The sequence below is a fragment of the Pseudomonas sp. Larv2_ips genome, from assembly GCF_963879675.1.
Lineage (GTDB): Bacteria > Pseudomonadota > Gammaproteobacteria > Pseudomonadales > Pseudomonadaceae > Aquipseudomonas.
In genome coordinates, this window is record NZ_CAWOAW010000037.1 from 89,564 (window position 1) to 147,234 (window position 57,671).

Consider the following 57,671-nt stretch of genomic DNA (forward strand, 5'->3'; position numbering starts at 1 on the left):
AAGCCCGCTCGCCACACTCAAATCACGCACTCAAGGGCGGTGTCACACCTGGGATTGTGCGCCTTCGAACCACTTCAGCTTTTCGCGCAATACCACCACTTCACCGACGATGACGAGTGTTGGCGCATGCACTTCATGCTCCGCCACCATGCGCGGCAAATCCGCCAGGGTGCCGGTGAAGACACGCTGGTTGGAGGTGGTGCCCTGCTGGATCAACGCCGCCGGCGTATCCGCCGAGCGACCATGCTTGATCAACTGTTCACAGATAATCGGCAAGCCGATCAAGCCCATGTAAAACACCAAGGTCTGCGACGGGCCAACGAGGTCATGCCAAGGCAGGTCCGAGGTGCCGTTTTTCAAATGCCCGGTGATAAACCGCACCGACTGCGCATAGTCGCGATGGGTCAGCGGAATTCCGGCATACGCCGCGCAACCACTGGCCGCCGTGATACCCGGCACCACCTGAAACGGAATGCCATGGGCCGCCAACTCTTCGATCTCTTCACCACCACGGCCAAAGATGAACGGATCGCCACCCTTGAGGCGCAGTACACGCTTGCCTTGCTTGGCCAGGTCCACCAATTGCTGGTTGATCTGGTCCTGCGGCACAGCATGATCGGCGCGACGTTTGCCCACGTAAACCCGTTCGGCATCGCGACGGCACAGTTCCAGAATGGCCGGCGCCACCAAGCGGTCGTACAGCACCACGTCGGCTTGCTGCATCAGGCGCAAGGCGCGGAAGGTCAGCAGGTCCGGATCACCCGGGCCTGCGCCCACCAAGTAAACTTCGCCCGGCGCATGTGGCGGTTTCCCGTTGACCTTTTCGATCAGCAGGCGCTCGGCTTCATCGCCCTGCCCGGCCAACTGGCGGTCGGCAATCGGGCCCTGGAAAACTTCTTCCCAGAACGCGCGACGCTGCTGCACATCCGGATACAAACCTTTGACCTGAGCACGAAAACGCGCCGCCAACCCGGCCAATTGGCCATAGGTGGACGGAATCCAGGTCTCCAGCTTGGCGCGGATCAAGCGCGCCAGTACCGGCGCATCGCCGCCACTGGACACTGCAATCACCAAGGGCGAACGGTCGACAATCGCCGGGAAGATCACGCTGCACAAGGCTGGCGCGTCCACCACGTTGACCGGCACGCAGCGACGCTTGGCATCACTGGACACTTGCGCGTTCAGTGGTTCGTCATCGGTCGCGGCGATGATCAGGGTGCAACCGTCGAGGTCTGGCTCCTGATAACCGCGCAAAATCAGTTCCCCGCCACTGCCCAGCACCAGTTCACGCAACTGGTCTTCGATCTGGGGAGCAACCACCCGCAGCAACGCACCGGCGTCGGCCAGCAGCCGGGATTTGCGCAAGGCAATCTCCCCACCACCGACGACCAACACACGACTGCCGCGCAGGTTATGAAACAGCGGCAGAAATTCCATTTAGCCGATGACCTCAACGCCGCCCATGTACGGCTTGAGCACTTCCGGCACGCGGATGGAACCGTCGGCCTGCTGGTAGTTTTCCAGCACGGCTACGAGCGTACGGCCTACGGCCAGGCCCGAACCGTTGAGGGTGTGTACCAGCTCCGGCTTGCCGGTTTCCGGGTTGCGGAAACGCGCCTGCATGCGACGGGCCTGGAAATCACCGCAGTTGGAGCACGACGAAATCTCGCGGTATTTGTCCTGGCTCGGTACCCACACTTCGAGGTCGTAGGTTTTCACGGCACTGAAACCCATGTCGCCAGTGCACAGCGCCAAGACGCGGTACGGCAGCTCCAGCAGTTGCAGCACGCGTTCGGCATTGGCGGTCAGGCCTTCCAGGGCTTCCATCGAGGTCGACGGCTCGACCACTTGCACCATCTCGACTTTGTCGAACTGGTGCTGGCGAATCATGCCGCGCGTGTCACGCCCCGAAGCGCCGGCTTCACTGCGAAAGCACGGGCTGTGGGCCACGAACTTGATCGGCAGCTGCTTGGCATCGAGGATTTCGCCCGCGACGATGTTGGTCAGCGACACTTCGGCCGTCGGGATCAGGTACAGGTCGGCTTCGCCGTCGCGGCTGATCTTGAACAGGTCTTCTTCGAATTTCGGCAGCTGGCTGGTGCCCATCAGCGCCGGCGCCTGCACCAGGTACGGGGTGTAGGCTTCTTCGTAGCCGTGCTCGCCGGTGTGCAGGTTGATCATGAATTGCGCCAGGGCACGGTGCATGCGCGCGATAGGACCGCGCAGCAAGGCAAAGCGCGCGCCGGACATTTTGGCGGCGGTTTCAAAATCCAGGCCACCGGTCAGCTCACCGAGCGCAACGTGGTCCTTGATCTCGAAATCAAAGGCCTTAGGCGTGCCCCAGCGGCGCACCTCGACGTTGCCGTCTTCGTCTTCGCCAATCGGCACGGATTCGTGCGGCAGATTGGGGATGCCCAGCAGGATCGAGTCCAGCTCGCTCTGAATGCCTTCCAGCTCGACTTTGCCGTCGGACAGCTCGGTGCCCATACGCTCGACGTCCGCCATCAGCGGCGCGATGTCTTCACCGCGCTGCTTGGCCTGACCGATGGATTTGGAGCGCGCATTGCGTTCAGCCTGCAGTGCTTCGGTGCGGGTCTGGACGGTCTTGCGCTGTTCTTCCAGCGCTTCGATGCGCGCAACATCCAAGGCAAAGCCACGGGATGCCAGGCGGTCCGCTACGTCCTGAAGGTTGCTACGTAACAGTTTGGAATCGAGCATGTCGGTCTCTCGTTATCAAAGTTTGGTCAAGGACAGGCCAGCCCAGGTGGCGAGCAGCCCGCCGAACACGCTGATGCCCAAGTAGCCGAAGGCGACCAGGGCTTGCCCGCTTTCCAGCAGGCGCAGCGTATCCAGTGAAAAGGATGAAAAGGTCGTCAGACCGCCTACAAAGCCGACAATCAAGCCGGCGCGAATCTCAATCGGCACTTCCGGGCGCAACAGGAACCAGCCGTACAACAGCCCGATGATCAAGCAGCCCACCAGGTTGACCGCCAGGGTCGCCGCATAAAAATGCTTGGGCCAGTTGGCGCTCACCCACGTACCGGTGGCGAAACGCAATAATGTACCAGCGATGCCGGCTACGGACACGGCAAGAATGGTCTTGAGCACTACTTTCTCCGCTGTTTGGGGCTGAGGCGATCGAGTTGGGCGAGGTGATTGAGCTTTTCACCAATCTTCAGCTCCAGCCCACGGGGCACCGGCTGGTAGAACGGCTGCGGCTCAAGCTCATCGGGAAAATAGTCTTCACCGGCGGCGTAGGCGTCCGGCTCGTCATGGGCATAGCGGTATTCGTCACCGTAGCCCAGTTGTTTCATCAGCTTGGTCGGGGCGTTGCGCAGGTGCAACGGCACTTCCAGCGAGCCGTGTTCGGCCGCAGCGCGCAGGGCCGACTTGAAGCCCATGTAAACGGCGTTGCTCTTGGGAGCGCAGGCCAAGTAAGTGATGGCCTGCGCCACCGCCAACTCGCCTTCCGGGCTGCCGAGGCGCTCCTGCACTTCCCAGGCGGCGAGGCACAGGCTCAGCGCGCGCGGGTCGGCATTGCCGATGTCTTCGCTGGCCATGCGCACCACACGGCGCGCCAGGTACAGCGGGTCGCAGCCGCCGTCGATCATGCGCGCAAACCAATACAGCGCGCCGTCGGGGTTGGAGCCGCGTACGGATTTGTGCAGCGCCGAGATCTGGTCGTAGAAGGCTTCGCCCCCCTTGTCAAAGCGCCGGCGAGTGTCGCCCAGCAGGCTCTGCAGGAGGTCGACGCCGATCTCGCTGTGGTCTTCGGCCAGATCCGACGCGTTCTCCAGCAGGTTGAGAAAGCGCCGACCGTCGCCATCGGCGGCGCTCATCAAAATCTTGAAGCCTTCGTCGCTGAGGCTGAGCTGGCGTTTGCCCAAGCCCTTGTCTTCGCTCAATGCACGCTGCAACAGCTTGCGCATCGCGGCTTCGTCCAGGCTCTTGAGCACATAGACCCGCGCCCGCGATAGCAGCGCGTTGTTGAGTTCAAACGATGGGTTTTCGGTGGTGGCGCCGATAAAAATCAGCGTGCCGTCTTCGACATACGGCAAAAACGCATCCTGCTGCGACTTGTTGAAGCGGTGCACCTCATCAACGAACAGGATGGTGCGCTTGCCGTATTGCCCGGCCTGCTGCTTGGCCACCTCAACCGCCTGACGGATCTCCTTGACCCCGGCCAACACCGCCGAAACCGTTTCGAAGTGCGCATCCGAGACCTTCGCCAGCAAGCGCGCCAGGGTGGTTTTACCCACGCCTGGCGGTCCCCAGAAAATCATCGAGTGCAGCGCACCCTGCTCCAGGGCTTCGCGCAATGGCTTGCCGCGAGCGAGCAGGTGTTCTTGCCCGACGTACTCGTCCAGGTTGGTCGAACGCAAACGCGCGGCCAAGGGTTGAGCAATCGGGTCACTTCGAAACAAATCCATGGGCAGCGCTTGAAACCTCTAAACAGTTTATTCCTGGATCACGTCGGCACCCTTGGGGATGACGAACTTGAACTTGGAGGCATCCACGACGCCGTTGGCCTTGACCGCGGAGAACAGGATATCGGTGCGCTGACCAACGCTGTCGATCAGGCGCATGTTGTTGATCACGCCATTGCCAAACGACAGTTGCAGGCTGTCAAACAGCGTGTCCTTGGACTTGGGCTTGAGGGTGAACTCAATCACGTTGCTGGTTTGCTTGGAGGTGATATCAAAACTGTCGCTGATTTTCGACACATCGCCCGACAGCAGCAGCGCCGGGGTCTGGTTCAAACGCGGGTCGAGCTTTTTGATGGTCGCCTGCTCCAGGTCCGGGTCCCACAAGGTCACTTTCTGGCCGTCGGAGACGATGGTCTGCTCGTTCGGCGCGTCGGTTTTCCAGTAGAACAGGCCAGGGCGCTGTACGGCCATTTCACCGGCGGTTTCCTGCAGCTGGGTGCCGCCACCATCCAGGGTCAGCTGGGAGAAGCGCGCCGTCAGGGTCTTGGATTTGTCCAACAGGTTGGTCAGGCTGGCCACGGAGGCCGGATCAGCGTGGGCCGAAACAGCAGTCAGGGCCAGGGCCGGCAACAACAGCATGCGGATAAGACGCATGGGAGTCCTCATTGAGTCGTTAAGGCGAGCCGCGTGCTGCCACGCGGCACGAGATCAGTCGCGCATCTGCCCGGGGGCGATGACTTCGCGCGAGCCGTTGGTGTTCATGGCGGTCACGACGCCAGCGTTTTCCATGGCTTCGATCATGCGGGCGGCGCGGTTGTAGCCGATTTTCAGTTTGCGCTGCACCGCAGAGATCGAGGCACGGCGACTTTCAAGCACGAACGCCACGGCTTCGTCGTACAGCGCGTCGGTTTCGGCGTCGTCGTCACCACCGCTGCTGCCACCGTCGAAGCCGCTGCCGGCCTCTTCGACACCGGCGAGGATGTCGTCGTTGTATTCCGGCGCGCCGCGCAGTTTCCAGGCTTCCACCACGCGGTGTACTTCGTCGTCGGAAACGAACGCGCCGTGAACCCGGATCGGCAGGCTGGTGCCGGGCGGCATGTAGAGCATGTCACCGTGACCCAACAGTTGCTCGGCGCCGCCCTGGTCGATGATGGTGCGCGAGTCGATTTTGCTGGAAACCTGGAACGCCATGCGCGTCGGGATGTTGGCCTTGATCAGACCCGTGATCACGTCCACCGATGGCCGCTGGGTCGCGAGGATCAAGTGAATACCGGCCGCCCGGGCTTTCTGAGCGATACGTGCGATCAGCTCTTCAACCTTCTTGCCGACGATCATCATCATGTCGGCAAACTCGTCGACCACGACCACGATGGTCGGCAGCTTGGTCAGCAGCGGCGCTTCGTCGTGGATATTTTCGCGCTTGTACAGTGGGTCGGTCAGCGGCGTGCCGGCGTCCTGGGCTTCCTTGACCTTGGCGTTGAAGCCCGACAGATTTCGTACGCCCATCTTCGCCATCAGTTTGTAGCGGCGCTCCATCTCGGCCACGCTCCAGCGCAAGGCGTTGGCGGCGTCCTTCATGTCGGTGACCACCGGGCAGAGCAGGTGCGGAATGCCTTCGTAGATCGACAATTCCAACATCTTCGGGTCGATCATGATCAGCTTGGCGTCATCCGGGCCAGATTTGAACAGGATCGACAGGATCATCGCGTTCACGCCCACCGACTTACCGGAACCGGTGGTACCGGCCACCAGCAAGTGCGGCATTTTCGCCAGGTCGGTGATCACCGGCTTGCCGCCGATGTCATGGCCCAAGGCCAAGGTGACCGGCGATTTGAAGTTGTCGTATTCCGGCGTCGACAGCACTTCGGAGAAGCGCACGATCTGCCGGTCTTCATTGGGAATCTCGATGCCCACGGTGGTCTTGCCGGGGATCACTTCCACCACACGCACACTGGTCACCGCCAGGGAGCGGGCCAAGTCTTTGGCCAGGTTGGAAATGCGGCTGACCTTGACGCCGGCGGCGGGCTGGATTTCGTAACGGGTAATAACCGGGCCCGGGTGGATCGAGTCGACGGAAACTTCGACGCCGAATTCCTTGAGTTTGATTTCCAGCAGATGGCCGACGGCCGCCAGGGACTCCGGGGAATAATTGAGTTGTTTCTTTTCGGCCGGGTCGAGAATCGAGATCGGCGGCAAGGTGCCTTCCACGGCGCTGTCGATAAACAACGGCGCCTGTTTCTCTTTCTGTACGCGATGGCTCGGCTCGGGAGCCTTGGGCGGCGCTGGGGCGATCACCGGCGGCACCTGCTTCTCGCGGTCCGACATGTGCTTGCTCAGTGCCTGCTCGCGCTCGATCAGGCGCTCCTTGACCTTGGCCTGTTCGCGTCGGTCCGGTGTGCTTGGGGCCACCACTTCGTTGACGCGGGTGTCCACCTCGCGCAGCTGTGCAACCATGCGTTTGCGATCAACGCGCGCCGACCACCAGCGGTTGGCCGCACCCTGGAACAATTCGAGCAGGTCAAGGGTGATCTTGCCGGTGACGTCCATCACCTTGAACCACGACAGGTCGGTGAACACCGTCAGGCCGAACAGGAACAGCGCGATGAACATCAAGGTGCTGCCCTGGATATTCAGGCTCTTGCGCGCCAGGTCGCCAAGGCTCTCGCCCAGCGCACCGCCCGCGCCCGCCGGCAAACCGGTGGGCGCATGAAAGTGGATGTGCGCCAGGGCCGCACCGGACAGCACCAGAAACACCAGGCCGATCAAACGCCAGGAGAACAGCCAGCCGCTCCACTGCCACGGCTCGTGGCGCTGGCGGAAGATCTGCCAGGTCTTGATCGCCAGCAACAACGGGAAGATGTACGCGAAGTAACCCAGCACCATGAACAGAATGTCGGCGCTGTAGGAACCGGCAGGTCCACCGAAGTTCTGCACGTCTTCGATCTTGCTGTTGTGGCTCCAGCCTGGATCGTCCTTGCCATAGGTCAGCAAGGCCATCATCAGGAACAGGCACAGGGCGCCAATGGCGATCAGCGCCCCTTCCTTGAGTCGGTAGTGCAGGTGCTGGCGCCAGGCCGGCACGACTGCTGCTTTAGGTGTTGCGGCGGATTTCTTCAAAACGGGTCTTTTCCTGCGCCTTTAGCGCGTCCATCTGTTGAATGACTGCACACTACCGCTCAATCCGAGCGGCTGAAAAATGAACGAACGTCGCTGAATCTACTTTTAACACTGGGTGATGAAAGGGTGAAATGGCGATAACGCCACAATGGCCGCATTGTACGGGTTTGCGCCCGCGATGCCACGCCCTTGCCCATCACTGAGCAGCATAGACAAATGAAGTGTCACAGCATGTTCAATTTGAGCATGCATTGTCTTTGCTGACAAAGGCTTATGAGCTGTTTTTAGCAATTCAGGCAAGCTTGGCAAATGGCCTGCATTGTCTGGACCCGATTACGACCGCGACTCGAGCACAGAGTTGCAGAAACACGCGCTCACGCTAATCCTCGCCGATACCCGATTCGGGCTGGCCCCACAGCGCTGTGTCGACAATAATCACCGTTGCTGCGGCCGGCAACCCGCCTGCCACTCCCCTCCCCTTCCGTAAGCCTGGATGCCATGCTGACCTGGTTACAACGCGACTCCCTGACTTTTCCGCCGCTGGCCAAGGCCATGCGCGAACCCAATGGCCTGCTTGCCGCCGGTGGCGACCTGTCGGCCGAACGCCTGATCCAGGCTTACCGGCATGGCTGCTTTCCATGGTTCTCGCAAGGGCAACCGATTCTTTGGTGGTCACCCGACCCGCGCACCGTGATATTCCCCGACGAACTGCATGTCTCGCGCAGCCTCGGCAAACTGCTGCGTCAGCAGCGTTACAGCGTGACGTTCGACCAGGACTTCGCTGCCGTCATCCAGGCGTGCGCCGCACCGCGCAGCTACGCCGATGGCACCTGGATCACCGAGGGCATCCAGAACGCCTACCTGGAGCTGCACCAGCGCGGCTACGCACACTCGGTGGAAGTGTGGGATGGTGGCGAACTGGTTGGCGGTCTGTATGGGCTGGCGATGGGCCAACTGTTCTTTGGCGAGTCCATGTTCAGCCGTGCCGACAACGCGTCGAAATTCGGTTTCGCCACCCTGACCCGGCAGTTGCAGGCCTGGGGTTTTGTGCTGATCGACTGCCAGATGCCCAATGACCACTTGCACAGCCTTGGCGCGCGCGCCATACCGCGCAGTGATTTCGCGGCCTTCCTGCGTAACCATTTGGACCAACCCAGCTCTGGACCGTGGGTTTCCTAGGCGACTTCCTCACACGTGGCTTACACTTATTTCAAAGCTTATCCCGAGGGTTGATCATGACCGAGCTGGCGCGCTTGAAGTTTTATGCCACTCAAGCCCACTCTTGCAGCTATCTGCCCGACGAGCAGGCCACCACGCTGTTCCTCGACCCCAGCCAGCCAATGGACGTGCACGTATACGCCGACCTGTCAGAGATGGGTTTTCGGCGCAGCGGCGATCACCTGTACCGCCCCCATTGCCAGAACTGCAATGCTTGCGTACCGGCACGCATCCCGGCTGCGCAGTTTTTGCCGGACCGTAACCAGAAACGCATCCTCAAGCGCAATGCCGACCTGACGGTGACTGCCACCAAGCCGCAGTACAGCGAAGAATATTTCGACCTCTACCAGCGCTACATCGAACAACGCCATGCCGACGGTGACATGTTCCCACCCAGTCGCGATCAGTTTTCGACGTTCCTGGTGCGTGACCTGCCGTTTTCTCGGTTCTATGAGTTTCGCCTGGACGGACGCCTGCTCGCGGTGGCCGTCACCGATCTGCTGCCTAACGGCCTGTCGGCGGTGTATACGTTCTACGAGCCAGGTGAAGAACGTCGCAGCCTGGGACGCTTTGCAATTTTGTGGCAAATCGGCGAAGCCTTGCGTCTGGAACTGGAGGCGGTGTACCTCGGTTACTGGATAAAAAACTGCAAAAAGATGAACTACAAGACCCAATATCGGCCCATTGAGCTACTTATTAATCAAAGATGGGTCACGCTTAACTAGAACCCCTTGGCTTAAACACCCTTTTTCGGGCACAATGCACGCCGCTTTTGCCTGGCGCAGTTGCACCGGGCCATTCACTGGATACCGAGGGCTTTACTGCATGTCGAAAGAAGACAGCTTCGAAATGGAAGGCACTGTCGTCGACACCCTGCCCAACACCATGTTTCGTGTGGAGTTGGAAAATGGGCACGTCGTAACCGCGCATATCTCCGGCAAGATGCGCAAGAACTACATTCGTATTCTTACCGGTGACAAGGTGCGCGTTGAGCTGACGCCCTATGACTTGAGCAAAGGGCGCATCACTTACCGCGCTCGTTAATCAAGTCAATACAAAACGCCCGGTTCTGCCGGGCGTTTTTGTGTGTGCGCTGTCTATCCAGACGCGCGAGATTAATAAGGGAGTTGGCTTACCGCCGATAGCGTAATCACAGTAAGCACGTCGCTGACTGATCTATCCGATCGCAGGCGAGCCAGCTCCCACAATTGATCCTCAGCGTTTGAGACAGACAGCAAAAAGGCGCCCTTAGGCGCCTTTTTGCTTTGTTGCGGTCAGCGATATCAGGCCATTTCGGCCGTGGTTTCGAAATCGAAGGTCAGCTCGCCGTCCTTCAGATCGATATGCACCACGCCACCATGGTCGGAAAGCTCGCCGAACAGGATCTCTTCGGCCAGTGGCCGCTTGATCTTGTCCTGGATCAGACGTGCCATTGGGCGAGCGCCCATTGCCGCATCGTAACCACCCTCCGCCAGCCAATTGCGTGCCGCGTCCGTTACATCCAACTGCACGCGCTTGTCTTCCAACTGCGCTTGAAGCTCGGTAAGGAACTTGTCCACCACGCTTTTGATGACCTCATGGCTGAGGCGACCAAACTGGATAATGGTGTCCAGGCGGTTGCGGAATTCCGGCGTGAAGCTTTTCTTGATCACTTCCATCGCATCAGAGGAGTGATCCTGATGCGTAAAGCCAATCGAAGCCCGCGCGGCGGTTTCAGCACCGGCGTTGGTGGTCATGATCACGATCACGTTGCGGAAGTCTGCTTTGCGCCCGTTGTTATCAGTCAGGGTCCCGTGATCCATGACCTGCAGCAGCAGGTTGAAGACTTCCGGGTGGGCCTTCTCGATTTCATCGAGCAGCAACACACAATGCGGCTGCTTGGTGATCGCCTCGGTCAACAGACCGCCCTGGTCGAAACCGACGTAGCCTGGAGGCGCACCGATCAGGCGCGACACCGTGTGGCGCTCCATGTATTCGGACATGTCAAAGCGCACCAGCTCAATGCCCATGGCCTTGGCCAACTGCCGCGCCGCCTCGGTCTTGCCGACGCCGGTAGGGCCTGCGAACAGGAACGAACCGACCGGCTTGTCCGGCGACTTGAGGCCCGCACGCGACAGCTTGATCGCGGTAGACAGCGAGTCGATGGCCGCGTCCTGGCCGAACACGGTGAGCTTGAGGTCACGTTCCAGGTTACGCAGCAGCTCCTTGTCGGAGCTGGTGACGTGTTTTGGCGGAATCCGCGCGATCTTCGCCACGATGTCCTCAACCTGAGGCACGTCGATGCGCTTCACGCGCTTCTCGACAGGTTGCAGGCGCTGGTAGGCGCCCGCTTCGTCGATCACGTCGATGGCTTTATCCGGCATATGCCGGTCATTGATGTAGCGCGACGCCAGTTCAGCCGCTGCGCGCAGCGCCTCATCGGTGTACTCGATGCCATGGTGCGCTTCGAAACGCCCCTTGAGCCCGCGCAGGATGCCGATAGTGTCTTCAACCGAAGGCTCGGACACGTCGACTTTCTGGAAGCGACGCGCCAAGGCACGGTCTTTCTCGAAGATTCCGCGAAATTCCTGGAACGTGGTCGAACCGATGCAACGGATATCACCCGACGACAGCAACGGTTTGAGCAGGTTGGAGGCGTCCATCACCCCACCGGAAGCCGCACCGGCACCAATGATGGTGTGGATCTCATCGATAAACAGGATGGCTTGCGGGCGCTTTTTCAGCTCACCGAGCAGCGCCTTGAAGCGCTTCTCGAAGTCGCCACGGTACTTGGTCCCGGCGAGCAACGCGCCCAGGTCAAGGGAGTAGACGACACTGTTGGCCAGCAGGTCAGGCACTTGGTTATCGACAATTCGCTTGGCCAGGCCTTCAGCAATCGCGGTTTTACCCACGCCCGCCTCGCCCACCAGCAATGGGTTGTTTTTGCGACGACGCGCGAGGATCTGCGCTACGCGCTCAACTTCAAGCTCGCGGCCCACCAGCGGGTCGATCCGCCCCTGGCGCGCCAACTCGTTGAGGTTGCTGGCATAGGCATCCAGCGGGTTGCTTGAAGAAGAAGACTCACCGCCCTCGTCGTCCTGCATATCCTGCTCACCCTCGGAATGATCGCCGTGCCCTGGCACTTTGGAGATACCGTGGGCGATGTAGTTGACGACATCAATACGCGCAACGCTCTGCTGCTTGAGCAGAAACACTGCCTGGCTTTCCTGTTCGCTGAAGATAGCCACAAGCACATTGGCGCCTGTGACTTCACGCTTGCCGGAGCTCTGGACGTGGAATACCGCACGCTGCAAGACCCGCTGGAAGCCCAGGGTTGGCTGGGTTTCGCGGTCCTCGTCATGCACGGGGATCAGTGGCGTAGTGGAGTCGATAAACTCCTGCAGGTCATGCTTGAGTTTGTCGAGGTTGGCGCCGCACGCACGTAGAACGGTGGCGGCAGCTTCGTTATCCAAAAGTGCCAGCAGCAGGTGCTCGACGGTCATGAATTCATGACGCTTCGAACGGGCCTCCTTGAAGGCAAGATTGAGGGTGACTTCGAGCTCGCGGTTTAACATAGCTTCACCTCATACCCAAGTGGTCGGCGTTAACCGTCCTTCTCGATTTCACAGAGTAGCGGATGCTGGCTTTCCCTGGCGTACTGGTTGACCTGCATGGCCTTTGTCTCGGCGATGTCGCGGGTAAACACTCCACATACTGCCCGTCCTTCTGTGTGAACGGCCAGCATTACCTTGGTCGCCAACTCGCGGTTCAGGTTAAAAAACACCTCGAGTACTTCGACCACGAAATCCATCGGTGTGTAGTCATCATTGAACAAAACCACCTTGTACATCGGCGGCGCCTGTAAGGCAGGCTTCGCTTCCTGAACAGCAATGCCCGCAGAACCGTCGTCGTCATGTTCCTGATCCGGGCGATCCTGATTGAATGTTAGTCGAATCTGGCTGTTTGCATGCATGGAAAGAAAGGTTCGTCAGTGGTTCAAGTACAGTGATGGGGGCGACCTGTCAGAATTTCAACTCTGACCCAATGGTCGCCTTGACTATCGGCGAATCAGTGTTACAACCAATAGAGCCCACAGTGGGTAAAAAAGGTCCGCGCAGTCAACCTTATTTATTCGGGTTAGGACGGATAAACTGGATGATACTCCAGTGATGGAGTCTGGTGCAGAGGGATATGGTATGTCTGGCGTCAAGATCAATGGCAAGGTCAAATGGTTTAACAATGCCAAAGGCTACGGTTTCATAAATGCAGAAGGAAAACCCGAAGAAGATCTCTTTGCGCATTATTCAGCGATTACCATGGACGGGTACAAGACGCTGAAAGCGGGCCAAGCAGTGACATTTGAAACCATTCAGGGGCCCAAGGGACTGCACGCCGTTGCAATCTCGGCGGCTGAGGCGCAAACAGAGGCGCTGCCACCTGAAGAAATGCACGAAAAGAAGCTCAAGACAGATCAGCCCACTCAATCGAAAAAGAAGCAAACGGCCTGATCAGTTTTTTCAGCAAGTGCCTCAAAAAAACCGGCCATTCCGAGACTTCAGAATGGCCGGTTTTTTATGGCGCGTAATTTACATATGCGAAATCAACGCATCACCAAAGCCCGATGACGACACCAGCGTCGCGCCGTCCATCAAGCGCTCGAAGTCATAGGTCACGGTCTTGGCCGAAATCGCACCATTGGTGCCCTTGATGATCAAGTCGGCCGCTTCGGTCCAGCCCATATGGCGCAGCATCATTTCCGCCGACAGAATCAATGAGCCCGGGTTGACCTGGTCCTTGCCCGCATACTTGGGCGCCGTGCCGTGGGTGGCCTCGAACATCGCCACGGTATCGGAGAGGTTGGCCCCCGGCGCAATACCAATCCCCCCTACTTCCGCCGCCAGGGCATCGGAAAGGTAGTCACCGTTCAGGTTGAGGGTCGCGATCACGTCATATTCGGCCGGACGCAGCAAAATTTGCTGAAGCATCGCATCGGCGATGGCGTCCTTGACCACCACGTTCTTGCCGGTTTTCGGGTTTTTGAACTGCATCCACGGCCCGCCGTCGAGCAACGTCGCGCCAAATTCTTCAGCGGCCACTTCGTAGGCCCACTCCTTGAAGGCGCCCTCGGTGAACTTCATGATGTTGCCCTTGTGCACGATGGTCAGCGAATCACGGTCGTTATCCACCACATATTGCAGGGCCTTACGCGCCAGACGTTTAGTGCCCTCTTTGGAGACCGGCTTGACGCCAATCCCGCAATCCTGGTCGAAGCGGATCTTGGTGACGCCCATTTCTTCCTTGAGAAACTTGATCACCTTGATCGCTTCCGGCGAGCCGGCCTTCCACTCGATGCCGGCGTAAATATCTTCGGAGTTCTCACGAAAGATCGTCATATCCACATCGCCAGGCTTCTTGACCGGGCTGGGCACCCCTTCAAACCAGCGCACCGGGCGCAGGCACACATACAGGTCGAGTTGTTGACGCAGGGCCACGTTCAACGAACGAATGCCACCGCCGACCGGCGTGGTCAGGGGCCCTTTGATGGACACCACGTAATCCTTGACCGCATCCAGGGTTTCCTGGGGCAGCCAGGTGTCCTGATCGTAGACTTGAGTGGCTTTCTCGCCGGCGTAAACCTCCATCCAGGAGATTTTGCGCTTGCCGCCGTAAGCCTTTTCAACAGCGGCGTCGACCACCTTGATCATCACTGGGCTGATGTCGACGCCAATACCGTCGCCTTCTATATAAGGGATGATCGGTTGGTCAGGAACATTGAGAGAATGGTCTGCATTGACGGTGATTTTGTCGCCGACTGCCGGAACCTGAATCTTCTTGTATCCCATGCTGAACTCCATCTATGGATTGAACATCTGGCTGCGTTCGAGCCTACTCCAGATATAGGGCGACTGAAACCTCACGCCACGCTCATTTGCATCGAAAACAGCATATTTGGTCGCCTACAAGCCTGAAAGCAAAGGCAAAATCGCCAATCTTGAGCACATCGTACGACGTTAGTAGCACCTGGCAACCTGCGACCTTTAGACCAATGGACGACGCACCTTTTGTATGAAGGCTCGGCGTAAGCATAGCGACCTATGTATAATGCCGCCGCTGACCCAAGAGTCACGACAGCTGACCGCTCTAGACAGTAGCCTTCAGCCAGAAAGCAGGACTATTACAATAGTCCACCCGCTTGACGCTCGACTGATGCAACCCAACATCACCGCGAAGAAACCTCGACATTTCGCTCATGGATGACTTTGAACGAACGCGCTCCACCCGGCGCATCTCGAGTTTCTGCGCACGCTTTCAGCAAAGAAGAGAGTTAATCCGAATATGCCCACCCGCTCGAAGATCATCTACACCTTCACCGACGAAGCCCCAGCCCTCGCCACCTATTCATTGCTGCCTATCGTAGAGGCCTTCACCGCTTCCGCTGATATTGCTGTGGAAACCCGCGACATTTCCCTCGCCGCGCGCATCCTCGCAAGCTTCCCCGAGCAACTGGGCACCAAGGCTATCCCGGACCACCTCGCCGAACTGGGCGACCTGGCCGTCACGCCTGAAGCCAACATCATCAAGCTGCCTAACATCAGCGCCTCGACCCCGCAGCTGCAAGCTGCGATCAAGGAGCTGCAGGCCCAGGGCTACGCCCTGCCGGACTACCCGGAAACCGTAACCACCGACGCGGAAAAAGAAACCCGTGCACGTTACGACAAGGTCAAGGGCAGCGCCGTGAACCCGGTACTGCGCGAAGGCAACTCTGACCGCCGCGCGCCGCTGTCGGTCAAGAACTACGCACGCAAGCACCCGCACAAAATGGGCGCTTGGGCTGCAGACTCCAAGTCGCACGTCGCTCACATGAGCAACGGCGACTTCTACGGCAGCGAAAAAGCCGTACAGATCGAAGCCGCTGACGCGGTGAAGATCGAGCTGGTTGCCAAAGACGGCACCGCCACCGTGCTGAAAGAAAAGACTTCGGTACAAGCCGGCGAAATCATTGATACCGCCGTGCTGAGCAAAAAAGCCCTGCGCGCGTTCATCGCCGCCGAAATCGAAGATGCCAAGAAACAAGGCGTGCTGCTGTCGGTTCACCTCAAAGCCACCATGATGAAGGTCTCCGACCCGATCATGTTCGGCCAGATCGTTGCCGAGTTCTACAAAGACGCCCTGACCAAGCACGCTGCCGTGCTGGAACAGATCGGCTTCAACCTGAACAACGGCATCGGCGACCTGTACGCTCGCATCAAGGCCCTGCCTGCCGAGCAACAGGCGCAGATCGAAGCTGACATTCAGGCGGTCTACGCCGCTCGCCCTTCTTTGGCGATGGTCAACTCCGACAAAGGCATCACCAACCTGCACGTGCCGAGCGACGTCATCGTCGACGCCTCGATGCCGGCCATGATCCGTGACTCCGGCAAGATGTGGGGCACCGACGGCCAGTTGCACGACACCAAGGCGGTGATCCCGGATCGCTGCTACGCCACCATCTACCAAGCCGTCATCGAAGACTGCAAGGCCAATGGCGCTTTCGACCCAACCACCATGGGCAGCGTGCCAAACGTTGGCCTGATGGCGAAAAAAGCCGAAGAGTACGGCTCCCACGACAAGACTTTCCAGATCAAGGCTGACGGCGTTGTCCGCATCGCCGACAGCAAGGGCAACCTGCTGATGGAACAGGCTGTTGAAGCCGGCGACATCTTCCGCATGTGCCAGACCAAAGACGCGCCGATCCAGGACTGGGTCAAACTGGCCGTCAACCGTGCCCGCGCCAGCAACACCCCGGCCATTTTCTGGCTGGACCCTAAGCGTGCTCACGACGGCGTGGTGGTCGAGAAAGTTCAGGCCTACCTGAAAGACCACAACACCGACGGCCTGGACATCCGCATCATGTCGCCTGTCGACGCGATGAAGTTCACCCTGGAGCGCACCCGCAAGGGCCTGGACACCATCTCGGTGACCGGCAACGTACTGCGCGACTACCTGACCGACCTGTTCCCGATCATGGAACTGGGCACCAGCGCCAAGATGCTGTCGATCGTGCCGCTGATGAACGGCGGTGGCCTGTTCGAAACCGGCGCCGGCGGTTCGGCTCCGAAACACGTGCAGCAGCTGGTTGAAGAGAACTTCCTGCGCTGGGATTCCCTGGGCGAGTTCCTGGCCCTGGCAGCGTCGCTTGAGCATTTGGGTGTCACTTACAACAACCCGAAAGCCCTGGTGCTGTCCAAGACCCTGGACCAGGCCACTGGCCAGTTCCTCGACAACAACAAGTCGCCATCGCGCAAAGTCGGCAACATCGACAACCGCGGCAGCCACTTCTACCTGGCGCTGTACTGGGCTCAAGCCCTGGCTGCCCAGACCGAAGACACTGCACTGCAAGCGCAGTTCGGCGAACTGGCCAAAACCCTGAGCGACAACGAGGCGACTATTGTTGCCGAGCTGAACGCCGTACAGGGCAAGCCAGTGGACATCGGCGGCTACTACGCGCCGAACCCAGAACTGACCAGCAAAGCCATGCGCCCAAGCAACACCCTCAACGCGGCAATTGCCAAGTTGAAGTAAGGTTGTAAGGATGCAAAGAAGCCCCGGCCCCGTGCCGGGGTTTCTGTTTCTACCGTTCAACGCAAGAAACCGGATCACATGTGGGAAGGGGCTTGCCCCCGATAGCGATGGATCAGTCGAGCTATTGGTAACCGATATACCGTCATCGGGGGCAAGCCCCCTCCTACACTGACCGCCATCGCGCCCAAACACCGCGTCATATCTTGAATCGAGGCCTCCCATGACCTGGCAACCCCACATCACCGTCGCCACCCTCGTCGAAGACAACGGCCGCTTCCTGATGGTCGAGGAACTCAAAGGCGGCCGCGCCGTGCTCAACCAGCCCGCCGGCCATCTGGAACCGAACGAAACCCTGACTGAAGCCGCCGTTCGCGAAACCCTCGAAGAAACCGGCTGGGACGTCGAGGCCACCGGCATTGTCGGGATCTACCTGTACACCGCGCCCAGCAATGGCGTGACCTACCAGCGCGTCTGCTTCACCGCCAAGGCGCTGAAACATCACCCGGACTATCAACTGGACGACGGCATCGTCCGCGCCCGCTGGCTGACCCGCGACGAGCTGATGGCCCTGCGCGACGACTGGCGCAGCGAGTTGATCATCCGTTGCATCGATGATTATTTGAGCGGCCAGCGCCACAGTCTGGAACTGATCCGCCCTTCTCTTTAGCCTTGCGGACGCGAGCCTGCTAGAATCGCGTCCTTTTTAAAGACACCCGTTGAAATCCTATGCGTGATCCAGCCCCTTCTGACACACAAAAGAAGCGCGTCATCGTCGGTATGTCCGGCGGCGTGGATTCTTCCGTTTCCGCCGTTCTGCTCATGGAGCAGGGTTATGAGGTGGAAGGCCTGTTCATGAAGAACTGGGAAGAAGACGATGGAACGGAATATTGCACCGCCATGGACGACCTCGCGGACGCCCAGGCCGTGTGCGACAAGATCGGCATCAAGTTGCACACCGCCAATTTCGCCGCCGAGTACTGGGACAACGTGTTCGAGCACTTCCTGGCCGAATACAAGGCCGGCCGCACGCCGAACCCGGACATCCTGTGCAACCGCGAAATCAAGTTCAAGGCGTTCCTCGACTACGCCATGATCCTTGGTGCCGACCTGATCGCTACCGGCCACTACGTGCGCCGTCGCGACGTGGATGACCGCACCGAACTGCTCAAAGGCCTGGACCCGAACAAGGACCAGAGTTACTTCCTGCACGCCGTCGGCGGCGAACAGATCGCCAAGACTCTGTTCCCGGTGGGCGAGCTGGAAAAACCCGAAGTGCGCAAGATCGCCGAGAAACACGGCCTGGCTACCGCCAAGAAAAAGGACTCCACCGGCATCTGCTTTATCGGCGAGCGCCGCTTCAGCGACTTCCTCAAGCAGTACCTGCCGGCACAACCGGGCGACATCAAAACCACCGAAGGTGATGTCATCGGCCGCCACCACGGCCTGATGTACCACACCATCGGCCAGCGCCAGGGCCTGGGCATCGGCGGCTTGAAAGACGCAGGTGAAGAACCGTGGTACGTGCTGGTCAAGGACCTGGAAAACAATGTGCTGATCGTTGGCCAGGGCAATGAACACCCGCTGCTGTTCTCGGGTGCGCTGCTGGCCTCGGAAATCTATTGGGTCAACCCGATCGACTTGAGCACGCCGCGCCGCCTGACCGCCAAGGTGCGCTATCGCCAGAGCGACCAGCCTTGCACCCTGGAAAAGACTGCCAGTGGCTATCGCGCCACGTTCGATGACCCGCAACGCGCGGTCACGCCTGGCCAGTCCGTGGTGTTTTATGACGGCGAAATTTGCCTGGGGGGCGGTGTGATTGAAGTTGCCGAACCCTGGAGCAACCCGGCATGAGCCCGACCCAGGAGCAATTGACTGCACTCGGCGGGGTTTTCCTCGCTGCGGTACTGGTCGACAAGATCGCCAAGACCGGCCAGGTCACCGAGGCAGGCCTGACCTGCATGCTTGGCAGCCTGCTGATCCGCGACCCCAAGGACACCCTGGAAGTCTATGGTGGCGACGACCTGGCGCTGCGCGAAGGCTATTGCGCGCTGATCGGCGCGCTGGAGCGCGACCCGAGCACCTTGCAGCGCGAACCCCTGCGCTACGCCCTGTCGATGCTCGGCCTTGAGCGCCAATTGGCCAAGCGTGACGACATGCTCGAGACCATCGGCAAGCGCCTGCCGCAGATCCAATCCCAGGTCGAGCACTTTGGCCCGGCCCACGAAAACGTGATCGCAGCCTGCGGTGCGCTGTACCAGGACACCTTGAGCACCTTGCGCCAACGCATCCAGGTGCACGGCGACATGCGTAACCTGCAGCAACCGAACAACGCCTCGAAAATCCGCGCCCTGCTCCTGGCCGGTATCCGTTCGGCACGGTTGTGGCGCCAGTTGGGTGGTCATCGCTGGCAGCTGGTGATCAGCCGACGCAAATTGCTCAAAGAGCTTTACCCGTTGATGCGCAACGAATAAGTCGCAGCAACCAGGATTTTTATCGCCTCACGCGTAATACGCCGGTCAGTTGGCAACGGACCGGCGGATTTTTTCATGTATGATACGCGCCCCATTTCGTTGCCCGACTGTCCGAGAACACCCCATGCAGCTTTCTTCGCTCACTGCGGTTTCCCCTGTTGACGGCCGCTACGCCGGCAAAACCCAGGCCCTGCGCCCTATTTTCAGCGAATACGGCTTGATCCGTGCTCGTGTTCTGGTTGAAGTGCGCTGGCTCCAGCGCCTGGCCGCTCACCCTGGCATCAGCGAAGTGCCGGCGTTCTCCGCCGAAGCCAACGCGGTGCTGAACGCCCTGGCGGAAAACTTCGCTCTGGAGCACGCCGAGCGTGTGAAAGAGATCGAGCGCACCACCAACCACGACGTTAAAGCCATCGAATACCTGCTCAAAGAGCAAGCGGCCAAGCTGCCGGAACTGGCCAAGGTCAGCGAGTTCATCCACTTTGCCTGCACCAGCGAGGACATCAACAACCTGTCCCACGCCCTGATGCTGCGCGAAGGCCGTGATGACGTGATGCTGCCGCTGATGCGCCAAACCGCCAACGCCATCCGCGAACTGGCGATCCGTTTTGCCGACGTGCCGATGCTGTCGCGCACCCACGGTCAGCCGGCTTCGCCGACCACGCTGGGTAAAGAACTGGCCAACGTGGTGTACCGCCTGGAGCGCCAGATCGCTCAAGTCGCCGCCGTACCGCTGCTGGGCAAAATCAACGGCGCCGTGGGCAACTACAACGCCCACCTCTCTGCCTACCCGGAAATCGACTGGGAAGAAAATGCCCGCGCGTTCATCGAAGACGAGCTGGGCCTGGGCTTCAACCCGTACACCACGCAGATCGAACCGCACGACTATATCGCCGAACTGTTCGACGCGATTGCGCGCTTCAACACCATCCTGATCGACTTCGACCGCGATATCTGGGGCTACATCTCCCTGGGCTACTTCAAGCAGCGCACCATTGCCGGTGAAATCGGTTCCTCGACCATGCCGCACAAGGTCAACCCGATCGACTTCGAAAACTCCGAAGGCAACCTCGGCATCGCCAACGCCCTGTTCCAGCACCTGGCCAGCAAGTTGCCGATCTCCCGCTGGCAGCGCGACCTGACCGACTCCACCGTACTGCGCAACCTCGGCGTGGGCTTCGCCCACAGCGTGATCGCGTACGAAGCCAGCCTCAAGGGCATCAGCAAGCTTGAGCTCAACGAGCAGAAAATCGCCGCTGACCTGGACGCGTGCTGGGAAGTGTTGGCCGAGCCGATCCAGACGGTGATGCGTCGCTACAACATCGAAAACCCTTACGAGAAGCTCAAAGAATTGACGCGCGGCAAGGGCATCAGCCCCGAGGCGCTGCAAACTTTCATCGATGGCCTGGATATGCCAGCCGCCGCCAAGGCCGAGCTGAAACTGCTCACCCCGGCCAACTACATCGGCAACGCGGTGGCCCAAGCCAAGCGCATCTGATTCGCGCAAGGTCTCTTGAGACGCCCGGCCGCGCCGGGCGTTTTTATTCCTGTCTTAAAAGTGCTTTTTTTCAATAGGTTACACATGAATCCTGATATTCCTCTTCAACTTCTGGGCGGCATTACGGCACGCGAATTCCTGCGCGACTACTGGCAGAAAAAACCGTTGCTTATCCGTCAGGCCATCCCTGATTTCGAAAGCCCGATCGACGCCGACGAACTGGCCGGCTTAGCCCTGGAAGAAGAAGTTGAATCGCGCCTGGTGATCGAACACGGCGAGCGTCCGTGGGAACTGCGTCGCGGCCCATTCGCCGAAGACGCCTTCAGCACCCTGCCCGAGCGTGAGTGGACCCTGCTGGTGCAGGCCGTCGATCAGTTCGTGCCGGAAGTCGCCGAGTTGCTGGAGCACTTCCGCTTCCTGCCAAGCTGGCGCATCGACGATGTGATGATCAGCTTTGCCGCACCTGGCGGCAGCGTTGGCCCGCACTTCGATAACTACGACGTGTTCCTGCTGCAAGCCCAAGGCAAGCGCAACTGGAAAATCGGCCAGATGTGCAACTCCGAAAGCCCGCTGCTGCAGCATGCCGACCTGCGCATCCTTGCCGAGTTCGAACAAAGCGAAGAATGGGTGCTGGAATCGGGTGACATGCTCTACCTGCCGCCGCGCCTGGCACACTTCGGTATCGCCGAAGATGACTGCATGACCTATTCGGTTGGCTTTCGCGCGCCAAGTGCCGCTGAAGTGCTGACTCACTTCACCGACTTCCTCAGCCAATACCTGACAGACGAGGAGCGTTACACCGACGCCGACGCTCAGCCGGCAAGCGACCCGCACCAGATCCAGGGTGACGCGCTGGACCGCCTGAAGAGCCTGCTGGCCGAGCACATGAGCGACGAACGCATGCTGCTGACCTGGTTTGGCCAGTTCATGACCGAGCCGCGCTACCCTGAACTGGTGGCGGGCGAAGAATTGGGCGAAGAGGACTTCGTCAACAGCCTGGAAGGCGGCGCGATCCTGGTGCGCAACCCAAGCGCGCGCATGGCGTGGTCGGAAGTCGATGACGATGTACTGCTGTTCGCCAGCGGCCAGAGCCGTTACCTGCCCGGCAAACTGCGCGAGCTGTTGAAGCTGGTGTGCTCGGCCGACGCCCTGCACAGCGAAAACCTCGGGGAGTGGCTCGCGGACGAAGACGGTCGCGACCTGCTGTGCGAATTGGTCAAGCAAGGAAGCCTGGGATTTGCCGATGAATAAGATTCACGTAAGTGTCGCGGACTGGCAAAAGGATATCGCTGAGATACGGCGCATTCGTGAAGCGGTGTTTATCGCTGAACAATCGGTTCCACCGGAACTTGAGTGGGACGCGGACGACGCCGACGCCGTGCATTTTCTGGCGTTCGAAGGCGATTTTCCAATTGGCACTGCGCGCCTGCTGCCCAGCGGCGAGATCGGGCGCGTATCGGTGCTCAAGGACTGGCGCGGCCTGAAGGTTGGCGACAAGCTGATGGAAGCCGTGATTGGCATGGCCGAGAAGCGTGGCCAGACCAAACAGTTCCTCAGCGCGCAGGTGTATGCGGCGCCGTTTTATGAGCGGCTGGGGTTCAAGATTGTCAGCGACGAGTTTCTTGAAGTCGGGATTCCGCACGTGGACATGGTGCGCGGGGGCTGATCCAAAACCCAGTCGCTCCCTTCGCGAGCAAGCCCGCTCCCACACTTGACCAAGTAGATCCTTTGGAATGCGGCCGAATGTGGGAGCGGGCTTGCTCGCGAAGACAATTTCAGCAACACCCAAAAATGCCCTGCCATGCCAGGGCATTTTGCCGTCTACGATTCAACTTGCGACCCGCCAGGCCGACAAACTGGCACTATCACGCTAAATGACTCGCAGAGATAACGGACATGTCCCTACGCACCCTGCTCACCGCCCTCCTCCTGACCGCCAGCGTCTCAGCCGTGGCCGACACCGCAGTCGTCAACCTGAACAATCGCACCAGCGCCGACCTGCTGCCGGTGGCGCAGAACTTCATCGGCAAGGACGGCACCGTCAGCGCCTACGGCAACCAGCTCATCGTTAAAGCCGACCCTGGCAAGATCGAAGACCTGCGCGCGCTGCTCGCGCAGCTGGACACACCCGCCAAGCGCCTGCTGATTACCGTCGACACCAATGAAAACAACCAGCAAAACACCGGTGACAGCCAAACGCGCATCATCAGCTACGGCACTGCCAGCCGCGACGGCGGCATCCAGCAGATTCAGGCCAGTGAGGGCGTGCCCGCTTTGATCCAGGTTGGCCAGAGCGTACCGCTGACCACTACTCAGCCCGACGCCTATGGCCGCCCGCAAAACCAGACCCAGTATCGCAACGTCACCCAAGGCTTTTACGTCACCGCCAGCGTCACCGGCGAGACCGTGCACCTGGCCATCAGTACCAACCGTGACCGCATGAGCCAGGAACGTCCCGATGTAGTGAACGTTCAAAGTACCGACACAACTGTCAGCGGCAGGTTGGGCGAGTGGATCCCCCTGGCCGGCATCAACCGAGAGACCCAGGCCGACAAATCCTCTACAACCCTCAATTACTCTACTCAAGGCCGTGATGACCTGACTTTACGGGTCAAGGTCGACACCTTGAACTAAAGCACCAAAAACTGACTGATAAGTCGCCTTGGACTAAAGATGTAGTGCTTTAAAAAAAGCACTACAAAACATTTGACGATCCAAAAAAGCCTGTGCATGATGGCCTCGCTCCCGCTAATCAGGGGCCCTGGCAAGGGCCTTCGGATCGCCGCTCTAAGCTACCCACCTGAGCCGATTCGTGTCTGTACCGCCCACAAGGTGTGTTTGACGAGGTTGCGACTGGAACGAAGTTGTCCCGAGGGACGGAAGCTAACCAGGTAACCCGGCTACACACTGACGAATCGTACCAAGGCCCACGATGCCCGAAGACCGTTCACAGTTCGCCCTTACCTGCTCAACTCCCCCTTGAGCCACTCGTTCATCCCGTCGCCCTCCCCGCCAAACCCGGCTTGACCGCCAAGCTTCTGGTCAGCGAGCAGCCATCACCACGCACTGAGTACGTGGCTGGCAAATGGAATTTTCCACCTAGACCTATGCGACGAGGTTTTTCCCCATGGCACTGACACGCGAACAGCAAATTGCAGCCCTTGAAAAAGACTGGGCTGAAAACCCACGCTGGAAAGGCGTAACCCGCGCTTATTCCGCTGCTGACGTCGTCCGCCTGCGTGGCTCGGTTCAACCTGAGCACACCTTTGCAAAACTCGGCGCCGAGAAGCTGTGGAAGCTGGTCACCCAGGGTGCCAAGCCGTCCTTCCGTCCCGAAAAAGATTTCGTCAACTGCATGGGCGCCCTCACTGGCGGCCAGGCAGTCCAACAGGTGAAAGCCGGTATCCAGGCGATCTACCTGTCCGGCTGGCAAGTGGCAGCGGACAACAACTCCGCTGAATCCATGTACCCCGACCAATCGCTGTACCCGGTGGACTCGGTACCCACCGTGGTCAAGCGCATCAACAACTCGTTCCGCCGCGCCGACCAGATCCAGTGGAAAGCCGGTAAAGGCCCGGGCGACGAAGGCTACATCGATTACTTCGCCCCGATCGTGGCGGACGCTGAAGCCGGTTTCGGCGGCGTACTCAACGCCTACGAACTGATGAAGAGCATGATCGAGGCTGGCGCTGCCGGCGTGCACTTCGAAGACCAGTTGGCATCTGTGAAGAAATGCGGCCACATGGGCGGCAAGGTATTGGTTCCGACTCAGGAAGCCGTACAAAAGCTGACTGCTGCTCGTTTGGCTGCTGACGTTGCTGGCACCCCGACCATCATCCTGGCCCGTACCGACGCTAACGCCGCCGACCTGCTGACGTCCGATTGCGACCCGTACGACCAGCCATTCGTAACCGGCGAACGGACTCAGGAAGGCTTCTATAAAGTGCGCGCCGGTCTCGACCAGGCGATCGCCCGTGGCCTGGCCTACGCGCCGTACGCCGACCTGATCTGGTGCGAAACCGCAAAGCCGGACCTGGACGAAGCTCGCCGCTTTGCCGAAGCGATCAAGAAGGAATACCCGGACCAACTGCTGTCCTACAACTGCTCGCCTTCTTTCAACTGGAAGAAGAACCTGGACGACGCGACCATCGCCAAGTTCCAGCGCGAGCTGTCCGCCATGGGTTACAAGCACCAGTTCATTACCCTGGCCGGCATTCACAACATGTGGCACAGCATGTTCAACCTGGCGCACGACTACGCCCGCAACGACATGACCGCCTACGTGAAGCTGCAGGAGCAGGAATTCGCTGACGCCGCCAAGGGCTACACCTTTGTGGCGCACCAGCAGGAAGTGGGCACCGGCTACTTCGACGACATGACCACCGTGATCCAGGGTGGCACCTCGTCCGTGACCGCGTTGACCGGTTCGACCGAAGAAGAGCAGTTCCACTAAGTAGCGAGTACACGGCCAGTGCGGCCTCATGGAAGACCTAACCGCATTGCCGCACGATCTGACGCCCCGACTGGTTCGGGGCGTTTTTTTTGCGTCTCTGAAATGGGTGTATATCCGTTATTTGGGTGATGACCTCTATTGGTTCCGCTCTTACAGCGGCTCACTTTTGAACAGCGCAAAAGTAAGCAAAACGCCCTTGCCCCACCACTCGGCACCTCGCCTAGGCTCGGTGTGCCCTCACTCCGGCCAGCGTGGTTTAACGGGGCGCCTAAGATCAAGATCAAGATCAACAGCAAGAGCACAGCGGCCTCCCGGCCGGCTTGAGTGTTGAAGAGCAAAATCAAATCTAAAGCGGGCACGGTCCAAATGTGGGAGCTGGCTTGCCTGCGATGGCATCAACTGGGTGTACCTGATGTACCGAGTTGTCTGCATCGCAGGCAAGCCAGCTCCCACAGAAAAGCAGCTTTGCTTTCGCTCTGGCTTTTGATCTGGCTTCTAACACTCAAGCCGGCCGGGAGGCCGCTGTGCTCTTGCTTTTGATCTTGATCTGACTGCCCCAATAAGCCCGAGGCCGAACGCAGGTATTGCGGAGCGGGTAAACCGGCAGGACGCCGGTTTAGCCGCGCCGGGCCATGGATGGCCCGTCGCGGCGGCCCGCGGAGCAATGCCGGAGTGAGGGAACGCCGATCCTAAGCGAGGCGCCGACAGGCGGGGCAGAGCCCATTGCTTACTTTGGGGCTTTTCCAAAGTGAGCCGCTGTAAGAGCGGAACCATAAGCCGCCGTTACCGCAGCAACGGATATGTACACAGCCCCCCACAACCAAATTTCGACCAAAACATTGATCCAGAGCGGTATCCGCGTCCGCAAAGTCAGTTAAAAGATCCGCTTTACCAACTAACACCACCCGCACAAGTAACAGCAACTTCCTCCGCTGAACCCCGAACAGCTGTTTAAAACCCCCGCAAACAACATTCATTATCATTTAGAGCATGAAAACTTCTTTACAGCTTAAACAAAACATAATTGGTGAAATGCCCGCTAATGCCCGCCCCACAAGGGCTACAGCCCCAAGAAGGTGCACTATGTGCTTATTCCATCGAATAATTTCGCTATCGGAATTTTACTTGCCCGGTGTTTAGCCATAAAATCACCGCGATTGATTGCAGTGCGACATATCGTCACTGCATCGTTACTTTTTCGAGCTCAGAGACCTTTGCTCTCTGTTAAGGATTTCCAGCATGACCGAAGCGACAGGACTCATGGCCCACAACTGGGGCTTTGCCATTTTCCTCCTCGGTGTTGTCGGCCTTTGCGCCTTCATGCTTGGTGTCTCCAGCCTCCTCGGGTCAAAAGCCTGGGGCCGCAGCAAAAATGAACCGTTCGAGTCCGGCATGCTGCCTACAGGTGGCGCCCGCTTGCGGCTCTCAGCCAAATTCTATCTGGTCGCGATGCTGTTCGTGATCTTCGATATCGAAGCCCTCTTTCTCTTTGCCTGGTCTGTGTCCGTCCGCGAAAGCGGCTGGACCGGATTCGTCGAAGCCCTCGTTTTCATAGCAATTCTGTTGGCAGGCCTTGTCTACCTATTTCGAGTGGGCGCCCTTGACTGGGCTCCGGAAGCTCGTCGCAAGCGGCAAGCGAAGCTGAAACAATGAGGCTTTGGCGATGCAATACAATCTCACCAGGATCGACCCGGATGCTCCTAACGAGCAGTACCCAATCGGCGAACGCGAAACCGTTTCCGACCCGTTAGAAGACCAAGTCCACAAAAACATCTACATGGGCAAGCTCGAAGACGTGCTGAGTGGCGCGGTCAACTGGGGACGTAAGAACTCCCTGTGGCCGTACAACTTCGGCCTTTCGTGCTGCTACGTGGAAATGACCACCGCCTTCACGGCGCCCCACGACATCGCGCGCTTTGGCGCCGAAGTTATCCGGGCATCACCGCGCCAGGCGGATTTCATGGTTATCGCCGGAACCTGCTTTATCAAGATGGCGCCGATCATTCAGCGTCTCTACGAGCAAATGCTCGAGCCAAAGTGGGTTATCTCCATGGGTTCGTGCGCCAACTCCGGTGGCATGTACGACATCTACTCCGTCGTTCAAGGGGTGGACAAGTTCCTGCCCGTGGACGTCTACGTGCCTGGCTGCCCGCCCCGCCCTGAAGCATTTCTGCAAGGCTTGATGCTGTTGCAGGAATCGATTGGCAAGGAGCGTCGCCCACTTTCCTGGGTCGTCGGCGATCAAGGCGTATACCGCGCCGAGATGCCTTCGCAAAAGGAACAGCGCCGCGAACAGCGAATCGCAGTCACCAACCTGCGCAGCCCTGACGAAGTCTGATCCAGCACCGCTTCTTTTATAGAACGAAACCCTGGCTTCATTCTTTACGTTGACCGAAAGCGATAAAAAACCATGACTACAGGCAGTGCTCGACGCATCCCGCCTTATAAGGCAGACGACCAGGATGTGGTCGTCGAACTCAATAACCGTTTTGGCCCTGACGCCTTTACCGCCCAGGCCACACGCACCGGTATGCCGGTGCTGTGGGTGGCGCGCGCCAAGCTCGTCGAAGTCCTGACCTTCCTGCGCAACCTGCCCAAGCCATACGTCATGCTCTATGACTTGCATGGTGTGGACGAGCGTCTGCGCACCAAGCGCCAGGGGCTGCCGAGCGGCGCCGATTTCACCGTGTTCTATCACCTGATGTCGCTGGAGCGTAACAGCGACGTGATGATCAAGGTCGCGCTGTCCGAAAGCGACCTGAGCATTCCGACCATCACCGGCATCTGGCCGAACGCCAGCTGGTATGAGCGCGAAGTCTGGGACATGTTCGGCATCGACTTCCCGGGCCACCCGCACTTGACGCGCATCATGATGCCGCCTACCTGGGAAGGTCACCCGCTGCGCAAGGACTACCCTGCGCGCGCCACCGAATTCGATCCGTTCAGCCTGACGCTCGCCAAGCAACAGCTTGAAGAAGAGGCTGCACGCTTCCGTCCGGAAGACTGGGGCATGAAGCGCTCCGGCACCAACGAGGACTACATGTTCCTCAACCTGGGCCCGAACCACCCTTCGGCGCACGGTGCCTTCCGTATCATCCTGCAACTGGACGGCGAAGAAATCGTCGACTGCGTGCCGGACATCGGCTACCACCACCGTGGTGCCGAGAAGATGGCCGAGCGCCAGTCCTGGCACAGCTTCATTCCGTACACCGACCGTATCGACTACCTCGGCGGCGTGATGAACAACCTGCCGTACGTGCTCTCGGTCGAGAAGCTGGCCGGCATCAAAGTGCCGGACCGCGTCGACACCATCCGCATCATGATGGCCGAGTTCTTCCGGATCACCAGCCACCTGCTGTTCCTGGGTACCTACATCCAGGACGTTGGCGCCATGACCCCGGTGTTCTTCACCTTCACCGACCGTCAGCGCGCCTACAAGGTGATCGAAGCCATCACCGGTTTCCGTCTGCACCCGGCCTGGTACCGCATCGGCGGTGTGGCGCACGACCTGCCAAACGGCTGGGAGCGCCTGGTCAAGGAATTCATCGACTGGATGCCCAAGCGTCTGGACGAGTACCAAAAGGCTGCGCTGGACAACAGCATCCTCAAAGGCCGCACCATCGGCGTGGCGCAATACAACACCAAAGAAGCCCTGGAATGGGGCGTCACCGGTGCTGGCCTGCGCTCGACGGGTTGCGACTTCGACCTGCGTAAAGCACGCCCGTACTCCGGCTACGAGAACTTCGAATTCGAAGTACCGCTGGCCGCGAATGGCGATGCCTACGACCGCTGCATCGTGCGCGTCGAAGAAATGCGCCAGAGCCTGAAGATCATCGAGCAGTGCATGCGCAACATGCCGGCAGGTCCGTACAAGGCGGATCACCCGCTGACCACGCCGCCGCCGAAAGAACGCACGCTGCAGCACATCGAAACCCTGATCACGCACTTCCTGCAAGTTTCGTGGGGCCCGGTCATGCCGGCCAACGAATCCTTCCAGATGATTGAAGCGACCAAGGGTATCAACAGTTATTACCTGACGAGCGATGGCGGCACCATGAGCTACCGCACCCGGATTCGTACCCCAAGCTTTGCGCACTTGCAGCAGATCCCTTCGGTGATCAAAGGCGAGATGGTCGCGGACTTGATTGCGTACCTGGGTAGTATCGATTTCGTTATGGCCGACGTGGACCGCTAAGCATGAACAGCACGCTTATCCAGACAGACCGTTTCACCTTGAGTGAAACCGAGCGCTCGGCCATCGAGCACGAGCTGCATCACTACGAAGACCCGCGCGCGGCGTCGATCGAAGCCTTGAAGATCGTCCAGAAGGAGCGTGGCTGGGTGCCCGACGGCGCCCTCTACGCGATCGGCGAAATCCTCGGCATCCCGGCCAGCGACGTTGAAGGTGTGGCCACGTTCTACAGCCAGATCTTCCGTCAGCCGGTGGGCCGCCACATCATTCGCGTGTGCGACAGCATGGTCTGCTACATCGGTGGCCACGAGTCCGTGGTCAGCGAGATCCAGAACAAGCTGGGCATCGGCCTGGGCCAGACCACTGCGGACGGGCGCTTCACGCTGCTGCCGGTGTGCTGCCTGGGCAACTGCGACAAGGCGCCGGCGTTGATGATCGACGACGACACATTCGGTGACGTGCAGCCTGCTGGCGTGACCCAATTGCTTGAGGGCTACCCATGACCCTTACATCTTTCGGCCCGGCCAACCTGATCAAGCGTTCGGCCGAGACTCACCCGCTGACCTGGCGCCTGCGTGACGACGGCGAGCCGGTATGGCTCGACGAATACCAGGCCAAGAACGGTTACGCGGCTGCGCGCAAAGCCTTCGCCGACATGGCTCAGGACGACATCGTCCAGACCGTGAAAGACGCCGGCCTTAAAGGTCGCGGCGGTGCAGGCTTCCCCACGGGCGTGAAGTGGGGCCTGATGCCCAAAGACGAATCCATCAACATCCGCTACCTGCTGTGCAACGCGGATGAAATGGAGCCCAACACCTGGAAAGACCGCATGCTGATGGAGCAACTGCCCCATCTGCTGATCGAAGGCATGCTGATCAGCGCCCGCGCGCTGAAAACCTACCGTGGCTACATCTTCCTGCGTGGCGAATACACCACCGCCGCCAAGCACCTCACCCGTGCCGTGGAAGAAGCCAAGGCAGCTGGCCTTCTGGGCAAGAACATCTTGGGTTCCGGTTTTGACTTCGAACTGTTCGTGCACACCGGCGCCGGGCGTTACATCTGCGGTGAAGAAACCGCACTGATCAACTCCCTCGAAGGCCGCCGCGCCAACCCGCGCTCCAAGCCGCCCTTCCCTGCCGCCGTAGGCGTGTGGGGCAAGCCGACCTGCGTAAACAACGTCGAGACCCTGTGCAACGTGCCGGCGATCATTGCCGACGGCGTGGACTGGTACAAATCGTTGGCCCGCGAAGGCAGCGAAGACATGGGCACCAAGCTCATGGGCTTCTCCGGCAAGGTCAAGAACCCTGGCCTGTGGGAGCTGCCATTCGGCGTGACCGCACGCGAGCTGTTCGAGGACTACGCCGGCGGCATGCGCGACGGCTACACCTTGAAAGCCTGGCAGCCAGGCGGCGCCGGCACCGGTTTCCTGCTGCCCGAGCACCTGGACGCACAAATGTATGCCGGCGGCATCGGCAAGGTCGGCACCCGTATGGGGACCGGCTTGGCGATGGCGGTGGACAACACCGTGAACATGGTCTCGCTGCTGCGCAACATGGAGCAGTTCTTCTCCCGCGAATCCTGCGGTTTCTGCACCCCGTGCCGTGACGGTTTGCCCTGGAGCGTGAAGCTCTTGATGGCGATCGAGAAAGGCGAAGGCCAGCCAGGCGACATCGAGACCCTGCTGGGTCTGGTCGGTTTCCTCGGCCCAGGCAAGACCTTCTGTGCTCACGCACCGGGCGCCGTGGAACCATTGGGCAGCGCAATCAAATACTTCCGCTCTGAATTCGAGGCTGGCATCGCACCCGCGCGCGCCGGCGATCTGAATCAGGTGGTCACACCGACCATGGTTGGTGCGTAACGCTTAAAAAGGCGAGGGGCCCGTGCGCTTCGCCTTCTCATGTGCTGACGCCTTTAAGGCTGTGTAGATGCACATGAATAACAAGATTCCATTAGCCACGCCCGCTGACAACGGGCCAACGAAGAACTTTGAACCATGGCCACTATCCACGTAGACGGCAAAGCGCTCGAAGTCGATGGGGCAGACAACCTGTTACAGGCATGTCTCTCACTAGGCCTCGACATCCCTTATTTCTGCTGGCACCCAGCCCTTGGTAGCGTTGGTGCCTGTCGCCAGTGCGCGGTCAAGCAGTACACCGACGAGAACGACACCCGTGGTCGTATCGTCATGTCCTGCATGACGCCAGCCACCGACAACACCTGGATCTCCATCGAAGATGAAGAATCCAAGGCGTTCCGCGCCAGCGTTGTCGAATGGCTGATGACCAACCACCCCCACGACTGCCCGGTCTGTGAGGAAGGCGGTCACTGCCACCTGCAAGACATGACGGTGATGACCGGCCACAACGAGCGCCGTTATCGCTTCACCAAGCGTACCCACCAGAACCAGGACCTCGGCCCGTTCATTTCCCACGAAATGAACCGCTGCATCGCCTGCTACCGTTGCGTGCGCTTCTATAAAGACTACGCCGGCGGCACCGACCTGGGCGTATTCGGCGCCCACGACAACGTGTACTTCGGTCGCGTTGAAGACGGCGTGCTCGAAAGCGAGTTCTCCGGCAACCTCACCGAGGTCTGCCCGACCGGTGTGTTCACCGACAAGACTCACTCCGAGCGCTACAACCGCAAGTGGGACATGCAGTTCTCGCCGAGCATCTGCCATGGCTGCTCCAGCGGTTGCAACATTTCCCCGGGCGAGCGTTACGGCGAACTGCGTCGCATCGAAAACCGTTTCAACGGTTCGGTCAACCAGTACTTCCTGTGCGACCGTGGCCGTTTCGGCTATGGCTACGTCAACCGCGAAGACCGCCCACGTCAGCCACTGCTGGCCGGTGGCGCCAAGCTGAGCCTGGACGACGCGCTGGATAAAGCCGCCGAGCTGCTGCGCGGCCGCAACATCGTCGGTATCGGTTCACCCCGCGCCAGCCTCGAAAGCAACTACGCGTTGCGCGAGCTGGTCGGCGCCGAGCACTTCTACTGCGGTATCGAAGCCGCTGAGCTGGAGCGCATTCGTCTGGTCCTGCAAGTGCTGAACGACAGCCCGCTGCCGGTTCCGAACATGCGTGACATCGAAGACCACGACGCGATCTTTGTGCTTGGTGAAGACCTGACCCAGACCGCCGCGCGTATCGCGCTGTCGCTGCGTCAGTCGGTCAAAGGCAAGGCCGAAGACATGGCCGACGCCATGCGCGTTCAGCCCTGGCTCGACGCTGCGGTGAAAAACATCGGTCAGCACGCGCTGAACCCACTGTTTATCGCCAGCCTGGCTGAAACCAAGCTCGACGACATCGCCGAAGAATGCGTCCACGCCGCACCGGACGACCTGGCCCGCATCGGTTTCGCCGTGGCTCACGCCCTCGACGCCAGCGCGCCTGCCGTCGAAGGCCTGGACACTGAAGCCGTCGAACTCGCCCAGCGCATCGCCGACGCCCTGCTGGCCGCCAAGCGCCCATTGATCATTGCCGGCACCTCGCTGGGTTCCAAAGCACTGATCGAAGCGGCTGCCAACATCGCCAAAGCCTTGAAGCTGCGCGACAAAAACGGTTCCATCAGCCTGGTCGTGCCGGAAGCCAACAGCCTCGGCCTGGCCATGCTCGGCGGTGAATCCCTGGACGCCGCGCTGCAAGCCGTGACCGACGGCAAAGCCGACGCCATCGTGGTACTGGAAAACGACCTGTACACCCGCACGGATTCGGCCAAGGTCGACGCCGCGCTGGAAGCGGCCAAAGTGCTGATCGTTGCCGACCACCAGAAGACCGCCACCAGCGAACGTGCCGACCTGGTGCTGCCGGCTGCCACCTTCGCCGAAGGCGACGGTACGCTGGTCAGCCAGGAAGGCCGCGCCCAGCGCTTCTTCCAGGTGTTCGATCCGAAGTACATGGACGCCAGCATCCTGGTTCACGAAGGCTGGCGCTGGCTGCATGCCCTGCGCGCGACCCTGCTGAACCAGCCGATCGACTGGACCCAGCTCGACCACGTCACCGCAGCGGCCGCCGCAAGCGCTCCGCAGCTGGCACGTATCGTTGATGCTGCACCGTCTGCCTCGTTCCGCATCAAGGGCCTGAAACTGGCCCGTGAACCGCTGCGTTACTCCGGCCGTACCGCCATGCGCGCCGACATCAGCGTGCACGAACCGCGTACCCCGCAAGACCCCGACACCGCGTTCGCCTTCTCCATGGAAGGTTACTCGGGTTCGGTCGAGCCACGTCAGCAGGTGCCGTTTGCCTGGTCGCCGGGCTGGAACTCGCCACAGGCCTGGAACAAGTTCCAGGACGAAGTCGGTGGTCACATCCGCGCTGGCGACCCGGGCACACGCCTGATCGAAAGCACCGGCGATTCGCTGAACTGGTTCACTGCCGTACCGCGTCCGTTCAACCCGGCCCAGGGCACCTGGCAGGTTGTACCGTTCTTCCACCTGTTCGGCAGCGAAGAGACCTCTTCCAAAGCCGCGCCGGTTCAAGAGCGCATCCCGGCCGCTTACGTGTCCGTGGCCAAGTCCGAAGCCGACCGCCTGGGCGTCAACGACGGTGCCCTGCTCAGCCTGAACGTCGACGGCAAGACTCTGCGTCTGCCGCTGCGCATCAATGACGAATTGGGCGCGGGTCTGGTTGCACTGCCAAAAGGCCTCGCCGGTATTCCGCCTGCGATCTTTGGCAAAACCGTTGACGGTCTGCAGGAGGCAGCGCAATGACCTGGTTCACCCCTGAAGTGATCGACGTGATCATCTCGGTCGTCAAGGCCATCGTGATCCTGTTGGCCGTGGTCGTTGCGGGCGCCCTGCTCAGCTTCGTCGAACGTCGCCTGCTGGGCTGGTGGCAGGACCGTTACGGTCCTAACCGCGTCGGCCCATTCGGCATGTTCCAGATCGCTGCCGACATGCTCAAAATGTTCTTCAAGGAAGACTGGACCCCGCCGTTTGCCGACAAGGTGATCTTCACCCTGGCACCGGTTGTGGCCATGAGCGCCTTGCTGATCGCCTTCGCCGTTATCCCGATCACCCCGACCTGGGGCGTGGCGGACCTGAACATCGGCTTGCTGTTCTTCTTCGCCATGGCCGGTCTGTCGGTCTACGCGGTGCTGTTCGCCGGTTGGTCGAGCAACAACAAGTTCGCCCTGCTGGGCAGCTTGCGGGCTTCGGCCCAGACCGTGTCCTACGAAGTGTTCATGGGCCTGGCGCTGATGGGCATCGTGGTGCAGGTCGGCTCGTTCAACATGCGCGACATCGTCGAGTACCAGGCGCAGAACCTGTGGTTCATCATTCCGCAGTTCTTTGGCTTCTGTACCTTCTTCATCGCTGGCGTCGCCGTGACTCACCGTCACCCGTTCGACCAGCCGGAAGCGGAACAGGAACTGGCCGACGGTTACCACATTGAATACGCCGGCATGAAGTGGGGCATGTTCTTCGTCGGTGAATACATCGGCATCATCTTGATCTCGGCATTGCTGGTCACGCTGTTCTTCGGCGGCTGGCACGGCCCGTTCAACATCCTGCCGCAACTGGCGTTCTTCTGGTTCTTCTTGAAGACGGCGTTCTTCATCATGCTGTTCATCCTGCTGCGCGCTTCTATTCCGCGCCCACGCTATGACCAGGTGATGGATTTCAGCTGGAGATTCTGCCTGCCGCTGACCCTGATCAATTTGCTGGTGACGGCTGCTGTTGTGTTGTTGAACACGCCAGCCGGCGCGGTTCAGTGAGGATTTGACCCATGTTCAAATATATTGGCGACATCGTTAAGGGTACCGGTACCCAGTTGCGAAGCCTGGTGATGGTTTTCGGTCACGGCTTTCGCAAACGCGACACCCTGCAATACCCGGAAGAAGCGGTGTACCTGCCGCCGCGCTATCGCGGCCGTATCGTGCTGACCCGCGACCCCGATGGCGAAGAACGTTGCGTAGCCTGCAACCTGTGCGCCGTGGCGTGCCCGGTAGGTTGCATCTCCCTGCAGAAAGCTGAAACCGAAGACGGTCGCTGGTACCCGGACTTCTTCCGCATCAACTTCTCGCGCTGCATTTTCTGCGGCCTCTGCGAGGAAGCTTGCCCGACCACCGCGATCCAGCTGACACCGGATTTCGAGATGGCCGAGTTCAAACGTCAGGACCTGGTGTACGAGAAAGAAGATCTGCTGATCTCTGGTCCCGGTAAAAACCCTGATTACAACTTCTATCGTGTTGCAGGTATGGCCGTTGCCGGTAAGCCGAAGGGCGCCGCACAAAACGAAGCCGAGCCGATCAACGTGAAGAGCTTGCTGCCTTAAGGAAGAAAGATGGAATTCGCTTTCTATTTCGCGTCGGGTATTGCAGTGGTGTCCACGCTTCGCGTGATCACCAACACCAACCCCGTGCACGCCCTGCTCTACCTGATCATTTCGCTGATCGCCGTGGCCATGACCTTCTTCAGCCTCGGCGCACCGTTCGCCGGTGTCCTGGAAGTGATCGCCTACGCCGGCGCCATCATGGTGCTGTTCGTGTTTGTGGTGATGATGCTCAACCTGGGGCCGGCTTCGGTCGCCCAGGAACGCGTCTGGCTCAAGCCCGGCATCTGGCTCGGCCCGGTTGTCCTCGCAGCGTTGCTGCTGGGTGAACTGCTGTATGTCTTGTTCGCTCACCAGAGCGGCCAGGCCATCGGCCACACCACCGTAGACGCCAAAGCCGTAGGCGTCAGCCTGTTCGGCCCGTACCTGCTGGTGGTCGAACTGGCTTCGATGCTGCTGCTCGCTGCAGCCATCACCGCCTTCCACTTGGGCCGCAACGAAGCCAAGGAGCAATGACGATGCCTGCTATCCCTTTGGAGCATGGTCTGGCGGTCGCCGGCATCCTGTTCTGCCTTGGCCTGGTCGGCCTGATGGTTCGCCGTAACATTTTGTTCGTGTTGATGAGCCTGGAAATCATGATGAACGCTGCGGCACTGGCCTTCATCGTGGCAGGTAGCCGTTGGGGCCAGCCGGATGGACAAGTGATGTTCATTCTGGTGATCAGCCTGGCAGCCGCCGAGGCCAGTATTGGCCTGGCGATCCTGCTGCAACTGTATCGTCGCTTCCACACGCTTGATATCGACGCTGCCAGTGAGATGCGCGGATGAACATGATCTTTCTGACTTTCGTATTTCCCCTGATCGGTTTCCTGCTGCTGTCGTTCTCCCGTGGACGCTGGTCGGAAAACCTGTCTGCCCTGATCGGTGTGGGTTCCATTGGCCTGTCGGCGATTGTCGCTGCCTACGTCATCTGGCAATTCAACGTCGCACCGCCCGAAGGCGGCCACTACACCCTGGTGCTGTGGCAGTGGATGTCGGTGGACGGCTTCAAGCCCAACTTCGCCCTCTACGTCGACGGCCTGTCGATCACCATGCTCGGCGTGGTGGTCGGTGTGGGCTTCCTCATCCACCTGTTCGCGTCCTGGTACATGCGCGGTGAAGCGGGCTACTCGCGCTTCTTCTCGTACACCAACCTGTTTATCGCCAGCATGCTGTTTCTGGTGCTGGGCGATAACCTGTTGTTCCTGTACTTCGGCTGGGAAGGCGTGGGCCTGTGCTCGTACCTGTTGATCGGTTTCTACTACAGCAACCGCAACAACGGTAACGCGGCACTCAAGGCGTTCATCGTTACCCGCATCGGCGACGTGTTCATGGCCATCGGCCTGTTCATCCTGTTCCAACAAGTGGGCACGTTGAACATCCAGGAACTGCTGGTGCTGGCGCCGCAGAAATTCCAGGTCGGTGACTTCTGGATCACCCTGGCTACCCTGATGCTGCTGGGCGGCGCGGTCGGTAAATCTGCGCAACTGCCACTGCAAACCTGGCTGGCGGATGCGATGGCCGGCCCTACTCCCGTTTCCGCACTGATTCACGCGGCAACCATGGTAACCGCCGGTGTCTACCTGATCGCGCGTACCCATGGCCTGTTCACCCTGGCGCCGGAAATCCTGCACCTGGTGGGCCTGGTCGGCGGCGTGACGCTGGTACTGGCCGGCTTTGCCGCGCTGGTGCAGACCGACATCAAGCGTATCCTCGCCTACTCGACCATGAGCCAGATCGGCTACATGTTCCTGGCCCTGGGCGTCGGCGCCTGGGACGCGGCGATCTTCCACCTGATGACCCACGCCTTCTTCAAGGCGCTGCTGTTCCTTGCCTCCGGTGCGGTGATCGTTGCCTGCCACCACGAGCAGAACATCTTCAAGATGGGTGGCCTGTGGAAGAAACTGCCGTTGGCCTACGCCAGCTTCATCGTCGGCGGTGCCGCTCTGGCGGCCCTGCCGTTGGTGACCGCAGGTTTCTACTCCAAAGACGAAATCCTCTGGGAAGCCTTTGCCAGCGGTAACCAGAACCTGCTGTACGCAGGCCTGGTGGGTGCCTTCATGACCTCGCTGTACACCTTCCGCCTGATCTTCATCACCTTCCACGGTGAAGCCAAGACCGAAGCACACGCAGGCCACGGCATCTCCCACTGGTTGCCACTGTCGGTGCTGATCATCCTGTCGACCTTCATCGGCGCCATGATCACCCCGCCACTGGCCGGCGTACTGCCGGAAAGCGCTGGCCATGCCGGCGGCGCTGCCAAGCACAGCCTGGAAATCGCCTCGGGCGCCATCGCCATCGCCGGTATCCTGCTGGCGGCACTGCTGTTCCTGGGCAAGCGTCGCTTCGTGACGGCGGTTGCCAACAGCGGCATTGGCCGTTTCCTGTCGGCCTGGTGGTTCGCCGCCTGGGGCTTCGATTGGATCTACGACAAGCTGTTCGTCAAGCCATACCTTGCTATCAGCCACATTCTGCGCAAAGACCCGCTCGACCAGACCATCGGTTTGATCCCGCGTGCTGCCAAGGCCGGTCACACCGCCCTGAGCCGCAGCGAGACTGGCCAGCTGCGTTGGTATGCAGCTTCCATGGCCGTCGGTGCCGTGCTGGTGATCGGCGCCATCGTTGTGGTAGCGGTCTGACTATGAACATTGCGTACTTTGCGAACTTGCGAAAGGAAACGAGCCCGTCATGATTCTGCCCTGGCTAATCCTGATCCCCTTTATCGGCGGCCTGCTCTGCTGGATGGGTGAACGCTTCGGCGCCACCCTCCCCCGCTGGATTGCGTTGCTGACCATGTCCCTGGAACTCGCACTCGGCCTTTGGCTGTGGGCGCATGGCGACTATTCATTTGCTCCGGCACCGGGCGTCGATCCCACCTTCGCGCTTGAATTCAAGCACGTGTGGATCCAGCGCTTCGGCATCAACGTGCACCTGGCCCTCGACGGCCTGTCGCTGTTGATGATCCTGCTGACCGGCCTGCTGGGTATCCTCTCGGTACTCTGCTCCTGGAAAGAGATTCAGCGTCACGTGGGCTTCTTCCACCTGAACCTGATGTGGATTCTGGGCGGCGTTGTCGGCGTGTTCCTGGCGCTGGACCTGTTCATGTTCTTCTTCTTCTGGGAAATGATGCTGGTGCCGATGTACTTCCTCATCGCGCTCTGGGGTCACAGTTCTTCGGACGGCAAGAAAACCCGGATCTACGCGGCGACCAAGTTCTTCATCTTCACCCAGGCTTCCGGCCTGATCATGTTGGTGGCGATCCTGGGTCTGGTACTGGTCAACTTCAACAACACCGGCGTGATTACCTTCAACTACGCCGACCTGTTGAAAACCAAGATGTCGCTGACCACCGAGTACATCCTGATGCTGGGCTTCTTCATCGCGTTCGCGGTGAAGCTGCCGGTGGTGCCGTTCCACTCCTGGTTGCCTGACGCTCACGCCCAGGCGCCGACCGCAGGTTCCGTGGACCTGGCCGGTATTCTGCTGAAAACCGCTGCGTACGGCCTGCTGCGTTTCGCCCTGCCGCTGTTCCCGAATGCCTCGGCCGAGTTTGCGCCGATCGCCATGACCCTGGGTCTGATCGGGATCTTCTACGGTGCGTTCCTGGCCTTTGCGCAAACCGACATCAAGCGTCTGATTGCCTTCTCGTCCGTTTCCCACATGGGCTTCGTACTGATCGGCATCTACTCCGGCAGCCAACTGGCGCTGCAAGGCGCTGTGATCCAGATGTTGGCCCACGGTGTTTCGGCCGCAGCCCTCTTTATCCTGAGTGGTCAGCTGTACGAGCGCCTGCACACCCGTGACATGCGTGAAATGGGTGGCGTGTGGTCGCGCATCGCCTACCTGCCGGCGATCAGCCTGTTCTTTGCCGCCGCGTCCCTGGGCTTGCCGGGCACCGGTAACTTCATCGGCGAGTTCCTGATCCTGATGGGTTCGTTCGTGCACACGCCGTGGATCAGCGCCATCGCTACCTCCGGCCTGGTATTCGGTTCGGTCTACTCGCTGATCATGATTCACCGTGCGTACTTCGGTCCGGCCAAGTCCGACACCGTGCTGCACGGGATGGATGCTCGCGAACTGATCATGGTGCTCGGCCTTGCGGTGCTGCTGATCTACATCGGCGTGTACCCGCAACCGTTCCTGGACACTTCTGCCGCGACGATGCATGGCGTGCAGCAGTGGTTCGGCACCGCCTTCACTCAACTCGCTTCGGCACGGTAAGAGCGCTATGGAATTCACGATCCAACACTTTATCGCGCTTGCGCCGCTGCTGATCACCAGCCTCACCATTGTGGTGGTGATGCTGGCGATCGCCTGGCGCCGCAATCATTCGCAAACGTTCCTGCTGTCCTGTGCCGGTTTGAACCTGGCCCTGCTGTCGATTATCCCGGCACTCAAGGTTGCGCCACTGGCGGTCACCCCGCTGATGATGATCGATGACTTCGCGCTGCTGTACATCGCGTTGATCCTGGTCGCCACCCTGGCCTGCGTCACCCTCGCCCACGCCTACCTCGGCGAAGGCGGCACGGGCTACCCGGGCAACAAGGAAGAGCTGTACCTGCTGATCCTGCTGGCTGCGGCCGGTGGCATCGTGCTGGTCAGCGCACAGCACCTGGCTGGCTTGTTCATCGGCCTGGAACTGCTGTCGATCCCGACTTACGGCCTGGTGGCCTACGCCTTCTTCAACAAACGCTCCCTGGAAGCCGGCATCAAGTACATGGTGCTGTCGGCCGCCGGTTCCGCGTTCCTGTTGTTCGGTATGGCCCTGCTTTATGCAGAAGCCGGCAGCCTGAGCTTCACCGGTATCGGTCACGCCCTGGCCACCACCAGCATGCCTGCGCCGATTGCCCAATTGGGCCTGGCGATGATGCTGATCGGCTTGGCGTTCAAGCTGTCCTTGGTGCCTTTCCACCTGTGGACCCCGGACGTGTACGAAGGCGCCCCGGCGCCGGTGGCTGCGTTCCTGGCCACGGCCTCCAAGGTTGCGGTGTTTGCGGTGATGGTGCGTCTGTTCCAGATCTCGCCTGCTGCCAATACCGGCGTGCTGAGCAACGTGCTGACCGTGATCGCCATTGCGTCGATCCTGTTCGGTAACCTGCTGGCATTGACGCAGAACAACCTCAAGCGTCTGCTCGGTTATTCGTCCATCGCCCACTTCGGCTACCTGCTGATCGCCCTGGTGGCGAGCAAAGGCCTGGCCGTGGAAGCCATGGGCGTGTACCTGGTCACCTACGTGATCACCAGCCTCGGCGCGTTCGGCGTGATCACGCTGATGTCCTCGCCGTTCAAAGGCCGTGACGCCGACGCCCTGTACGAATACCGCGGCCTGTTCTGGCGCCGTCCGTACCTGACCGCCGTGCTCACGGTGATGATGCTGTCGCTGGCCGGTATCCCGCTGACCGCAGGCTTTATCGGTAAGTTCTACATCGTTGCTACGGGTGTTGAGGCGCACGAATGGTGGTTGGTTGCGTCCCTGGTACTGGGCAGCGCCATCGGCGTGTTCTACTACCTGCGTGTGATGGTCACCCTGTACTTGATCGAGCCAAACCTGCGCCGTGTGGACGCCGAGCTGCACTGGGAACAGAAAGCCGGTGGCGTGATGCTGCTGGCGATCGCCCTGCTCGCCTTCTTCCTGGGTGTGTACCCACAACCGTTGCTCACCCTGGTGCAGCACGCGGTACTGGGCGTTTGATTGCTTAGGTCTATGCAGTAAACAGAACGGCGCCTTCGGGCGCCGTTTTACGTTTTGGGGGAATGTGTTGGGCGAGGTGTCTGGAGTTTTTGGTACATATCCGTTATTTGGGTTGGGGCTGGTATGGGTTCCGCCCTTACGGCGGGTCACTTTGGAAAAGCCCCAAAGTAACCAAAGGGCTCTTGCCCCACCACTCGGCACCTCGCCTGGGCTCGGTGTGCCCTCACTCCGGCTTGAATCCGTGGGCCGCCGTGACGGGCCATCCATGGCCCAACACGGCTAACCCGGCGTCCTGCCGGGTTACCCACGGATTCAAGCCTGCGTTCGGCCAGCGTGGTTTAACGGGGCGCCTAAGATCAAAGTCAAAAGCAGATCAAGATCAAAAGCAGAGCACGGCGGCCTGGTAGCCGACCTGAGTGGTTGGATCAAAAGCAAAGCCGAGGCGGCCTGACAGCCGACCTGATCTTGGAAGCTGAACTCAATCAAATGTGGGAGCTGGCTTGCCTGCGATGGCAACAACTCGGTGTACCTGATGTACCGAGTGGCCTGCATCGCAGGCAAGCCAGCTCCCACAGAAAAACAGAGCACAGCCGTTTGGCGGCTGTACCCAGTTGGAGTGGTTGGATCAAAAGCACAGCCAAGGCGGCCTGACAGCCGGCCTGATCCCGAGAGCTGAACTCAATCAAAGGTGGGAGCTGGCTTGCCTGCGATGGCATCAACTCGGTGTTCCTGATGGACCGAGTTGTCTGCATCGCAGGCAAGCCAGCTCCCACAGAAAAACAGAACACAGCCGTTTGGCGGCTGTACCCAGTTGGAGTGGTTGGATCAAAAGCACAGCCAAGGCGGCCTGACAGCCGGCCTGATCCCGAGAGCTGAACTCAATCAAAGGTGGGAGCTGGCTTGCCTGCGATGGCATCAACTCGGTGTACCTGATGGACCGAGTTGTCTACATCGCAGGCAAGCCAGCTCCCACAGAAAAACAGAGCACAGCCGTTTGGCGGCTGTACCCAGTTGGAGGGGTTAGATCAAAAGCACAGCCAAGGCGGCCTGGCAGCCGACCTGATTCTGGAGGCTGAACTCAATCAAAAGTGGGAGCTGGCTTGCCTGCGATGGCATCAACTCGGTGTACCTGATGTACCGAGTTGCCTGCACCGCAGGCAAGCCAGCTCCCACAGAAAAACAGTGCACAGCCGTTTGGCGGCTGTACCCAGTTGGTGTGGTTAGATCAAAAGCACAGCCAAGGCGGCCTGGCAGCCGACCTGATCCCGAGAGCTGAACCCAATCAAATGTGGGAGCTGGCTTGCCTGCGATAGCATCAACTCGGTGTACCTGATGTACCGAGTGGCCTGCATCGCAGGCAAGCCAGCTCCCACAGAAAAACAGAGCACAACCGTCTGGCGGCTGTACCCAGTTGGAGTGGTTGGATCAAAAGCAAGGCCAAGGCGGCCTGGCAGCCGAACTGATGCTGGAGGCTGAACTCGGTTGAATTGTGGGAGCGGGCTTGCTCGCGAATGCGTTGGATCAGTGACACATGAGCTGGCAGACACAGCGCCTTCGCGAGCAAGCCCGCTCCCACATTTGGATTTCAGTACATCAGGTAGATGGGCTTTTTCCCTGCTGTTACTTCTATCCCCCCCAAGTCGGCTACTAGGCCGCTGTGCTCTTGCGCCCCCTGGAGCACTGGGAGCAAGGCCCGAGCCAGGCCGAATGCCCAGGCCGCTGCCTTGATTCGCCTGGTGGCACGGTTTCCGGAAACAGTGGCGCAGCTCGCTGCGCTAAGCTGATAAATCAAGCCCCGACAGGTCCGGGGCTATTGGCGGGTGTCTAGCGGCCGCCGAGCATCTCGGCAAAGGTCTCACTGCCCGGCAACCCCTCGCCCACCCACACCGACGGCGCCACGCGCGGTGAGCCCTCGGTCCAGAACAGCGAGTGGCCCGCGAGGGCCAACGGGTCAATCCACGCATTCAGTTGCGGCATGCCATCGCCGATACGCTGCGGGTCGGGCAGGTCCAGCCAGCGTGGAGCAGCAACAACCGTGCTGGCATGACGCGCTGGCGCCCAGCGCCCGGGTGACGGCATCGCCACCATGGCCTCATCGAACACTTCGAGGGAAAACGTCTCGCTCAATGCCGACAACGCCAGCCGCTCCAACCGGCCATACCACAGCGCATCCTGCTCCAGGCGCATCAACAACGGCGCATCGTCCCCGGCGCAGGCGAGGGTCAACGGAAAATAACGCCCCACCCTGTCCACGCTCGGGATCATCACGCCCGCCCAGCCTTGCTCACCGCACACGCCTGCCGCCAGCGCAAAGCGCCAGATCGGGCTGCACAGATAGGCCTCCAGCCACTGTGCCCCCAGGCGCTCCCGACTGCATTGCAAACCGCCCTGCAACCACGCATCCCAACGGTTCAAGAACACGGCAGGCAACCGGCGACTGACAAAATCCCCATGGCTGACGACCTTGCCGAAAAATCCATTCATGGCTGATCCCTAAAAGCTGCCGGGGCAATGGAAAGACTCCAGGCCATCACGGCGGAACGGATTGATCACACTGCTGGCGCGCAACAGGTACACCACCCGATGGCCCTCCACAGTGAACGTCAGTTGCAGCTGCTCGCCCTGGGCGCTGACCACGGCCTTGTCCATCATCCGCAGCCAACCCCAAGGGCCATCGCTGCGCAAGGGGCTGACCAACGCGGGAGTGGCGTCCAGACGCACCAGGCCGCCGGATTTGCCGCTGGGTAACGAGAGGCTGGTGAAGTCGGCCACACTGCCCGCCTCGTACACCACCGGCTGGCCATCGATGTCCAGATTGACCTTGGTCAGCCCAGGGTCGGCACTCAGGGGTTTCAGGTCAAAGCGCATCGATGGCTGACGTGCGCCGGCCACGAAGAACATATCCCGCAGTTTGGCGCCACGCTGGAACTGGTTAAGCACATCCTGGGAAATATTCAGCGGCGTCACACCGCTGGAGCGCCAGCGCCATGGGTTGCCGCTCATGTCGACATAGGCCGCAAGGTTCTTGCTGAAAAAGTCGTCCATCAAGCCGCCCGGACCGAAGAACTTGCCGAAGTCGTCGGCAGTGGCGTCGCGACCAGAACTGCGCACCAGCGGGTAACGTCCGTCAATCGCAGCCCGGCAGAACGGTGCGCCGGAGGCCTCCCACAGCGCATTCAGCCGCGCCTTTTCATTGCCCAGCGTCAACGCCGTACCGCCCGATTCCACATCCCGCAGCAGCGCCGACAGCGGCGCTGGCAAGGTATCGCCGGAGCGCTTCAGGCGCGCCAGCACTTCGTTGGACGGTGCCGGCGCGGCGCTGCGACGGGCCGCGTCAGCACTGTCGAAAAACTGCCCGGCGTCCTTCAAGGAGGCCAGTACCTCATCCAGCGGTTGCGGCCCGGTGCCCGTGCCCACCAGGCGATGCAACGCTGCGAAATGCTGGTCCACCGGGTTGGCCTGGGCATCCACGGGCGCCGCGGGGCTGTCGCCGCCCAAGGCCGATTGCAACCTCTGGGTGGCGGCGGCGATTTTGTCACGCACGCGTTGGTCGGTGTCTTGGCTGGTTGCCGGGGTCAGGGCACCGTCCAGGGTGGTCTCCCTGGACACGGCCTGCAGCAAGGCCCGCAACGGTGAATCACTGGCAGCCAGCACCGTGGTCACCAGCGAGGCCTGGCCCAGGCTGGTCAACGGCGACAGGTGCACATCGGCAAGAAACGTATCCCACTGGCGAATGTAGTCGGCGTAATACAGCTCCAGCACCGCTGCCTGCATCGCCGGGTTGCCACCGGCGATCTGCGCCGACTCCTGGCGGTCCAGCACCCAGCTGTCCTTGGCCATGTCAGTCACGGCCTGTGGCGTTTTGTCGGTCAGCTCACGGTATCCGGCGAGGCGGTACACGCCAATGACCCCACGGGACAGCGGCTCGCCACTGGCACGGGTAAACAGCGACGACACGTCCCGCCCCACCGCACTGTTGACGCTCAACTCCGGCAAATGCTGCTGTTCGACAAGGCGCTTGACCCGGTTATAGATGCGCTGAGACAACGGCATGCTGGCCAGCGCCAGGCGCACTTTGGCGATCAACGCGCTGTCCAGTGGCACCGGCTCGGCCTCATCGTCGGCCTCCAACAACGCCGACACATGCTCCGACAACTGCTGCAGTTGCGCCGGTGTCGCCTGGGGCAGCTCACGGCGCCAATCCACATCGACCCACGCCTGCACCGACGCGGCGTCGAAGTATTGCCGCTCGCCAAGCATCAAGTAGGCGCGCAGGGTTTCGTACAAAAACTCCTGATTGCTCGCGTCGCCACGGCGCAGGGCGTTTTCCATATTGGCGACGATGTGCGGCATAAGCGTGCTGCGAAGCAGGCGGCGATACAGGGTTACCGCACCAGCGCCGAGTTTGTTGCCCTGATACAGGCCCATGCGGCTGAGCAACGGCACGCTGTTATCGCCATCGCTATAGCCGCTGGGCAATGCGCGTGCGGCATTGAGCAAGGGCAACGTCACCAGCACATCGCCTTCAGTGGGCAGCGCCTTGGCCAACTGCGCGACCTGGGCGGCGGCACTCGACGCGTCGGCGATCAGTTGCAGGTTGCGGTTGTAACTGATGGTCATCGCCGCCAGCAGCAGCACGAACACGGCTACTGCGGCTATCCGCCCAGCCCTTGCGAGCAGTTGGCGCCGGCGTTGCTCTTGATGATTGACCCCGGCCAGTCCGGCTTCCTTGAAGATCACCTCGCGCAACAAACGGGTAATGAAGTAACTGCGCCCACTGGCGACATTCGGCGCCAGGACCTTGCGGCCCAGGCCGAACGAGGCAGCCAGCGAGGTCAACACCCGGTCAATCGGGCTGCCTTCCTGGGTGCCGCTGGTGAAATACACGCCGCGCAACAGCGCGGGCTCCTGATAACGGTTGGCTTCAAACACGGTGTTGAGAAAGCGCGTCAGGCCATCGCCAAGGCTGGCGAACTGCTGCGGGAAACTGTAGAGCAAGGCGCGGCGCGACAGGTCGCGCTCTTGCTGCAAGCGTTCCAGCACACGCCGTTGCAACTGGCGCTCCAGCGCATCGAACTCGCTTGGGAAAGACGCCAAGCCGCTGTCCGGCTGCGCCGGTTGTGGCAGCGCGAATGTCACGCCCCACACCTGCGCGCGCTCATCGCGGCCAAAGGTCTCGAAAAACTCCGAAAACCCGGCCAGCAAGTCGCACTTGGTGATGATCACATACACCGGAAACCGCAAGCCCAAACGCTCATACAGCTCGGTGATGCGCGTGCGGATCGCCACGGCCTGGGCCTGGCGCTGGGCGTCGGTCTGTTGCAGCAAATCGCTGACACTCAAGGCCACGATCACACCGTTGACCGGGCGCTGGCGGCGGTATTTTTTCAGCAGGTCAAGAAAGCCGCCCCACGCCGCCTTGTCGACTTCGCTGTAACTGTCCTGAGTGGTGTAGCGCCCGGCGGTATCCAGCAGCACCGCCTCATCGGTGAACCACCAATCGCAATGGCGCGTGCCGCCAACGCCGCCGATGGCGCCGGAGCCCATCGCCTCACGCAGCGGGAACTGCAGGCCGGAATGGGTCAGCGCAGTGGTTTTGCCACTGCCCGGTGCGCCGACGAACATGTACCACGGCAGCTGATACAGGTACTGCCCGCTCATCTTCCAGCCGGGGTTGGCCTTGCGCAGCACCGCCATGGCCGAACGCATGCGCTCGCCCAGTTCGGCCACTTCGGCCTGGGTTTCACGCACACCGGGCGCCACCACCGGCGCCTCGGCCACACCCGCCATCAAGCCACGGTTGGCGCGCCACGCCCGCCACAGGCGCCAGGCAAAATAGCCGGCCCATATCAGCACAAACAGCGCGATCAAGGCCCAACGCCGTGACTCCGGCGCCAGCGGTTCGCTGCCGTTGAACGCCAGCAACGGGCCTTCATACCACACCAGCAACGACAGCAACGCCACGCCGATCAGCGACAGCAACCACGGTTTGAGCAGCCACAGGATGAAGCGCTCCACCGGGGACCATAACAACGAAAAAAGCGTAGAGAAGTTCATGGCTATTGCGCCTGGGAAGGGATCAACACAGTGATATCGACGCGACGGTTACGCGCGCGATTCGCCGCTGAATCGTTGGGGACCAGCGGCTCGGTTTCGCCCCGGCCTTCGCTGCGGTAACGCTCGGCCGGCCCGGCGCGCTGGGCGAGCAAACGGGCCACGGTCTTGGCGCGGGCCTGGGACAAGTCGAAGTTGGAGCCCAGCCGCGACGTCGCCGATGGCCGTACGTTGTCGGTATGCCCGACTACCACCACAGCCCCCGGCACGGTGGCCAGGGCATCGCCGATGCGCGCCAGCAAGCCGTCGAAGTTGCTCGACACCTCGGCGCTGCCCGAAGCAAACACGCCGTCGCCACGCAAGGTGATCACTGAGCGGTCGGCACTGTCCTTGACCGCCACCAGGCCCTGGGCCACTTCGGGTGCGAGAAAACCGGCCAGGCGCACCGGGGCCGGTGTCGCCGGCACCGCCACCTTGAGCGGCGAGGCCACACGAATCGATCCCAGTTGCGCAAACACCGGGTCGGAGGCACGGTTGAGCAACCAGCTATACGTAAGCTGCACACTCAGCAACAGCACCGCCGCCACCGACGCCATGACCCACACCGGCACCCGACGCAGCATCGACGCTTGCGGTGCTTGTGCGCCGCGCCAGCGTGGCGACAGTTCCTGCTCCTGATTGCCGCGCTGCTGGTTGATCAACTGCAGCAGGCGCTCGCGCAGCAGACCCAATTGATCCAGGCCTCGATCCAGCACCCGATAACGCCCTTCCAGGCCCAACGCCAGGCACAGATACATCAACTCCAGCACGTCGATGTGGGTGCGCAGGTCCTGGCTCAGGCGCTGCAGGATCATGAAGAACTTCTCGCCGCCCCACGCCTCGTTATGAAAAGTCACCAGCAGGCTGCGGCTGCCCCACACACCCGCGCCCCAGGGGGTGCTGGCGATGGTTTCGTCCACCAGCGTGCACAGCGCGTAGCGCGCGGCGGCCACGGTTTCCACATCGACCTGGCTGGCGCGCGCCTGGGCTTCAAAGGCCTGCACCGCCTGGATCAAGCGCTGGCGCAAGCTCTCCATGTCCGGCATTGCCGTCATCGTGCGCAGCGGCACCACCAGGTCGAGCAACGGGTTGGCTGCGCGCACCAGCGGGTTGAGCCCCTGGCCATGAACCACCAGCGCGGCACGCGGCACATCGGCCGTCGGCAGCACCGGCGGCGTGGCCCGACGCCCGCCTGGCGTGGGAATCAGCAAGGTGCGGTCCGGGTCTTGGCCGCCTTCAAAAGTGTCGTTCACGTCAGTCACCTTGCCTTAGTTGCGGATGGCCCAGAACTGCAGGTCCAGCCCCGGAAAAACCCCGGCGATGTGCATGGCAAAGCCGGCCGACTGGCTCAGCAATTGCCAATATTCACTGCTGCGATCAAGTTCGAAATAGGTAAAGCCGGCATGAAACGGCAACTGCCGTGGCGCCACCGGCAAGGGGCGCAAACCAATACCGGGCAATTGCAGGTTGACCAGGTCGCGGATCTTCTCTACCGAGCCGATCTTGACCTGCGGCGGAAAGCCGTTGCGCACGCTTTCGGCGGACATCTGCGCCTGCACCGCCAGAATAAACGTGGCCGAGCGCAGCAACTCCTGGTCCGGCAGCACGGCCACACGAATGCCGTATTGGCGCTCCTCCAACGGGATCGCGATGGCGCGTACATCCATCACCGCCGACAATGCGCGGCGCAGGTCGAGCATCACCGGGGCGAAGGTTTCCGCCAGCGCGCCGTGGCGGTACACCGGGTACGCGGCCGCGCGTTTATCGTCACGGGTAAAGGTCGCCAACTCACCGGCCAGGGCCGCGAGATCGCGGTACAGCTGCTCAGGGTGCAAACCGGTCATGGCCGACAAATGCCGCACCAGCGGCAGGCTGCGGTTGAGCACCTGCAACAGCAGGAAATCGGCGATTTCCGCCGCGCCGCTGCCATCCGGCCGGGTCAGGCGCGAGGCCAGCGCCTCAACTCGTTGCTGCAGCAGACCGAGCAGCTCATCGACAAACGCACGCAAGCGCTCGGCGGCGCGAATGTCCAGGCACGGTGGACAGTATTCGCGGTCGAGCACCACGCTTTTATCCGCGCGTTTTTCCACCACATGGGCAATGCCGAGCACCGTGTGGGCATCGGCCACATCGCCTTCAAACGCCAGGCGCAAGCGCAGTTTGCCGATGCTCATCAGCGCGCTGCTGTCCAGGCCATTGCTGTCCCAGGCTTCGTATTCACTGCTGCGGTGGCGCGCGAAATTTTCAAAGCTTGGGTTGTCGTCAACCTCTGCCACACCGGGGCGCAGGCTCGGCAAAGCCAGCACAACCTTGAGGTCACGGGCGTCGTCGGGGATCTCCAGCGGCAGCGGCATGGCATCGTCAAACGGCAGGCCCACCGGCGTGCCGTCAGGCAATATGCCGCTGTAGGCGAGCAGCGACAGCTTGCCCATGGCCAACTGTTGCGGGTCGATTTGCACGTTGGAAAAGCCCCAGCCGTAAGCACGCAAGCTGGCCACGCGGGCTTCCAACTGGGTCTGCAGGAAACGGTCGTGTTGCTGCAGGTGCTGAGGCTGCAGCAACATGCCTTCGGACCAGACTACTTTGTTATTCCAGGACATAAATTCTTCTCTCAACTTAACCAGGGGTCTTGCGGCGAGCGGGCTTGCCCCGCGTTGGGCTGCGCAGCAGCCCCCTACTGCCTCATCCGCGCCACCTGTTCCTCATAAGCCTTGGAAAACAGCTCCCCAAACAGCCGCTGCAAATCCTCGTCAGCATCCCGCGCCAGGTCTTCGTAGCGCTCCACCAGGCGATCCCACAAACGCGCCTTGCGCCGCGCCGGCATCCATTTGTCGAGCGCGCCGTGGGTGGTGCGGCGCTGCTCGACCCGCGCCGGGTCAAAGCGCTGCACCACGGCGCCAAGGGCTGCACGCATGCCGGCGATCACCGCCAGCTCATGGGCCTTGAGGTCGTCGAAAGACGCATTGAGTGCCTTGACCGGGCGCATATAGGCCGGCGAATCACCGTTAAGCATCTGGGTCAGGGCGCTGTCGGCGTCGGGAAAGAACTTCAGCGGGTTGTTGGAATAGGCGCCGATCATGGTCATGTCGATATGACTTTCACGCTTGGTCAGCGCGCGGGCCATGAGCACATCCATGGTGCCGCCGGTGGCGGCGCGCAGCATTTCGCCGACCAGTTGGGCAAGTTCGGTGGGCGCACGGGCGGTGTGCAGGTCGGGCAAACCCAGGCCCGTCAGCAGCGCCTGCAGCACCGCGCTGTCACGGGTGGGCGCGGTCACTGTGGGAGCGGGCTTGCTCGCGAAGGTCTCAGGGGCGCTGAGTTTTTCCTGGATCACCTCGTTATCGTTCACCTCTATCGCGGGCAAGCCCGCTCCCACATTTGGATCGCGAGCGACCGTGGGTTCGGTGGACAGGCCAAAGAGCGGGTCGTAATCATCCGGGATCACTGGCGGCTCGGTCTGCCACAGCGGCTTGTTGAACGCCTGCATCTGCGGCGCCACATGGTCGCTTTCGGTGCCGCGAAAAACCGGGGTCAGCGAGGGATTCAAACCCAGCGGGTCCGACAGCGGCATCGCCCCATCGAATAACGAATGGCCTTCCAGAATCCGCGCGCCTGCCAGGTCGTCGTGCAGCACCACCGGCACCACCACCTGCGGGTCGCGCAACAGCGGTGGCGGCACCTCCAACGGTGGCAACGGCGCAGCGACCGGGGCCGGTGGCGGCACAAACAGCGGCGGCAGGATGCGCGTCGCCAAAGCATCGTCTTCGAGCACCGGCGCTGCGGGTTGCTCCAGGCGCACTTCCAGGCCGTAATCGCCAATCACCAGACGATCACCCGCCTCCAGCAACCGCTCCCGGCCATTGCCCAGCGGCCGCTCATTGACCAGGCTGGGGTTGCTGCCGGTGTCGGTCAGGTAAAACTGCTCACCACGCTGCTCGACGCGCGCGTGTACGCGCGAGATGTATTTGCCCGGATCGTCCAGGGTCAGGTCATTGTCCGGCCCACGCCCGATAGAACCACCGACCTCGGTAAAGCGGCAGATCACCTCGCCGGGCATCGGTTGGTCACGGTAGCTTTTAACCAGCAGGATCAGGTTCATAACGGGCTCCACAAAGGGTTATTTGCCATCGTCGGCCTCCTTGGGCGGCAGCGGCACGCCGGCAGGTCCGGTGGCCGCGGTCAGGGCCAGGGCGGTCGCCGCCGACGCGGCTTCGGGCAGCGGCAAGGGGATGATCGAGGCGAGGATCATCGCCGGGGTCAGGGTGAGGAAGGTCGAGCCGACTTTCAGCGTGATGGTGGCGCCGGCTTCGATCACCACGTTGGCACCGCCCTTGATGTACATGTCCAGGCCCGCAGTGACGCCGGTCTTCAGGCCGCCGTTGATGATCATGTTGGCGCCGGCGGCCATCGACACATCGCCGCTGGCCTTCTCATTGCGATGGCCACCGACCGCCGAGTGCCGGTCGCCGCCGACTTTCTCGCGCAGGTCCTGATCGACCCTGGAATGGCGGTCACCACCGACCCAGTCCAGAGAATCCTTGAGCACGCGCTGGTCGAGGTTTTTCTGCGCGTGCAGGAACACCTGCTCCGCGCCCTTTTTGTCTTCAAAGCGCAGCTCGTTGTAGCCACCGCCGCCCTTGGACGAGTTGCTCTTGAGGGTGGAGCGCGTGGCGTTTTCCGGCAGTGCATACGGCGGCATGGTGTCGGCGTTGTAGACACTGCCGGTCACCAGTGGCTGGTCGGGATCACCCTCAAGAAAACTCACCACCACTTCCTGGCCGATGCGCGGCGTATACAGGCTGCCCCAGCGCTTGCCGGCCCAACCCTGGGCCACGCGAATCCAGCACGAGCTGTTTTCATCGCGCTTGCCCTCGCGGTCCCAGTGGAACTGCACCTTGATGCGCCCGTATTTATCGGTCCAGATTTCCTCGCCCTGCTTGCCCACCACCAGGGCAGTCTGCGGGCCGCGCATCAGCGGCTTGCGCGTTACACAGGGCGCACGGAACTGCTGCTGGCGCGACAGCGCGACGAACTCGCAGCTCAACACCGGCGCAGGGTCGGCCGGCGGCGTCGGTTCATAGGTGTCGGAGGACAACGTGTAACGCGCCTCCAGCAGCAGGAACTGTGCGTTCTGCTCGCTGCGCGGGTGCTCGGTCAAGGTCATCAGCGCGCCGGGAAACAGCCCGCGCGCACGGGTGGCGCCTGTGACGCGCTGGGTGCCGGTGTGCAGCGACTCAATCAGGGTGCGCGCGTAGGTTTCGCCGTTTTTGCGCTCGGTGTATTTGCCCGGGTAGTCGTATCGCTCATGGCGCGCCTGCGGGTAACTGCCGGCCAGGGTCGATTTGGCCAACAGGTTGGCGCTGGGCTTTTCGAAGTCGAAATCCTGCAAGGTATAGCCGCCCGGCTCCACATCACCGCCCATGCGCCAGTCGTAGATCACTTCGCTTTCGCGCATGGCGTGGTCTTCGGCGGGCATGAACCGCACCTGGGCATAACCTGGCGCCGGCGAGTGCGCGCCGTAGGAGTCGGCCAGCACCAGCGTGTGGCGCCCGGCAGCACTCTTGAAGTAGTAGTAGATGCCCTCCTGCTCCATCAGGCGGCTGACAAAGTTGAAATCGCTCTCGCGGTATTGCAGGCAGTAAGTCAGCGCCTTGTAGCTGCCACTCAGGCCCGAGGTGTCGACATCGGCGATGCTGTAGGGCGCGAACACCTGCTTGAGGATGTCCGGCACGCTCAATTCCTGGAAGATCCGGCAGTCGCTGGCCAGCGTCAGGAACCACAGCCATGGCCGCAGCACCGCCTTGTAGGTGGAGTAGCGGCCCTGGCGCGTGCTGAACGAAAAGTGGCTGACATGCCCACTGAAGTAACGGCTGCCGCCCTTGGGCAAGTCCACCGCCACGCTCATCTGGGTGGCCAGCAGGTCGTCGATATTCAGGTCGGCGCGCTCGCTGTACAGCTCCAGGTGGTACTCACTGAGCCGGGACAACCCCTCCGTCGCCTGCATGCGCCGAAACAGCAGCACATCGGCGCCGAGGGTGCTGGTAACCTGGATCTCGCGATGAATCTGAGTCGTGGCCATAAGGGTTACCTCGCAGCCTCGCTGAACGCGTAGGCAAACTCGCCGCCTTCGACACTCACCCGCACATAGGTGGCCGGAGTGCCCTGCAACAAGCGGTTGAGGAATTCGGTACTGATTGCCGGCAGCATCGCGTTGGTGAGGATGGCGTCGATCATCCGCCCACCGCTTTCCAGCTCGGTGCAGCGGCTGGCAATCAGCTGCACGACCTCCTCGCTCCAGGTGAACGGGATGTTGTGGTTATCGGCAATGCGCTTCTGGATGCGCCCCAGTTGCAGGCCGATGATGCTACCGAGCATGGCGTCGCTCAGCGGGTAATACGGGATCACCACCAGGCGCCCGAGCAAGGCCGGCGGGAACACTTCCAGCAGCGGTTCACGCAAGGCCTTGGCGATGACATCCGGCGAGGGCATGGTCTGAGGGTGACGGCACAGGCGGCTGATCAACGGCGTGCCGGCGTTGGTGGTCAGCAGGATCAAGGTGTTCTTGAAATCGATGATCCGGCCTTCGCCGTCTTCCATCCAACCCTTGTCGAACACCTGGAAAAACAGCTCATGCACATCCGGGTGAGCCTTCTCCACTTCGTCCAGCAGCACCACGCTGTAGGGCTTGCGCCGCACCGCCTCGGTCAAGACGCCGCCCTCGCCGTACCCCACGTAACCCGGCGGCGCACCCTTGAGCGTGGAAACGGTATGCGCCTCCTGGTATTCGCTCATGTTGATGGTGATCACGTTCTGCTCGCCGCCATACAGCAACTCGGCCAAAGCCAGGGCGGTCTCCGTCTTGCCCACCCCGGACGTGCCCGCAAGCATGAACACGCCGACCGGTTTGCCCGGGTTGTCCAGGCCCGCGCGGGAGGTCTGGATGCGCCGCGCGATCATTTCCAGTGCATGGTCCTGGCCGATGATGCGCTGGCCCAGGCGCTCGGCCAGACGCAGTACGTTGTCGATTTCATTCTTGACCATGCGCCCCACCGGAATGCCGGTCCAGTCCTGCACCACCGAGGCCACCGCCTGCTCATCGACGCTGATCAGCACCAGCGGGTGTTCGCCCTGCTGCGCCGCCAGCTCGTCCTGCAACTGATGCAGTTCCGCCAGGCCCGCCTCGCGCTCGGTTGCGTCCGCAAGCTGGCTGCGCAGCCGTTGAATCTGCTCGACCAGCGCCAGCTCGTTGTCCCAGCGCCCTTCCACCTCGTCCAGGCACTCACGTTCGCTGGCGAGTTGGGCCTCGACCGAGGCGCGGCGGCTGGTTGTGTCCACGCCAATTGCGGTTTCACGCTCGATGATCTCCAGCTCGGTTTCCAGCGCCTCGATGCGCCGACGGCGGTCATCCACCTGCGCAGGGGTGGCGTGCAGGCTGATGGCGACGCGCGCGCAGGCGGTGTCAATCAGGCTGACGGCTTTGTCCGGCAACTGGCGCGCCGGGATGTAACGGTTGGACAGGCGCACCGCCGCCGCCAATGCCGAATCGAGGATGTGCACCTGATGGTGGGTCTGCATGGTCTGCGCGATGCCGCGCAGCATCAGCAACGCGCGGGCCTCGTCCGGTTCATCGACCTGCACGGTCTGGAAACGCCGGGTCAGCGCCGGGTCTTTTTCGATGTGTTTTTTGTACTCGGCAAAGGTCGTCGCGCCGATGGTGCGCAGCGTGCCCCGCGCCAGCGCCGGCTTGAGCAGGTTGGCCGCATCGCCGGTGCCGGCAGCGCCGCCCGCGCCGACCAGGGTGTGGGTTTCGTCGATAAACAGCACCACCGGTTTGACGCTGGCCTGCACTTCATCGATCACCGAACGCAGGCGCTGTTCGAACTCGCCTTTCATGCTGGCCCCGGCTTGCAACAGGCCCACATCCAGGGCGAGCAGTTGCACGTCTTTGAGGCTCGGCGGCACATCGCCCCGAGCAATGCGCTGGGCAAACCCTTCAACCACGGCGGTTTTGCCGACGCCCGCCTCGCCCACCAGGATCGGGTTGTTCTGGCGCCGCCGCATCAATATGTCGATCACCTGGCGGATCTCTTCGTCGCGCCCGACGATGGGGTCCATCGTGTTGCCGCGCGCTTGTTCCGTGAGGTCGACGGTGAAGCGCTTCAAGGCCTCCTGCTTGGCAGGCGCGACTGCGCCGATGTCTTCGCCGGGCAACTGATAGCCATCGCTGGCGGTCATCTGCGCCTCGGGCGAGGCGTTGAGCAACGCGGCGAACTGCTCGCTCAAGTCATCGATGCCGACCTTGTTGAACTCGCGGGACACGCCGTACAAGCCGTTGCGCAGGCTCGGGGTTTTCAGCAGCGCCAGCAGCAAATGGCCGGAACGCACCTGGGATTCACCGAGCATCAAGGTGGCATAGACCCACGCGCGTTCGACGGCTTCTTCGACCTGCGACGACAAGTCGGTGACCGACGTTGACCCCCGAGGCAAGCGGTCAAGCGCCGCAGTCAGGTCACGGGCCAATACGGCAGGGTCGATGCCGTAGTGACGAACCAGGCGCAGCAGGTCCGAGTCGCTCAATTGCAGGATCTGCTGCAACCAGTGCACCAGCTCCACGTAGGGGTTGCCGCGCAGCTTGCAGAACACGGTACTGCTTTCGATCGCCCGGTAGCACAGGCTGTTGAGTTTGCCGAAAAGCGCGACGCGACTGATGTCAGCCATGGGCAGGTCCTTGAGAAGAGATGCGAGGGTTGATCAGCAACTGCCGATCATCGTGTTCGGGGGTTTGGCTGCTCAGCCAACTGGTCCAGCCCAAAGGCGCGGAACCGAGGCGCAGGCCGGGTAGTTGGTCTTTCTTGACGATCAGGTTGACGTCCCAATCCATGGCCAGGCCGACGTATTGGCGCACCCAGTCCTGCACGCGTTGCAGGCTGTCGCCGCCGGGTAACAGGCGGCGGGTCTGGGCCAGGTCCAGAGGGCCGATCAGCAGGCGGAATTTGTGCTGGGTGTTCCAGACCTTTTTTCCCATCACGGTGGTCTGGCCGAGTACGGCAGCGTCGGGGCCGCTGCGCAGGGCACACAGGCCGTCGGCGGGCAGCGTCATCCAGTGGCCGACAAACTGCTCGACCTGCACCGGCACGCCGAGGTAGTCGCTGAGCAATGCCGCCAAGCCTTCCGCATTGCGCGTCTGCGGGCCCAGGCGCCCGGCAAAATGCAGCTTGGCCACGTCCGGCACGGCATTGCGGTTGAGCAGCGACGGCTGGCCGATGCCGATCAACGAACCGAGGTACTGGGCAAAGCGATCCGCCCCCGGCCGGTCCAGGCTGACCGCCGGCTGCGCGCTGGCCCAGGCGCGGTAAAACAGGCTGATCATGCGGTGATGGAACACATCGCAGAACGCGGCCAGCGTTGGGTCATTGAGGTTGCGCTGGCGGTCGCGAATGTACTCGGTCAGATGAATCGGCAGCGGGCCATTGGCGCCCATCAGGCCGAAAAAATTCAGCAGCAGTTTCGGCGCAACGCCAGGCTGGAGTGCCGCGATCATCGCAGGCTCGAACGCCAGCGACGGTTGCTGGCCGAACCGCACCGCCTCATCCGCCGGGCGCGCGGCCTGGCCGATCCGCGGCAATTGCGGGTGGGCGCACTCCAGTTGGCGCAGCGCAGCATAG

The 57,671-nt window shown here is 61.1% G+C and carries 43 protein-coding genes and 1 pseudogene (1 of these 44 cut by a window edge); 27 read left to right on the forward strand and 17 right to left on the reverse strand.

All coding sequences use genetic code 11. The annotated features are described in order from the left end of the window. Positions 1-42: 42 nt before the first annotated feature. Genes cysG through AACV02_RS29030 form a run of 6 tightly spaced genes read right to left on the reverse strand, consistent with a single transcriptional unit; the run spans position 43 to position 7,544 of the window. Entirely contained in the window at positions 43-1,437 is a 1,395-nt protein-coding gene (gene cysG, locus AACV02_RS29005; protein WP_119736257.1) for a siroheme synthase CysG, read from the reverse strand. Then, the gene (serS, locus tag AACV02_RS29010; protein ID WP_106579855.1) at positions 1,438-2,718 is read right to left on the reverse strand and encodes a serine--tRNA ligase; all 1,281 of its coding nucleotides are present in this window, start codon (positions 2,716-2,718) and stop codon (positions 1,438-1,440) included. Between the two features lie 15 nt (positions 2,719-2,733). Beyond that, complete coding sequence (crcB, locus tag AACV02_RS29015) at positions 2,734-3,108, reverse strand: fluoride efflux transporter CrcB (protein WP_034098661.1); 375 nt, start codon at positions 3,106-3,108, stop codon at positions 2,734-2,736. Further along, on the reverse strand, positions 3,108-4,430 hold the full coding sequence (locus AACV02_RS29020; protein ID WP_106579856.1) for a replication-associated recombination protein A: 1,323 nt from the start codon (positions 4,428-4,430) through the stop codon (positions 3,108-3,110). The genes crcB and AACV02_RS29020 overlap by 1 nt, the downstream gene beginning before the upstream one ends. A 27-nt stretch (positions 4,431-4,457) precedes the next feature. Further along, positions 4,458-5,081, reverse strand: a complete 624-nt coding sequence (gene lolA / locus AACV02_RS29025; RefSeq protein WP_106579857.1) for an outer membrane lipoprotein chaperone LolA — start codon at positions 5,079-5,081, stop codon at positions 4,458-4,460. Positions 5,082-5,135: 54 nt separating this feature from the next. Continuing rightward, the gene (locus AACV02_RS29030) at positions 5,136-7,544 is read right to left on the reverse strand and encodes a DNA translocase FtsK (RefSeq protein WP_106579858.1); all 2,409 of its coding nucleotides are present in this window, start codon (positions 7,542-7,544) and stop codon (positions 5,136-5,138) included. 498 nt (positions 7,545-8,042) lie between these two features. On the opposite strand from AACV02_RS29030, the gene aat reads away from it, so the two are divergent. The 3 genes from aat to infA all read left to right on the forward strand — a co-directional run bounded on the left by aat (position 8,043) and on the right by infA (position 9,806). After that, positions 8,043-8,723 (forward strand): leucyl/phenylalanyl-tRNA--protein transferase, encoded by a 681-nt coding sequence (gene aat, locus AACV02_RS29035; protein ID WP_119736259.1) that lies wholly within the window; start codon positions 8,043-8,045, stop codon positions 8,721-8,723. A 56-nt stretch (positions 8,724-8,779) separates the two neighbouring features. Continuing rightward, positions 8,780-9,487, forward strand: coding sequence for an arginyltransferase (locus tag AACV02_RS29040; protein ID WP_106579860.1), 708 nt, complete (start codon positions 8,780-8,782; stop codon positions 9,485-9,487). A 100-nt stretch (positions 9,488-9,587) separates the two neighbouring features. Then, the gene (gene infA, locus AACV02_RS29045) at positions 9,588-9,806 is read left to right on the forward strand and encodes a translation initiation factor IF-1 (protein ID WP_002553999.1); all 219 of its coding nucleotides are present in this window, start codon (positions 9,588-9,590) and stop codon (positions 9,804-9,806) included. Between the two features lie 239 nt (positions 9,807-10,045). Here the strand turns inward: infA and clpA are convergent, their stop codons facing one another. Both clpA and clpS read right to left on the reverse strand, forming a co-directional pair. Next, on the reverse strand, positions 10,046-12,316 hold the full coding sequence (clpA, locus tag AACV02_RS29050; RefSeq protein ID WP_106579861.1) for an ATP-dependent Clp protease ATP-binding subunit ClpA: 2,271 nt from the start codon (positions 12,314-12,316) through the stop codon (positions 10,046-10,048). Positions 12,317-12,345: 29 nt separating this feature from the next. Beyond that, complete coding sequence (gene clpS / locus AACV02_RS29055) at positions 12,346-12,714, reverse strand: ATP-dependent Clp protease adapter ClpS (RefSeq protein WP_005789091.1); 369 nt, start codon at positions 12,712-12,714, stop codon at positions 12,346-12,348. A gap of 223 nt (positions 12,715-12,937) precedes the next feature. On the opposite strand from clpS, the gene cspD reads away from it, so the two are divergent. After that, on the forward strand, positions 12,938-13,249 hold the full coding sequence (gene cspD, locus AACV02_RS29060) for a cold shock domain-containing protein CspD (protein WP_119736261.1): 312 nt from the start codon (positions 12,938-12,940) through the stop codon (positions 13,247-13,249). Between the two features lie 78 nt (positions 13,250-13,327). Here cspD and icd read toward each other — a convergent pair whose 3' ends face one another. Then, positions 13,328-14,584, reverse strand: a complete 1,257-nt coding sequence (gene icd / locus AACV02_RS29065; protein ID WP_028616796.1) for an NADP-dependent isocitrate dehydrogenase — start codon at positions 14,582-14,584, stop codon at positions 13,328-13,330. Between the two features lie 493 nt (positions 14,585-15,077). Between icd and AACV02_RS29070 the strand changes: the two genes are divergently transcribed. From AACV02_RS29070 to AACV02_RS29180, 23 genes and pseudogenes are all read left to right on the forward strand, one after another. Beyond that, positions 15,078-17,303 carry an NADP-dependent isocitrate dehydrogenase gene (locus AACV02_RS29070; RefSeq protein ID WP_119736263.1) on the forward strand — a complete coding sequence of 742 codons (2,226 nt, stop codon included), beginning with the start codon at positions 15,078-15,080 and terminating at the stop codon, positions 17,301-17,303. A gap of 220 nt (positions 17,304-17,523) precedes the next feature. Beyond that, positions 17,524-17,970 carry an NUDIX hydrolase gene (locus AACV02_RS29075; RefSeq protein WP_119736265.1) on the forward strand — a complete coding sequence of 149 codons (447 nt, stop codon included), beginning with the start codon at positions 17,524-17,526 and terminating at the stop codon, positions 17,968-17,970. A 59-nt stretch (positions 17,971-18,029) separates the two neighbouring features. Beyond that, the gene (mnmA, locus tag AACV02_RS29080; RefSeq protein ID WP_106579866.1) at positions 18,030-19,154 is read left to right on the forward strand and encodes a tRNA 2-thiouridine(34) synthase MnmA; all 1,125 of its coding nucleotides are present in this window, start codon (positions 18,030-18,032) and stop codon (positions 19,152-19,154) included. Continuing rightward, complete coding sequence (hflD, locus tag AACV02_RS29085; protein WP_119736267.1) at positions 19,151-19,774, forward strand: high frequency lysogenization protein HflD; 624 nt, start codon at positions 19,151-19,153, stop codon at positions 19,772-19,774. The genes mnmA and hflD overlap by 4 nt, the downstream gene beginning before the upstream one ends. A gap of 124 nt (positions 19,775-19,898) precedes the next feature. Further along, a complete protein-coding gene (purB, locus tag AACV02_RS29090) occupies positions 19,899-21,269 on the forward strand; it encodes an adenylosuccinate lyase (protein WP_119736269.1) in 1,371 nt (456 codons plus the stop codon). 84 nt (positions 21,270-21,353) lie between these two features. Continuing rightward, positions 21,354-22,520, forward strand: coding sequence for a ribosomal protein uL16 3-hydroxylase (locus AACV02_RS29095; RefSeq protein WP_119736271.1), 1,167 nt, complete (start codon positions 21,354-21,356; stop codon positions 22,518-22,520). After that, complete coding sequence (locus AACV02_RS29100) at positions 22,513-22,935, forward strand: GNAT family N-acetyltransferase (RefSeq protein WP_106579869.1); 423 nt, start codon at positions 22,513-22,515, stop codon at positions 22,933-22,935. Before AACV02_RS29095 ends, AACV02_RS29100 begins: the two co-directional genes overlap by 8 nt. A 230-nt stretch (positions 22,936-23,165) precedes the next feature. After that, positions 23,166-23,903, forward strand: coding sequence for a secretin N-terminal domain-containing protein (locus AACV02_RS29105; RefSeq protein WP_119736274.1), 738 nt, complete (start codon positions 23,166-23,168; stop codon positions 23,901-23,903). A gap of 493 nt (positions 23,904-24,396) precedes the next feature. Then, complete coding sequence (gene aceA / locus AACV02_RS29110; protein ID WP_003219577.1) at positions 24,397-25,722, forward strand: isocitrate lyase; 1,326 nt, start codon at positions 24,397-24,399, stop codon at positions 25,720-25,722. Positions 25,723-26,961: 1,239 nt separating this feature from the next. Next, positions 26,962-27,375, forward strand: coding sequence for an NADH-quinone oxidoreductase subunit A (locus AACV02_RS29115; RefSeq protein WP_003219575.1), 414 nt, complete (start codon positions 26,962-26,964; stop codon positions 27,373-27,375). A 10-nt stretch (positions 27,376-27,385) separates the two neighbouring features. After that, complete coding sequence (locus tag AACV02_RS29120) at positions 27,386-28,060, forward strand: NuoB/complex I 20 kDa subunit family protein (RefSeq protein ID WP_003174719.1); 675 nt, start codon at positions 27,386-27,388, stop codon at positions 28,058-28,060. A 72-nt stretch (positions 28,061-28,132) separates the two neighbouring features. Further along, positions 28,133-29,917 carry an NADH-quinone oxidoreductase subunit C/D gene (nuoC, locus tag AACV02_RS29125; protein ID WP_106579871.1) on the forward strand — a complete coding sequence of 595 codons (1,785 nt, stop codon included), beginning with the start codon at positions 28,133-28,135 and terminating at the stop codon, positions 29,915-29,917. A gap of 2 nt (positions 29,918-29,919) precedes the next feature. Continuing rightward, entirely contained in the window at positions 29,920-30,417 is a 498-nt protein-coding gene (gene nuoE, locus AACV02_RS29130) for an NADH-quinone oxidoreductase subunit NuoE (protein WP_056861694.1), read from the forward strand. Further along, on the forward strand, positions 30,414-31,772 hold the full coding sequence (gene nuoF, locus AACV02_RS29135) for an NADH-quinone oxidoreductase subunit NuoF (RefSeq protein ID WP_106579872.1): 1,359 nt from the start codon (positions 30,414-30,416) through the stop codon (positions 31,770-31,772). The genes nuoE and nuoF overlap by 4 nt, the downstream gene beginning before the upstream one ends. A gap of 135 nt (positions 31,773-31,907) precedes the next feature. Further along, positions 31,908-34,622, forward strand: coding sequence for an NADH-quinone oxidoreductase subunit NuoG (gene nuoG / locus AACV02_RS29140; RefSeq protein WP_119736276.1), 2,715 nt, complete (start codon positions 31,908-31,910; stop codon positions 34,620-34,622). Continuing rightward, positions 34,619-35,626, forward strand: coding sequence for an NADH-quinone oxidoreductase subunit NuoH (nuoH, locus tag AACV02_RS29145; protein WP_053256843.1), 1,008 nt, complete (start codon positions 34,619-34,621; stop codon positions 35,624-35,626). The genes nuoG and nuoH overlap by 4 nt, the downstream gene beginning before the upstream one ends. Before the next feature lie 11 nt (positions 35,627-35,637). Next, positions 35,638-36,186, forward strand: coding sequence for an NADH-quinone oxidoreductase subunit NuoI (gene nuoI / locus AACV02_RS29150; RefSeq protein WP_003174725.1), 549 nt, complete (start codon positions 35,638-35,640; stop codon positions 36,184-36,186). 9 nt (positions 36,187-36,195) lie between these two features. Beyond that, positions 36,196-36,699: an NADH-quinone oxidoreductase subunit J gene (nuoJ, locus tag AACV02_RS29155; RefSeq protein WP_017527176.1), complete on the forward strand. Its 504-nt coding sequence runs from the start codon at positions 36,196-36,198 to the stop codon at positions 36,697-36,699. A 2-nt stretch (positions 36,700-36,701) separates the two neighbouring features. Further along, on the forward strand, positions 36,702-37,010 hold the full coding sequence (nuoK, locus tag AACV02_RS29160) for an NADH-quinone oxidoreductase subunit NuoK (RefSeq protein ID WP_003219560.1): 309 nt from the start codon (positions 36,702-36,704) through the stop codon (positions 37,008-37,010). Beyond that, entirely contained in the window at positions 37,007-38,860 is a 1,854-nt protein-coding gene (nuoL, locus tag AACV02_RS29165; RefSeq protein WP_119736278.1) for an NADH-quinone oxidoreductase subunit L, read from the forward strand. Before nuoK ends, nuoL begins: the two co-directional genes overlap by 4 nt. A 49-nt stretch (positions 38,861-38,909) precedes the next feature. Further along, a complete protein-coding gene (gene nuoM, locus AACV02_RS29170) occupies positions 38,910-40,442 on the forward strand; it encodes an NADH-quinone oxidoreductase subunit M (protein ID WP_106579875.1) in 1,533 nt (510 codons plus the stop codon). 7 nt (positions 40,443-40,449) lie between these two features. After that, positions 40,450-41,913: an NADH-quinone oxidoreductase subunit NuoN gene (gene nuoN, locus AACV02_RS29175; protein ID WP_106579876.1), complete on the forward strand. Its 1,464-nt coding sequence runs from the start codon at positions 40,450-40,452 to the stop codon at positions 41,911-41,913. Between the two features lie 1,666 nt (positions 41,914-43,579). Then, positions 43,580-43,697, forward strand: a pseudogene (locus AACV02_RS29180) (transcriptional regulator); the annotation flags it as partial. 40 nt (positions 43,698-43,737) lie between these two features. Here the strand turns inward: AACV02_RS29180 and tagF are convergent. The 8 genes from tagF to tssG all read right to left on the reverse strand — a co-directional run. Continuing rightward, complete coding sequence (tagF, locus tag AACV02_RS29185) at positions 43,738-44,397, reverse strand: type VI secretion system-associated protein TagF (RefSeq protein ID WP_119736285.1); 660 nt, start codon at positions 44,395-44,397, stop codon at positions 43,738-43,740. A 9-nt stretch (positions 44,398-44,406) separates the two neighbouring features. Continuing rightward, on the reverse strand, positions 44,407-47,970 hold the full coding sequence (gene tssM / locus AACV02_RS29190; RefSeq protein WP_119736287.1) for a type VI secretion system membrane subunit TssM: 3,564 nt from the start codon (positions 47,968-47,970) through the stop codon (positions 44,407-44,409). A 2-nt stretch (positions 47,971-47,972) separates the two neighbouring features. Next, positions 47,973-49,259: a type IVB secretion system protein IcmH/DotU gene (gene icmH / locus AACV02_RS29195; protein WP_119736290.1), complete on the reverse strand. Its 1,287-nt coding sequence runs from the start codon at positions 49,257-49,259 to the stop codon at positions 47,973-47,975. Between the two features lie 15 nt (positions 49,260-49,274). Continuing rightward, positions 49,275-50,606, reverse strand: coding sequence for a type VI secretion system baseplate subunit TssK (gene tssK / locus AACV02_RS29200; protein ID WP_119736292.1), 1,332 nt, complete (start codon positions 50,604-50,606; stop codon positions 49,275-49,277). A gap of 74 nt (positions 50,607-50,680) precedes the next feature. Beyond that, positions 50,681-52,105, reverse strand: a complete 1,425-nt coding sequence (gene tagH / locus AACV02_RS29205) for a type VI secretion system-associated FHA domain protein TagH (RefSeq protein WP_119736294.1) — start codon at positions 52,103-52,105, stop codon at positions 50,681-50,683. Between the two features lie 18 nt (positions 52,106-52,123). Then, complete coding sequence (locus tag AACV02_RS29210) at positions 52,124-54,085, reverse strand: type VI secretion system Vgr family protein (protein ID WP_119736296.1); 1,962 nt, start codon at positions 54,083-54,085, stop codon at positions 52,124-52,126. A 5-nt stretch (positions 54,086-54,090) separates the two neighbouring features. Then, positions 54,091-56,724, reverse strand: coding sequence for a type VI secretion system ATPase TssH (gene tssH / locus AACV02_RS29215; protein ID WP_119736299.1), 2,634 nt, complete (start codon positions 56,722-56,724; stop codon positions 54,091-54,093). Next, positions 56,717-57,671, reverse strand: partial view of a type VI secretion system baseplate subunit TssG gene (tssG, locus tag AACV02_RS29220; RefSeq protein WP_256680265.1) — the 3' portion only. The gene runs 59 nt beyond the window's last position; the window shows 955 of its 1,014 coding nt (coding positions 60-1,014); its start codon lies beyond the right edge, outside the window; the stop codon is at positions 56,717-56,719. Before tssG ends, tssH begins: the two co-directional genes overlap by 8 nt.

What these genes read in the sequence shown, in the direction of transcription:
- cysG (WP_119736257.1), bottom strand. Translation starts at nt 1,437, where the DNA reads ATGGAATTTCTGCCGCTGTTTCATAACCTGCGCGGCAGTCGTGTGTTG.
- serS (WP_106579855.1), bottom strand. Translation starts at nt 2,718, where the DNA reads ATGCTCGATTCCAAACTGTTACGTAGCAACCTTCAGGACGTAGCGGAC.
- AACV02_RS29020 (WP_106579856.1), bottom strand. Translation starts at nt 4,430, where the DNA reads ATGGATTTGTTTCGAAGTGACCCGATTGCTCAACCCTTGGCCGCGCGT.
- lolA (WP_106579857.1), bottom strand. Translation starts at nt 5,081, where the DNA reads ATGCGTCTTATCCGCATGCTGTTGTTGCCGGCCCTGGCCCTGACTGCT.
- aat (WP_119736259.1), top strand. Translation starts at nt 8,043, where the DNA reads ATGCTGACCTGGTTACAACGCGACTCCCTGACTTTTCCGCCGCTGGCC.
- AACV02_RS29040 (WP_106579860.1), top strand. Translation starts at nt 8,780, where the DNA reads ATGACCGAGCTGGCGCGCTTGAAGTTTTATGCCACTCAAGCCCACTCT.
- infA (WP_002553999.1), top strand. Translation starts at nt 9,588, where the DNA reads ATGTCGAAAGAAGACAGCTTCGAAATGGAAGGCACTGTCGTCGACACC.
- clpA (WP_106579861.1), bottom strand. Translation starts at nt 12,316, where the DNA reads ATGTTAAACCGCGAGCTCGAAGTCACCCTCAATCTTGCCTTCAAGGAG.
- clpS (WP_005789091.1), bottom strand. Translation starts at nt 12,714, where the DNA reads ATGCATGCAAACAGCCAGATTCGACTAACATTCAATCAGGATCGCCCG.
- cspD (WP_119736261.1), top strand. Translation starts at nt 12,938, where the DNA reads ATGTCTGGCGTCAAGATCAATGGCAAGGTCAAATGGTTTAACAATGCC.
- icd (WP_028616796.1), bottom strand. Translation starts at nt 14,584, where the DNA reads ATGGGATACAAGAAGATTCAGGTTCCGGCAGTCGGCGACAAAATCACC.
- AACV02_RS29070 (WP_119736263.1), top strand. Translation starts at nt 15,078, where the DNA reads ATGCCCACCCGCTCGAAGATCATCTACACCTTCACCGACGAAGCCCCA.
- AACV02_RS29075 (WP_119736265.1), top strand. Translation starts at nt 17,524, where the DNA reads ATGACCTGGCAACCCCACATCACCGTCGCCACCCTCGTCGAAGACAAC.
- mnmA (WP_106579866.1), top strand. Translation starts at nt 18,030, where the DNA reads ATGCGTGATCCAGCCCCTTCTGACACACAAAAGAAGCGCGTCATCGTC.
- hflD (WP_119736267.1), top strand. Translation starts at nt 19,151, where the DNA reads ATGAGCCCGACCCAGGAGCAATTGACTGCACTCGGCGGGGTTTTCCTC.
- purB (WP_119736269.1), top strand. Translation starts at nt 19,899, where the DNA reads ATGCAGCTTTCTTCGCTCACTGCGGTTTCCCCTGTTGACGGCCGCTAC.
- AACV02_RS29095 (WP_119736271.1), top strand. Translation starts at nt 21,354, where the DNA reads ATGAATCCTGATATTCCTCTTCAACTTCTGGGCGGCATTACGGCACGC.
- AACV02_RS29100 (WP_106579869.1), top strand. Translation starts at nt 22,513, where the DNA reads ATGAATAAGATTCACGTAAGTGTCGCGGACTGGCAAAAGGATATCGCT.
- AACV02_RS29105 (WP_119736274.1), top strand. Translation starts at nt 23,166, where the DNA reads ATGTCCCTACGCACCCTGCTCACCGCCCTCCTCCTGACCGCCAGCGTC.
- aceA (WP_003219577.1), top strand. Translation starts at nt 24,397, where the DNA reads ATGGCACTGACACGCGAACAGCAAATTGCAGCCCTTGAAAAAGACTGG.
- AACV02_RS29115 (WP_003219575.1), top strand. Translation starts at nt 26,962, where the DNA reads ATGACCGAAGCGACAGGACTCATGGCCCACAACTGGGGCTTTGCCATT.
- AACV02_RS29120 (WP_003174719.1), top strand. Translation starts at nt 27,386, where the DNA reads ATGCAATACAATCTCACCAGGATCGACCCGGATGCTCCTAACGAGCAG.
- nuoC (WP_106579871.1), top strand. Translation starts at nt 28,133, where the DNA reads ATGACTACAGGCAGTGCTCGACGCATCCCGCCTTATAAGGCAGACGAC.
- nuoE (WP_056861694.1), top strand. Translation starts at nt 29,920, where the DNA reads ATGAACAGCACGCTTATCCAGACAGACCGTTTCACCTTGAGTGAAACC.
- nuoF (WP_106579872.1), top strand. Translation starts at nt 30,414, where the DNA reads ATGACCCTTACATCTTTCGGCCCGGCCAACCTGATCAAGCGTTCGGCC.
- nuoG (WP_119736276.1), top strand. Translation starts at nt 31,908, where the DNA reads ATGGCCACTATCCACGTAGACGGCAAAGCGCTCGAAGTCGATGGGGCA.
- nuoH (WP_053256843.1), top strand. Translation starts at nt 34,619, where the DNA reads ATGACCTGGTTCACCCCTGAAGTGATCGACGTGATCATCTCGGTCGTC.
- nuoI (WP_003174725.1), top strand. Translation starts at nt 35,638, where the DNA reads ATGTTCAAATATATTGGCGACATCGTTAAGGGTACCGGTACCCAGTTG.
- nuoJ (WP_017527176.1), top strand. Translation starts at nt 36,196, where the DNA reads ATGGAATTCGCTTTCTATTTCGCGTCGGGTATTGCAGTGGTGTCCACG.
- nuoK (WP_003219560.1), top strand. Translation starts at nt 36,702, where the DNA reads ATGCCTGCTATCCCTTTGGAGCATGGTCTGGCGGTCGCCGGCATCCTG.
- nuoL (WP_119736278.1), top strand. Translation starts at nt 37,007, where the DNA reads ATGAACATGATCTTTCTGACTTTCGTATTTCCCCTGATCGGTTTCCTG.
- nuoM (WP_106579875.1), top strand. Translation starts at nt 38,910, where the DNA reads ATGATTCTGCCCTGGCTAATCCTGATCCCCTTTATCGGCGGCCTGCTC.
- nuoN (WP_106579876.1), top strand. Translation starts at nt 40,450, where the DNA reads ATGGAATTCACGATCCAACACTTTATCGCGCTTGCGCCGCTGCTGATC.
- tagF (WP_119736285.1), bottom strand. Translation starts at nt 44,397, where the DNA reads ATGAATGGATTTTTCGGCAAGGTCGTCAGCCATGGGGATTTTGTCAGT.
- tssM (WP_119736287.1), bottom strand. Translation starts at nt 47,970, where the DNA reads ATGAACTTCTCTACGCTTTTTTCGTTGTTATGGTCCCCGGTGGAGCGC.
- tssK (WP_119736292.1), bottom strand. Translation starts at nt 50,606, where the DNA reads ATGTCCTGGAATAACAAAGTAGTCTGGTCCGAAGGCATGTTGCTGCAG.
- tagH (WP_119736294.1), bottom strand. Translation starts at nt 52,105, where the DNA reads ATGAACCTGATCCTGCTGGTTAAAAGCTACCGTGACCAACCGATGCCC.
- AACV02_RS29210 (WP_119736296.1), bottom strand. Translation starts at nt 54,085, where the DNA reads ATGGCCACGACTCAGATTCATCGCGAGATCCAGGTTACCAGCACCCTC.
- tssH (WP_119736299.1), bottom strand. Translation starts at nt 56,724, where the DNA reads ATGGCTGACATCAGTCGCGTCGCGCTTTTCGGCAAACTCAACAGCCTG.